Below are 57,671 nucleotides of genomic sequence, written 5' to 3'. Positions count from 1 at the left end.
CCGATCGCGCTGAAAATAGGAAGCAGAATAAACAGCAATCTCTTAAACATCGTAATGCCTCTTTTCTAATTGTCCCGGTTGGCTGCCGAGACACAGTCTCAACATATATTTCAAACCTTATCATCCTCGCCCATATAGAGCGCTCCTGCAAAGCAAAGCTTCACGCAGAGCGAGCAGCCCACGCATTTGTCTTTGTCGATGACGGGGTTTTTCTCCTCATCAAGCGTGATTGCCAGATAGGGGCAGCGGGTGCAATTTCCGCAATGCACGCAAAGTTCGCGATAGAGCGTCGAACTCTTGCTTTTTGGCGGAAGATCCATAAAATCTGTGACCGGACGCGGCTGCGCGATGCCGATCAGCTCTGATACCGAGCCAAGTCCTTTTGCCTCAAGCAAATGGCTCAAGCCAAGTTTGAGCTCGTCGATGATTCCATAGCCATATTTCTCGGCGATGGTGCAAAACTGCACGTTGGCGGCTCCGAGGGCAAGAAAGTGCGTGGCATCGAGATAGCTCATCGCGCCTCCGTTTCCGGAGACCGTGACCCCCATGCTGCATGCCCTTGCCAAGCTCAGATAGCTGATCGGAAGGACGCCTTCGCCGCTCATGCCAACGATGATTCCTTCGTCCCAAGCACCCTCTCTTTCACGAAAACCGAGGGTGGGAAAGGTGTTTGCCAGAGTGATTCCGGCTTTCTTGTCCGGATATGTGGCAAGCACGTTGCGCACGGCGTTCACGATGGGATAAATCGCTGTCACGGCGCCGGTTAGTTTGAAGAGCTTGGGGATCTTTCCATCCGAAGTCTGCATCACCCAATCGATGATTTTCGACGTTAGCGCCGCATCCTGGGCAACGATATCTCCATGCGTGCCGTCTCCGCCTTGCGGACAGGACAGGCTGTATTCGATGCCCATCGCTCCCGCGGCTTCCAATTTGCGCGTATTTGATTGCCAGACAAGCATATCGGAGGCATCATCGCCGGAAACGGGTCCTCCAGTGGAAGCCATCGTCAGTTTATCCGGATATTCTTTCACCAGGCGCGTAATCTCTTCGCAGACGCGATCCAACGGATGATCCGAGACGTTGTCGCAATTGGCGAAAGTGGTACCGTTCCAAACGAACATATATTCGCCGGGGATGTGGATTTCGAGGTTGTCAAAGGCGGTTTTCATGATCCCGCCAGCCCAGCCGGCTTCATAGGCGAGCTTCATCTGTTCATAGCCATCGGTGGGCGGCGCAGCGGAAAGCAGAAAAGGGGAATCGATCCGGCGTCCGAAGAAATCCGCGTCCAGAGGCACGGGATATTTTTTCCATCCAAGCACGGGCACGCAGCTCTTGGTTTCGATGTCGATTTGCGGTTTTTGCGCGTTTCGGATATCCGCGTCGATCTTCAGGGCGGTGTTTTTGCCCGCAGCGACCGCTTCCACGACGGTTGTGGGACCATTTGCCTGGTCTCCACAGTGATAGATAGATGCGCCTTCCTCTTTGAAATTGGGTTTGTTGCCTACCGCGATCACGACGAGGTCAAAGGGACGGTAGAGTTCCGTGCTGCCGGCTTCATCCTGAATCTTGGAGGGATGGAAGTTTTCGCCTTTGGGCAGGAAAACCGGCTTGATCTTGATCCCCACGGTTATTCCGGCTACATTTACGATTTCGCTGATGCGCGTGCGGTGCGTAAAATCCACTCCCGCACCGGTCAAACCCAGTTTTTCGTCCTTGGTTAAAGGCATTTCATCCCAGGATTCGAGCGTAAACATCTCCACATGCGCGGCGCCTCTTTTAGCAGCGATCAAAGCCTGGTCGGCAGCAATCGCGCCACCCACAAGGGCGATGCGTTTGCCTTCGAAAAGGTAGCAGCCGGGATTTTTCAATATATCAAAGCCATAGATGGCGCTTTCGTCCCCGGGAATGTTCAGCCGGATCGGCTGATTCAATCCTCCGGCGAGGACGACTGCCTCGTAGCCATCTGTCAAAAGCTCCTTTGCAGATTTCACTGCGCGGCGGATGTGATTGATTTTGAAGGTTTCAGTCAAAAAGAGCAGATCGCTGATCAACACTCCGCGGTCAAGCCTGGCATCAGGGATCAGATTCACTTGTCCGCCAAGGATATCAGGATCATAGATGTCCACCTCATAGCCAAGCTGGATCAATGAAACCGCAGCTCCCACTCCTGCCGGTCCCCCACCCGCGATTGCAATCCTTTTTCCGTTTTGGGCAGGCGAAACAAAATCCGGTATCTGTCCCAGTTCGCGCGCTTTTTGCACGATCGTGGATTGCACGGCAGGGATATTTATCGGGTGATCAAAGGTCTCCCGACAGCAGGCTTCCACGCAGTGATGATCAGGACATACGTCTCCGCAAATCCCTCCCAATGGATTGCTGGACAAGATGATGCCCGCGGCACGCTTGAAATCCGAGGGCCTGCCTTTGGCGGCAGCCATGATGAAATCCGCCGGAGAACAATCACAAGGGCAGGCGGTTTTACAGGGCTTTTCGGCGCAAAACTCGCAACGCCGGATTTCCGAGAACAATTGAGCGTCGGTCAAAAACATATCTATCTCCTTGCCTGGACGGCAATTTTCGTATCCAATCACTCTCTGCGCGGTTCGCCTTTTTCGTCAATGAGAAAATCGAAAGAGAGGGGTTGGTGGATCGGGATCAAGCAAATCCGCACTTGAGTGGCTCTGTTTTCCGAGCGTCTGCCATTCTTTGATGTATTATAGCCCTGCAAAGCTGCAAGCCGTCTCAAATCTCAATTCTCAAGAGGTAGATACTTTATGGATATGAAAGTTATTGACGAGAATTTCGATTTTACTTCAACCATAATAACCTCACTTATAATCACGACAGATAATAAAGAGCATACAATTGGATCAATGTATTTCTGTCAATGATTAATCAATAAGGCTTTCTCCCATTTGTAATACCAGCCTTATTTTCAGTCACATGATGGTCACAGGGTGACACGCCAGGTCACAGGAATTAAGGCAATTTTTCTTGGATTTCCGATTCCACTATGCTGCGCTACATCCACAGTGTTAATCAAGCGTTAATCAAGCGTTAATCAAGCGTTAGTTTTATTACGCTTGATTAACGCTTGATTAAGGCTTGATTAAGGCCTTGGAAAGAGGAAGGAATGGCAATAGATTGAAAATAAAGCAAGTTGGAGCAGTTGGAGCAGTTTCTCTTACCTTCCCAAGTGCTCTTGTTTGTCGGCTCTTGGGCGATAGCGTAGTTTTTTTCTTTCCAATTTTCTACTCAATGGCTACCGGTATTGCTGTTTTTCCATAAATATCAGAAGAATAGCGAGGGGTGTAAAGTCCCTCGCTAAGATATGACGCCCCTACGGGGCTTATCTTTTGTGCTGCCCTGTTTCAAAAAGATCATCTCCATTGTGGAATGCCCTTTCTCTTTTGTGCTACCGGCATCTTTCACAAAACGGATCAAACTGAAACGGGGAAACAATTTTGTGACTTGGTTAGACAGTATGCTCGAAGGGAGTTCATGCAAGTAGGAAAGCTCAGATTGAAGATTGTGAGGAGGGATTATTGCGCCCGGAAATCCCCTGCATGTAAAACGGGGGGATGTGAGAAAAACCTGATTGCACTTGACAGGATTGCCATGTTTTTTCTTTGGGAGAAAGGTCATTGGAATGGATTGTGAAGCCACTTGCTCGCGGTAAAAAAGTGTTTACTGAGTAGGATCGGCATCCTGCTCCACATCAAAGCGATGACACAATAGAGCACGATTACACGGTTAACAAAAACTAGATTAATGGTGATAAAGAAATGAAAATACTGGATTTTATCGAGCAAATCCCGGTTGTTATTCTGGACAGAGCCAAAGATTACATAGTATCCGGTTTGACCCAAAAGCTCTCCGAAGCCGCTCCCGGTGAGTGGGTTGCCTTTGTAAGGGGAACTGATAAATACAAGGTTCAAATCTGGCTTAAGGATGAAGATATCATCAGGTGGCATTGCTCTTGTCCCTTTGATATGGGAGATGTTTGCAAGCATACCGCGGCTGTGGCAATCATGCTGAAAGATATCCTTGTCAAAGCCCCAGTAATTAGCTCGAATTGCGATAGCGCAATCGATGCCAGCCAAAAAAGTCAGCCGGCAAAAGAACTAATGGTAAAGCTTAGTGTCGCGGAATGGCAAAGCTTTGCCCAGTATCTCTTTGCCCATGATGATGGAGCTTAAAAAATTGTTTAACAAGCACTTTGCCGAGAGGAACATGGATAACAAGGACGATTACTATCTATTCGTCACCGATGCCTTGGATTCTGCCAGGGATTATGACAATGGAGACTATTATCACGACCCGGATGATGTATATTTGGAGCTTCATGACCTGTTGGATCAGGCAAGAAAGTTTGTCCGGGACGATAATCACCAGGAGGCATGGGATATTTGTAGTGTTATGCTGCGCGAAGTCCTTGTTTCCATCCATGATCTTCCTGATTATCAAGGGGAAACTACCCATCTCACCGAACAAATCACCGATTCGATCGGTGACATTTGGGAATCCTGCAAGCCGCAGATCAAAAGCGATATATTTGAATTTCTCTACGACATCAGCACGCAACCTGGTTTTCTGGGCAGCGATGTACACAATAGCATCTTGTGTCTGATGGCTTACGCGGTTACAAATATCAATCAGGAAGAATCATTTCTAACAATACTGGATAAGTGTATCGATCATCATGATGCACACACTGAGCGGGAATGGATGGTTGCACGGCTTATCGGATGCAAGATCAATATGTATAAGCAACTCGGGCGCCCCGAAGTCGCTATGCAAGTAATGAAGGAAAACCTACAATATCACAATATCAGAGAAAAACTGATTTCCACCCTGATCGAGGGAAAGAACTATGCTGAAGCTAATGAGCTCTGCTTGCAGGGCATTCAAAATGCAATATCCGAGAAAAGAGCACGCTACATAAATTCATATCATGCCTTGTTGCTGAAAATAGCCGAGCAGACGGAAAACATACCCGAGCAAAGAAAATGGTTGGAAGAGATATTTTGGACCGAATACTTCAGTCTGGATAGATACATCAAGCTCGAATCACTGTATCCGGAAGAGCATAGAGCCAAATTCCGGGATCGAACCATCGCCCGCATCCAATCAGTAAAAAGCTCTTCGCAAGTTGAAAAATTAGCCATGATTTACAAACACGATAACATGAACCAAGCCCTGCTGGAATTGATTCAAGAAATGCAGATCGGAGGAGATCTTCTGGAAAAATATGCTGCCCATCTTGCAGGTGATTTTCCATGCGAGATTTTACAACTCTTTGAAGCGCTTCTGCAAAAAATATCCCAAGTGGCTGATACCAATGCATATCCAAGGATCACCCGCTGCATGAAACAAATGCTGGAAATCGAAGGCGGAAAACCGAAAGTAATCGCTATTCGCGATTTCTACAAGCTACAATACAAAAACCGCAAAGCAATGATGAGAGAGCTAAACGACAATTTCTCTGCGATATAGCCGATTATCCGTGGGTTAGAAAGGCTCTTGCCGATCGGCGCGTTTATTCCTAAACGGTTGGGGCTTTAGCATTCTGTCTGAAAAGATGAGTGATCAGTGAATGATCCCAGACTGTAATTAGCCTTTTCTCTTGACCGGTACCCAGATTTCCAGGACGGATTTGTCGTTTCCGTGTTTAAAGCGCTCGCCATAGCGTTCGAAAACTTCCTGCATAAGGGGTTGATATTTGCTATCCATGAAATACATCGAGAATATGTAATCATAGCTTTTGCCGATGCTTGCGACCGAGCCAAGGTGTTCAAAAACGAGGTATAATCCACCGGGGACGGTGTGTCCGACGAGGGGTTCGGGGATCTTTTCGAGGGATTTGACCTGCGAGCCGACGAGGTAGTAGAAACCTTTCCAGGTCTGGGGATCAAAGTCCTCGGTGAAATAGGTGACGCCATAATCAGCCTCCGGATAGCGATCCGGGATCAGATCACGAACCTCGAAATAATCCATCCAAAGCTTCATCATTTCCTCTGATTCCATGGAATCCTTGATTTGCAGACCGATCACATGAAAGGCTTCCAGTTTCTCTTCGCGGGGATCGTCAAGCTTGATCTCTTCGGTGGCTTCGGCATAAAGCGCCGCGCCGAAGATCATGAGTAAAAGGCTCAGCAGTATCATTGTCTTCATCTTGTCTCCTTAGGAAAATCTTTGCTGAGACAATCCTATCCGCGAGGGGAATATTGTCAAGCCGGGATTCATGTGAAAACTGATCAAAACATCCACACCCCTTACCGTATCAGGAAAATATTACACAAATAACTTGACCGATTTGCAGGGCGGTTTTGAGATGCAAAACAGCACATAAAGGAAAGCTGGCAGAGCTGCAATGCCATCTTCCCCACCCAGAAGTCAGTGCAGCAAATACAAAATACCCCGATAGGATGTATCATGGCGGTAACGCACCTCAAGAAGTTTTTTCTGCGCAGACCATCGATGTTTTTCTGCTCGATCCGGATATGTTCGCTTTGCTCCCAAAACTGTCTGCAATGCAGCATTCCCAGCCAATCCGACGGCTCTTTCATGGATCCCGAAACCTTTGGCGTGATCACTGCCCGGCTCCGCAAATATGGCACGAGGGTTCTTTCCCTCACCGGTGGCGAGCCTGCTCTGCATCCTCAGCTCGAACGGATCTTTCAGATCGCGGAAGCGGCGAACTTCAGATCGGTGAACCTGCTGACCAACCTCTATTATTCCGACGCCTTGCAGGACAAGGTGATCGGTTTGGCGATCAAATATCACGTGGGCATCCACACTTCCTATGATGGCTTCGCAGAGGTCGCGGACAAGCTTCGTGGCGCTTCCAAAGTGCAGCGAACCGTCGAACGCGCCATGCTGATGATCAATGAACTGCGCAAAAGCGGAGCCTATCAAAAGAAACCCACCGCCACCGTCGTGGTCAGCGCTTTGAACATCGATCAATTGCCTCGCATCATAGCGCGATTGGAAGAGCTGGATTGGAACATAAACATCGATCTCTACCGTTGGGGCTCGGCAAATCACCGTGAGGAAGACATCCTGAAGATCAAGGACAAGGACCAAATCCTGAACGCGATCGCCTTGATCCGCAAAGCGAAAAACCTCAAGACTCCGCTCTGGTATTTTGACGGCCTGGAAAAGCTGCAGCACGGAGCGATGAACAAGCAATGCCCCTATCTGATCTCACCCACCTTTGGCAGCAAGTTTTTCATCCACGAAAAAGGTGACATCCACACCTGCATGCCCAATGCCATCGGAAACCTGATCACAAGCGACATCGAGGACATCTTTCGGGCCGGAGACTGGAAAGCGCAACAAGAGGACTTTCAGAGCTGTCAGGGCTGTTGGAACACCTGCTACACCGTCAGCTCCAGAGCTCTCTCCTACTTGCATCTGGGCACCATCAGACAGTATCTGGGCAAAGGATAGACAGCTTCTTTTCCGTGTATTCTAACGCATTCAATACCTTGACCAAAAAACCGCATCTTTCCCAATAGCCTCATGCATACTTCCTGTCATCCACCTGTCATCCTCTTGTCATAAAGACAGGAGGATGACAGGTGGATGACAGGAGGATATCGATCAAGGATCGTGGAAAAAAGAGAAATGGACTCATACAAATAGTGCATGTGGAGATCTGATAATGGTGCCCAAACCCAATGCCGGCAAGCTCTGTGCCTTTCTGTTTTGCAAAAATACCCTTTGATTTTCCGCTCAAAAAAAAACTGGTCGGGATGACAGGATTTGAACCTGCGACCACTTGAACCCCATTCAAGTACGCTAGCCGGACTGCGCTACATCCCGAGCCGGTAGAGTTCACGGAAATTGGAGGGCGCTATTTTGACAAGGAAAATTTGTATTTGACATTAGAGGGCTTGGAATAAAATGACTTCCAGATTCAAAATAGAGGACTGGTTTTGCCTGCCGGCGCGGTTTCAAATCCGTATCCATCAGGCGAATGAAGAAAAAAAATATGAGCTTGATACAGGTCATCGATCTTTCTCTGGAATTTGGGGGGAACTACATTTTGCGGAACATTTCCTGCACCGTGGAACGCAACAGTCGCATTGGACTGATCGGCGCCAACGGAAGCGGGAAAAGCACTCTGATCCGCCTGATGCTTGGCTTGCTTCAACCCACTGAAGGAAAGGTGCTGCGTGCCAAAACTTGCCGGGTTGCCTATCTGCCCCAGAATATGCAACTGGAGGGGGAGCTGCGCCTGGTGGACTATATCAAAACCAGCCGCCCGGAGATCGGTAATCTGGAAAAGCAGATCACCACGCTGTCCAACCGGCTCAATCTTGATCTTTCCACCGAACAAAAACTGGCGGAGGCGGTGGAACGTTTCACCGCTCTGGGCGGTTTCGAATGGGACAACGAGATCAAGTATGTGCTTGAGTCCCTTGGTATCGGCATCGGAAACCTTGAAAAGCCTTTGGGCTTGTTTAGCGGCGGAGAGCAAACCAGGATCTGCCTCGCCTCCATGCTTTTGATGCCGCACGACGTATTGATCCTGGATGAGCCCACCAATCATCTGGATATCGCGATGATCACCTGGCTGGAAAACTATCTGCTCAAACAGGACAAACCCTATCTGATCGTCTCTCACGACCGGCGTTTTCTGGATAATACCGTCAGCTCCATCTATCTCCTTCGCGATGCCGGACTTGCCATCACCAAGGGAAACTACAGCTCGTTCAAAGCCGCTGACGAGATTGCCAGGATGAGCATGGAACGTCAATATGAACGCCAGCAGAAGTTTCTGGAAGAGACCCGCGCCTTCATCCAAAAAAACATCGCCGGGCAGAAGACCAATCAGGCAAAATCCAGGCTCAAGATGCTGCAGCGCATCGAGATCGTGCAAAAACCTGGTAGCGAAAAGCGTTTGCGCCTGCCATTGAACAGTTCTTCCCGTAGCGGAAACGACGTTTATACATTGCAGGATGTCTCATTTGGTATTCCGGGCGGGATCGAACTCGCCCGGGAAGTCAATATCCGCGCCCACTTTCAGGACAGGATTTGCATCCTCGGTCCCAATGGCTGCGGCAAAACCACGCTTTTGAAGATTCTATTGGGCGAACACGATATCTCAAAAGGTCTGTTCAAAACCGGAGCCAGCCTGTCGATCGGCTATTTTGACCAACATCAGGTCTCCCTTGAGGAGAGCCTGACGGTGATGGAAACGCTCTGGCAGATCGTTCCGGACGCCACGCGCGGCTATGTGCTATCATGGTTGGCGCGGTTTGGATTCACCGGAGACGACGTGGAAAAAAGAGTAGCTGTTCTCAGCGGCGGCGAAAAATCCCGTCTATATCTTTGCGTGCTGATCCACCAAAATCCCAATCTTTTGATCATGGACGAGCCCACCAATCATCTGGATATCGGTATGGCGGATTCCCTATTAGACGCGCTCAAGGCATATCGGGGCACGATCATCTTCGTCTCTCACGATCGCTATTTCCTCTGTGAACTTGCCGATAAGTTTTGGGTCTTCTGCAAAAAAGCCAACGGCAGAAACATCTATACAAGCGTCGAACAACCTGACACGGACGCGCAAGCCGCCATCGGACTTGCCTTTGCCGCTGCGGAGGTCATAAAAAAATCCCCAACCCCGCGGGAGAAAAAACGCAAGATCAACCCCTGGCATTTGGAACAAATCCACAAAAACATCGAAGCGCAAAGCAGCCTGCTCGAAGGGCTTAATCTGGATCTGAACCGAATCCACGAAAGGCTTTCCTCGCCCCAGACCTATGCGGACGAAAGCAGCCTGCCTTCTCTGCGTGAAGCGATGCAGCGTCTGGAGGAGGAAATCCGTGAAGCGCGAAGCCATATACTTGATCTGGAAGACCAATATTTGAGTATGAGTTATGAAGACTAAACGCCGCGTCGGATTCACCACCTCATTTCCCGTGGAAGTGGTCTTTGCCGCGGGGCACATTCCCATCGATCTAAACAACATCTTTCTCACAGGTGATTCGGCGAAGCACATCCATCATGCCGAACTGAAAGGATTTCCACGCACGATTTGCTCATGGATCAAGGGAAATTATGCCGCCGCGCTTGCCGCCAATCTCGATGAAGTGATCGGGATCGTGCAAGGGGATTGTTCAAACGGGCAGTCTCTGGTTGAAATGCTTGGCGAGGAAGGTATGCCGATCCGGCATTTCTCCTTTCCTCCGGAGCGCTCGCAAGAACAGATGAATGCCGAAATCGCGCGTCTGGAACGGCATTTTGGGGTGAGCCGTGAAGAAACATTAAAGCAAAAACGCCGCCTTGATGAAATCCGCGCCAAGCTCGTATGCCTTGATGAATGGACCTGGAGAGAGGGAATCGTCAGCGGAAAGGAAAACCACTTTTGGTTGGTGAATTCCTCCGATTTCAACGGCGATCCAGACCGCTTTGAGGAAGAGCTGGATGCTTTTATGCGCGAAGCCGCCTTGCGTGATCCCCTCAAGCTCAAGCTGCGGGTTGCCTATCTCGGGGTGCCGCCGATCTACCAAAATCTCTATGACACCATCTCCGATCTGGGCTCCGGCGTCGTCTTCAACGAAGTGCAGCGCCAGTTTTCCATGCCGCATCTCTTGCCGGACATCGTAGACCAATACATCGCATATACATATTCCTACAGCGTATTCGCGCGGCTGAAAGACATCATACCCGAGCTAAAAAAAAGGAAGATCGACGTCGTGATCAGCTACACGCAGTCCTTTTGCCACCTACAGATTGATAACATCCTGCTCAAGAAATACATAGACCTTCCTTTTCTAACCTTGGAAGGCGATCAACCCGAGGAAATCGACAACCGCACATTACTGCGGCTGGAAAGCTTTTTTGAGGTGCACGGATGAAAAAAGTGGCGCTTGGCATGAGCGGCGGGATCGATTCCACCATGAGCGCTCTGCTGCTTCTGGAACAAGGATATGAGGTGATCGGTATCACTATGGCGATCTGGGACGACAGCATCGACATCAAGGAATCGATCAAGAGCGGGTGCTATGGACCGGGGGAAATCCATGATCTTGAGGCGGCAAAAAAAGCCTGCGCGGAATTGGGTATCGAGCACTATATCATCGAGCTCAAAGAGGAATTCTCCCAAAACGTGCTCTCCTATTTCTGCGATACCTACTTGGATGGTAAAACCCCCAACCCCTGTGTGATGTGCAACCAACGCATGAAATTTGGCTTCCTGCCGGAAAGGGCAAAAGCGATGGGGCTGGATTTCGACTATTTCGCCACCGGGCACTATGTGCGGAAGAGCTATGACAAGGCATTGCAGCGTTGGCAGTTGCATCGCGCAGCGGATAGCGGCAAGGATCAATCCTATTTCCTTTGTTTCCTGTCTCAAAAGCAGCTTTCGCACGTGATCTTTCCCTTGGGAGAGCTCACCAAGGCGGAGATTCGCGAGCTCGCAAAGCGAAAGGGTTTTACCTATCTGACCGAGAAAAAAGAAAGCCAGGACTTTCTCGAAACGGATGATTATAGTGTGCTATTTGAGCAAAACGCCTTTTCCGAAGGCGATATCGTGGATCTTCAGAACAATGTGATCGGAACGCACAAGGGCTTGATCCACTATACTATCGGACAAAGACGCAACCTTGGAATCAGCGGGCGGAGCGAACCCTGGTATGTGCTTTCCATCGACGCGCAAGCCAACCGCGTCGTCATGGGTCCAAAGCAATACCTTTACCGGAAAGAACTGAGCGCAAGCAACGTGAACTGGCTTTCTATTGCGCCACCGGAAACAGAAATCAAAGCCTCTGCCAAGATACGTTTGCAACACGATCCCGCGCCATGCACGGTCATCCCTTTGGGAAAGAACAAAGTGCGCGTGATCTTCAACCTTGAGCAGCTTTCCATCACTCCCGGTCAGGTTGTGGCAATCTATCATGAAAACACCCTCCTCGGCGGAGGCATCATTGATTGAGAAGTGCTTTTTGGATAAAATCTTGAGCGCTGTTCAGTCCGGCAAAGGCAATCTTTCATTGACACAAAGCACAGCGCGAAAACTGTGGCTTGCATGAAAAGCATAAAACTGGATAAAAGCATAAACGACATCATCGCGGAAATCCCTTCCGGCTGGTGTTTCTTTACCCTCAAAAAGGGCAAGGAACATCTCTATTGCGGCTATTCCGGAAACCTCCCGCATCGCCTGAAAATGATCTGGGAAAAAGCCGATGAGGACAAGCTCTATGCGGAGCTGAGATCAGAAGCGAGCACACTGCACTTTATGGATCACGAAACCGCGATTTCCGCTCTCATCCAATATAAGATAGCACTCCAGAAAACCCATCCAGCTTTTCAGCAACGCATCCACACTTGGGGCAGCTATGTCTATTTGGGCATCGACGCCCTGCGCTTTCCTTTCGTTACTATCGAATCCCATACCAACGACGATTGGTTCTATCTTGGTCCTTTTCGCAGCCGCTTTTTCCTCGCGGACGTGATGGAAAGCATCTCCCGCATCCTGAAGATACCTTATTGCGAGACCGACACTTATCCCTGCGACAAGCTCGATAAAGATATCTGCAGAGGCTATTGTCTCAGCCTCGATAGCGAACAATCCGGCATACCGCAAGCGAGCTTGGAAAAGCTTGTCCCACTGCTCAAAGAAGCTTACGTCCATCCCCAAAATGCTATCATCGACATGATCCAAAAACACCGGGATGCCTATTTTGACAATCTGGAATTTGAAAAAGCGGATCTGCTTGACGACGAACTCGACCTGCTAAAACGCTATCGGGACTGGCTGAACTTCCTCTACATTGGAAAAGAGCTTGCTTTCGATGAGCCTGATTTGAAGGTGGTAAACGGACAAATCATCTGGTGCTGCATTGAAGATTGTGAGTATCACTTTCCCCAAAGCATCACTCTGTATCGCCCCAACGAAGCCCTGGCGCTCAATCTCGATCTCGTGGACGAAGCCCGCATCATCTACGAATACTACACAAAGCATAAAGAGGTGAACTAATGCATGATCATATCAGTAAACTGGACATCGTGAGAGACAACCGGCAAGGCAAAGTGCGCGATATTTATGATCTCGGCGAGACCATGCTGATCGTCACTTCAGACCGCATCTCCGCTTTCGATGTCGTCTTCCCTGATCCGGTTCCGGACAAGGGAAAGATGCTGAACAAGATCGCCGCGCATTTCTTCAAGACTACCGCGCATATCGTCAAAAATCACTTTCTCAGCGACCAAGTTGCGGATTACCCGGTCGATTTTTTACCGTTCTGGGATTATCTGGAAGGACGCAGCATGCTGGTCAAAAAGACCCGCGTGATACCCTTTGAGTGCATCGTGCGCGGATATATCAGCGGCAGTGCCTGGTCGGAATACAAAAATACAAATACGGTAGGCGGCATGCTCCTCCCCGATCAGATGCAGGAAAGCCAGAAGTTTATCCAGCCGCTGTTCACGCCTTCCACCAAAGCGTTCGGGGGGCACGATGAAAACATCAGCTATCGCGAGATGCTGAGCCGCCTGGACGAAAAGCTCGCCCTCTTTCTCAAGGACAGCTCGCTGGCGCTCTATAGCTATGCCCATGAACTAATGATGCATCAAAACATCGTGGTCGCGGACACCAAATTTGAATTTGGCACTATTGGCGGCGAAGTGTATCTCATCGACGAAGCTCTCACCCCGGATTCCTCAAGATTCTGGGCGCTGGTGGATTATGAGATCGGCAAAAGCCCCAAGAGTTATGACAAGCAGTTTGTCCGCGATTATCTGAATCAGACCGGCTGGGACAAACAACCCCCGGCTCCTCATCTACCGGAGGATATCATTACCAAAACCCGAGAAAAATATGCCCAAATCTATAAAATCATCACTGGAGAAACAATCTGAGATGCCCAAGTTGATTTGCATCGTAGATGACGAAGACGAACTGACCCAGAACCTCAGAATCGAGCTCACGTCCATGCGCCCGGACTGGTCTATCCTCACGTATTCCAATGGGATGCAGGCGCTCAAGGAGATCCTCAAGGGCGAGATCGACCTCGTCGTGACGGATATCGCCATGCCGGATATGGATGGTTATGAGCTCTACTGGCGCGTGAAGGATTATTGCTCCGCCATCCCCGTGATCATGATGACCGGCTTTGGCTATGATCCCAATCACGTGTTGGTGCGTGCCAAAACCAACGGACTCAAAGACGTCCTCTATAAACCCTTCGACGTGGAAGTACTCGCCGAACTCATCAACCGGAGATTGGCGGAAAGTCCGAAACCGTGATCTCTCACCGTTTCATCAACAGACACCTTTTGAAACGCTCAGGACTTAGCTATCTGCTAAGTCCTTTATCATTTTTAAACGCTTTCATGCAAACCTGGCGCCGCAAGCTGATACGCATCGGAGCTTTTCAAGCGCCCTGCTTTGTTATCAGCATTGGCAATATTACCAGCGGCGGCAGCGGCAAGACTCCTCTGACCATCCATCTGGCAAAAGCGCTGACCGGAAAAGGATTCAAGGTCGCTGTCTCGCATCGCGGATACAAAGGTGGTTTTGAGCATTCACCACATCTGATCTCGGACGAGGATTCGCTGCTCTACCCCGCAAGTCTCTGTGGGGATGAGGCATATCTCATAGCCAGCCGCTTGAAGGGAATTCCCGTAGCCGTCGGTCGAGACCGCAAAGCGGCGATTAGTCTCATCCTCGGTAGCCATCCCGATACCCAGATCGTCATCATGGACGATGGGTTTCAACATCTCAAGGTGCGGCGGAACATCGACATCGCTTGTTTTGATGCGGACACAGGCATCGGCAACGGTTTGCTCATACCTGCCGGTTATCTGCGCGAACCGCTTTCCGCTTTGAGAGACGCCCAGATCATCGTCATTAACCGCAAACACCCCGATGCGGACATCTCCGCGCTGAACAGCCATTTAAGGCTTTTGGGCGGGGATATCTATACCTGTGACTATCGGATCACGATGGGCAGGGATTTTGAAGGCAATCCGATCCCGTTGGAATTGATTAAGAACAAGCGCTGCATCCTCGTTTCCGGCATCGCCAATCCTGATTCACTCACCAAAAGCGTTCACTCACTCGGTATCGATATCCGGGAGCATTTCGCCTTCCCTGATCACTATTCCTACAGTGGTCAGTCATCCGTTTCGGACATCATAACTTATTGTAAAGATAACAGTATAGAGCGCATAGTCTGCACCGAGAAGGATATCATGAAACTGAGCCGACACCAAGACATCCAAGCCCTGCTTACGGCGTTGGTGCTTGATCTGGCTTGCGATGATGACGCTGCGCTAATGGAAGATATCATGAAGAGGATCGAGAATGTACGAGTATCTTGACAAGATCCAGCTCATCCACTTTTTCCTGATCTCATATCTGATCTCGCGGGTTTTTGTGCGTTTCATGCTGCCGCAACGCATTGTCTATTGGCTATTTGAGGAAAAGCACGTTTCCATCTCCAGGCTCACCTGGCTGTTGATTTCCGGCACGGCGCTGCTCTCCATCGTGATCGCCAACGTGATCACGCTGATGGCACTGGTGCCGGTATTGATCATGATTCAGGCGGAATATGACGGCAAGCCATCGGAAAAGAGGAAATTCAACACTCTGGTGATGTTAGCTGCCATCTGGGGCGCCAATATCGGAGGCATGGGAATGCTGACTGGAACGACGACCAACGGCATCCTCGTGGGGATGTTTGAAGCCTACAAGTTTCCCATCAGTCACAGCTTCACCTTCCTATCCTGGATGGCTTGGGCGCTTCCGCTGGCATTCATTCTCTGCGTGGTGGGTTGGCTGATCCTGATGCTGGTTTTCCGTCCCAATCACAAACTTTCGGGTTTGAATATCCGCCAACATCTCAGCACCCTTGAGTTCCCGCTGAGTGCGCAAAAACTATGCATTCTTCTGGCAATCGCATTCATGGTCAGCTCCGCGTTGCTGTCTTTTTCCATGACCTTCTTCAGAACCCATCGTCCCGAGATCTATATCATCAATTCGATCTGGACTTTGCTTTTCCTCTATATCTTCTTCCTGCATAAGTTTAGGATATTCAAAGATCGCGAGAAGATCGTGCTGTTGACCGCCAAAGACATCCTGCACGACGTGCCGAAAAAGGGATTGCTTTGGATATTGGGAGGGATATTGCTCACCCTGGTGTTGGTCTTGTTGAAGTTTCCGGAAAGCGTTGCCGGATACGCGGTCACCTGGATCAAAGCGGATTATTCGCTGCTCTTGCTGCTACTGATAATCGCACTGATCACGACCTTCGCGACGGAACTGGTGAGCAATTCCGTGATCCAGATCAGCATGTTCATGACCCTCTTTCCGCTCACGAAGGTCTTTCCCGAAATATCTTGGGAGATGATGTTGGTCATCTCACTCTGCTCGACCTGCGCATTCATGTCTCCGATCGCGACCCCATCCAACGGCTTGGGCTATGGATCTTCCTCGAAGGTATCGCTGTTCTATATGATGGGTGCGGGTTTGCTGATGAATCTAAGTAGCGCGGGGATCATCACGCTGTGGGTGTATTATGTGGTGCCGATTGTCTTGCCTTGGTTTGCGTAGGCATTGAACTGCGCGGCGATGGCGATGGCGGCTGTCTCCGCTCTTGTGATCAGGTGCCCCAAAGATATTTCCTGATAGGCGGAACCAGAAAACATCCGATATTCCTCAATTGAAAAACCGCCCTCGGGACCGATTACGAAACAGGGACGCCCGATTTCTTCGAAAGACAAATGATGCAGCCAAACCTGCGGACGCAGTTCAGAACAGATAATAGGTTGAAAACCTTCTGCGATCGCTTTTTCAAGCGCCTTTTTCAGTGGTAATGCCTGAGAGACCTTTGGCAGCCAGGGATTGTCGCATTGCTTGATCGCTGCCAGGGCGATCTTTTCAAAGCGGTCAATGGCGTTCTCCGATCCCTTGCGCACTGAATTTACGCCGGTAAAGGGAAAGAACGCGCTTGCACCCAGCTCGGTGCACTTTTCGAGAAGCAATTCGTCGTGTTTGTTCTTGAGCAGCGAAAAAGCAATGGCATATTCCGGTAAGGAGCGTTTGACGCTTTCAAAAGACGTCAACTCCGCTTCCACAATGTGTTTGTCCAAAGTGGTGATCACCGCTGCCGCAAAGATGCCGCTTCCGGAATTTAACTTGATATAGTCCCCCGCTCTGGCATGCAAGACCTTGATCAGATGATGCGCTTCGCTACCTGCGAGACTGATCCGCGTGCCCATTATGGGTTTGGACTGATTCAGTTCGGGGCAGTAATATGATGGCATAATGTCACTTAGGTGAAGAAATCGCGCAGCTTGTTGATGAACCCCTTGCCGGGTTTGAGTACGCGCTTGCTGTCAAACTCGCGGATCTTGTGATAAAGCTCGGTTTCTTCCTTGGAGATTTTGGTGGGTGTGACCAGAATGACGCGCACGATCTGATCCGCGCGCGAATATGTATTCAAACCCTGGATGCCTTGTCCCTTGAGGCGAAAGAGCCTGCCGCTCTGAGTTCCCGCGGGGATTTTCATCTTCACGGTGGAAGTGAGAGTGGGAACGATTATTTCATCTCCCAGCACGGCTTGGGAAAGCGAGATGGGATATTCGAGGAGGATGTCGTTGCCATGACGTTCAAAGGTATCGTCCTGTTTCTCATGAATGAGCACGAGGATGTCTCCTCTGACGCCTCCGCGAGCACCGACATTACCCTGTCCGCGCAGACGGATATATTGGTTTTCCTCCACTCCGGCGGGGATTTTGACGTTGATCTCGCTGACCTTGCCCATGCGTCCTTCGCCATAGCATTTGGCACATTTGTTTTTGATGATCTTGCCTTCGCCGCGGCAGGAAGGGCATTCCGCGATGGTTTGCATCTGTCCGAAAAGGGATTGGCGCACGGTTCGCACCTGTCCGGTACCGCGGCATTGGGTGCAGCTTTCGGAATTTCCATCCGCGCTGCCGCTGCCTCCACATTTGTCGCAGGAATCCTTGACCCCGATCTTGATCGTTTTTTCAGTTCCGAGCGCGATCTCTTTCAAGGTGATGGAAAGCTCGATCTGCAGGTCTTCGCCGCGGTTTGAGGAACGTTGGGATCTGCCTCCGCTGCCGAATCCGCCACCAAAGAGAGTCTCAAAAATGCTGCTGAATCCGTCGCCAAAGATGTCGTTCAGATCGCCGCGATGGGTGAAATTGTCCCAATTGAATCCGCCGCCGCCAAACTGGCTTTCCAATCCGGCATGGCCATATTGATCGTAAATCTGCCGTTTGTCCTTGTCCGAAAGGACTTCATAGGCTTCCGAGGCTTCCTTGAATTTCTCTTCCGCTGCTTTATTATCAGGGTTTTTATCCGGATGAAATTGCATCGCCAGCTTGCGGTAAGCCTTCTTGATTTCCGCTTCATCAGAGCTCTTGTTCACACCGAGAATTTCATAGTAATCCCGTTTCGCCATTTATTTTATCTCCTTGCCGGATATTATCTTATGAACGCGAAGAGCGCAATACATACGCCCTTCGCACTCTTGTTTTTAAGGTTATTTATCGTCAACCACTTCAAAGTCCGCATCGATGGGCCCCTGTTCTTGCTGTGGTTCGCTCTGTCCGCCTTGAGCAAAATCCTCAGGATTGAAGCCCGCGGCGTTGGGATCGCCCCCCGCTCCGCCTTGCTGCTGCATGTTGGCATAGATGATCTCACCGAGGCGTTGGGCTTTTTTCCCCAGGCTTTCCTTGATGTTTTCCAGCTCAGAGGTCTCGGTGGCGCTTTCCAGCTTTTCCTTGGCGCTTTTGATTTCCGCCTCCAGCTCGTTTTTTTCGCTCTCGGATAGCTTGTCGCCATATTCCTTGAAACTCTTTTCGGTGCTGAAGACCAGGGCGTCCAGTTCATTCTTGGCAGTGATGAATTCCTGGCGTATTTTGTCTTCCTCGGCGTGCAGTTCCGCGTCCTTGATCATGCGTTCGATGTCTTCCTTGCTGATGTTTCCGGCACGGTCGATCTTGATGGATTGTTCCTTGCCGGTGCCTTTGTCCTTTGCAGAAACATGCAGGATGCCATTGATGTCGATATCGAATGTGACTTCGATTTGCGGCATGCCGCGAGGCGCGGAAGGGATGCCAACGAGATCGAATCTACCCAGGGATTTGTTGTCCTGAGCCATGGGGCGTTCGCCTTGCAAAACTTGGATGTTCACGGCAGTTTGATTGTCCGCGGCGGTGGAAAAGACCTGACTCTTTTTGGTTGGAACAGTGGTATTGCGGGAGATCAGGGTTGTCATCACCGAGCCGAGGGTTTCAATGCCCAGGGAGAGAGGCGTGACGTCCAAAAGCAGCACTTCGCTCACGTGGTCGTCTCCGGAAAGGATGGCGCCCTGGATCGATGCTCCGATGGCGACCACTTCATCTGGGTTCAAGCTGCGGTTCGGCTTTTTGCCAAAAAACTTCTCGACGGCGTCCTGAACCGCGGGGATGCGTGTGCTTCCACCCACCAGTAGGAGTTCCCGGATGTCGGATGTGCCGAGCTTGGCGTCTTCAAGCGCTTTACGGCAGGGTCCAAGAGTTCTTTGCACAAGATCTTCGGTGAGACGATTAAATTCCGCCAAAGACAGGTCCAGGCTCAGATGCTTGGGTCCGGTGGCGTCCGCGGTGATGAAAGGCAGGTTGATGTTGCTGATTTGCGTGCCGGAAAGCTCGATCTTGGCTTTTTCGGCGGCTTCGCGCAAACGCTGCATCGCCATCGGGTCTTTGGAGAGATCAATCCCTTCCTGTTTCTTGAATTGCTCGAGAATCCAGTCGATCACGCGTTTGTCAAAATCATCTCCGCCAAGGTGCGTATCTCCGTTTGTGGAAAGCACTTCGACCACGCCTTGGGAGATATCCAAAATCGAGATATCGAAGGTGCCGCCGCCCAGATCATAGACCGCGACCTTTTGTTCTTTCTTGTTTTCCATGCCATAAGCCAAAGCCGCGGCGGTGGGTTCGTTGATGATGCGTTTCACGTCCAAACCGGCGATCTTTCCGGCATCCTTGGTCGCCTGACGCTGGTCATCGTTAAAATATGCCGGCACGGTGATCACAGCTTCGGTAACGGCTTGTCCCAGATAGGCTTCTGCCGTTTCCTTCATCTTCGTGAGCACCATTGCGGAAATCTCCTGCGGCGTGTAGTTTCTATTATCCGTATCGATATGCACCGCCGCCTGTCCCTTCAAGCCGGAGATCACTTTGAAGGGGACTTGTTTCATTTCTTCGCTCACTTCGTTGTAAGCGCGTCCCATGAACCGTTTGATCGAAAAAACCGTGTTTACGGGATTCGTGACCGCTTGTCTTTTTGCCAGTTGACCAACCAAACGCTGACCGTCTTTGGCGAATCCCACCACGGACGGGGTCGTTCTGGTTCCTTCCGCGTTTGTGATGACGACGGGCTTTCCGCCTTCTAACACTGCCACGCATGAGTTAGTTGTTCCGAGATCAATTCCAATTATCTTTCCCATTTTTTACCTCCAGGGATTTTTTTAATTTTTATCTTCGTCGTGTTTTGAGGATGAGACCGCCACACTTGCGGGACGGATCACCTTGTCGTGCATGGTATAGCCGTTTTTGATCACGGCGGCAACCACGTTTTCTTCATATTCGCTGGGGATATGCGCAATGGCGTCATGGCGGGCGGGGTCAAATTCCCTGCCCAAAGCGTCGATGCGTTTGACTCCCTCTTTTTCCAATGCGCCACGAAGCTGCTGTTCGATCATCAGGATGCCTTTAACGAAGGTGTCTTCCATCTGATCTTCTTTTAGCTGCAGCAGTGCGCGTTCAAAATTATCTAACACCTCGCAGATTTCAAGGGCAAAAATCTGGGTGGCGAGTCTGATCCATTCCACTCTTTCCAGATTGCTGCGCCTGCGGTAGTTGTCAAATTCCGCCATATTCCGCAGATATTTATCCTTCCATTCGGAGCATTGTTTATCCAATTCCACAAGCTGGTCCGTGCTTTCCAGCTCAGCCTTGACGGTGGCGATTTCTTCTTCAAAAGCCATCTTTTCCAATTCCTCTTTGTGTTTTTGCTCGTCGTAATGTTTCTTTTTAGACATGTTCTATTGTCTCCTATTTCGGGACCATCATGCCCCGGCGCGTCGTCTGGGTGATGGTTTGAGTGATATCCCGCACCAGTGGAATGAGTTTGCGATAGTCGGTTCGAACCGGTGCGATCACGCCAAGGTAGCCAGGTATGCCAAAAACCTCGTATTTGCCGTAAATTAGGCAAAAACTCGTCCAGGCGCCTTCGTTGAAATCCTCACCCATCAGCACGTTGACAGGCTTTGTTCCTTCTTTGAGACGCATCAGATTGAGCAGATAATCCTGCCTCTGGATCAGGTTCATAAAGCTGAGGATGTTTTCCTTGGAATCAAATTCCGGCTGTTCCAAAAACCTGATGCTGCCATCAAAGTGGATAAAGAAATCCGAAATCTCGATGAACGCTTTGTGCAATTCCCGCAAGAACATGCTCACCAGGTTGTTGTCCTCGTGCAGGTTTTCACGCATCTCGACCAAAACCTTATTGGCGATGTCATAGACGCGCAATCCCGCTAATTCGTCATTGAGATAGCGCACCAGCTTGCGCAATTGCGTATCCGAGATTTCATAATCACATTTCATCATTACGGTTTTGTCCAGCCCGGAATCCAAGCTCACCACAAAGAGATACTTGTGCCCGCCAATGGAAAATACCTCCAGCTTGGCAAGATATCCGTTGGAAACTTCCGGCTCCGCCACAAAGCTGAGCTGATCGGTTTCCTTTGCCAGCATCTGCATGATGTAATGCAGCGCCCGCGGAGTGTCCTTGTAATTGTGGATTATAAGCTCGCGCAACACTTCCATCCGCTCATAGCGGACATTTTCATGATCCGGTTCGATCAGAGCCATGTAAGCGCGATAGCCTCCAAGGGTTGGCATCCTGCCCGCAGATGTATGCGGTTGAAAGATCAGATTGAGCTGTTCCAGCTTCATCAAATCCAGACGTAAAGTGGCGGAACTCACATCCCGGAGATACTTTTCGTTCAGGATTCGCGACGAAACCGGCTCCACACTGCTGATATATTCGTCAACCAGCGCAGCCAGAGTCTCATTCAATCTGAGCTGATTCTTCTTCATGATATTTACCTCTCATAATCTTAGCGCTCGCAACGGCGAACTGCTAATTTCAGAGACATACTAATCAACTTAAGAAAATTGTCAATCTAAATGTGAGAGTGCTTAAAAAAAAAGAGGGAGATATGTAAGATGAGAGGTGATTGTCGCCGACTGGGACGTCGGCGTATGGAATTACCGACGTCCCCGTCGGTTCATGTCCGCAGGATCGGCTGCAGATTTGTGGGTTGACTACAGATTTGTGGGTTGACTACAGATTTGTAGATGATTTACGAAATTGGTGGACATGTCAGGTTTATCGCTATTTTCGCATAGGGATAGAGCTTCGTGTCGCCGACGGGGACGTCGGCGTTCCATGAGCAAATCCTATTTGCTTTTCAGCACTTTTTGGATCGCTTGATGATCTCCCTGAATGGCGCGGATCAGATAAATTCCGCTGGGGACGCTATCGCCGCGTTCATTTTTACCATCCCAGGAGATGCTATCCCCATCGGAAAGATCAAATATATCCAGCTTGCGGATTCTTTCTCCGCGCAGGTTATAGACCGCGAGTTCGATGGCGGCTTTGCTTTGTGAGTCCAAAACGATGGAAAGCTTGTCCGAAAAAGGATTGGGATAGACTAAGCGGAAGACGATTGGCGAGGGATTGGGGATAGTGATATCCTCGTTTGAGGAGCCGCCCCAGATCCTTCCGACAAATTCCGGATGATCAATGAAGGGGTTTCGGTTGCTTTGAAACGTGAAAATTGCTTGATTGCGGGCAATTTCCGCTGCATCCGGCAAATCCTGATAATGCCAGGCAACCAGGTCTGGAATCATATTCACGTTTTGCTGGGTGAGGGGATCGTTGTAGCGGGTATTGAAATACAATAGGACGCGCGCGATATTGCCTTTGCTCTGGTTTGCGGGTTCAAAAACGGTATAGCCGGAGTTGCTGTTTCCGCGAAAGCTCTGCCAGGGCGTGTCGTTATAATAAACATTTGCAGACGCGTGATTTGCGACCGTGAAGAGGGGATAGTTTCCGCGAGAGCTGTTCACGACGGAATTGCTGGGAAAAAGGTGATGCAGATCCGCCTTTTTGATGCTGGTCTGTGGCAGTGAAAACCAGCTTTGGGCATAGGTGTGTTCCGTGTTTGGATTGGTGGAGCCGGTGTAAGAATAGCCGACGTTGTAGTTATATCCCGTATAAATGCATTTCACATAGCCGTTTACGTTGTCCAAAGTCTGAAACAGAAACACTTTGGCGCCATCGTAGTTGCTATAGGTATTTGTGGAAATGAGGGTGCGGAGTCCGAGATAGAGGTTTTGACCGGTGAGGTTGATTACGGAATCATAATATCCGGCGTGCGCGAACGCAAACGCGAGGATAAGTGCAAGGAGTATTAATGTCTTAGGTGCTTTCATTGGTTATCTCCGTAGGGTGGGTTGGGGTCAGTGGTTGTTTGCGAAGCGGAATCTTCGGCAAAGAACAATTGCGCTTCGATGCATTGGATGAGGATGTGCAGGATGGCGGTATGGACTTCCTGGATGCGGTCGGTGGTCTGGGCAGCAACGATCAACTGATAATCGCAGGTGCCGTTGAGCAAGCCGCCGCTATTGCCCAAAAGCGCGATGGTGAAGCATTTGAGCTCCTGCGCTTTGGCAAGGGCTTTGATCACGTTTTGAGAGTTTCCGCTGGTGGAAATGCCGATCACGACGTCGCCGGGCTTGGCATAAGCTTCCACACCGCGGGAAAATACCTGGTCAAATCCATAGTCGTTTGCCACGCAAGTGAGATGCGCCGGATCGGAAATGGCGATGGCAGGCAAAGCGGGACGATCAAGATGAAACCTGCCGGTGAGTTCTTCGGCAAAGTGCATGGCATCGCACATGGAGCCGCCGTTGCCAAAGATGATCACCTTTGCCCCGCGCTGATATGCATTGGCGATAAGCTTTGCCATCTCCTCCATTTGCAGGATGTTATCGCTATTTGAAAGAAAGCGTTCGAGCGTCTGTTTCGAGAGAGCTAACGCTGCCGTGATCATGTCCTTCAGCGGCTTCATATCAGAGACTTTCCTTCACTTTCACCTTGGTTTTGAGCTCGCTTTCTTCGATTTCCTCAAACTCTCTCAGGGTTTCGTTGATCAGGCGGACGCGTTCTTTATAGGGCAGAAAAGCGCTTTTAAAGCCGTTGAGGATCACGTATTTGATCGTGGTATAATCCAGCTTGAGTTCTTGGATGGCGAGCATATATTCGTCCGTGACGGTGGTGTCCGAGATCACGCGGTTGTCCGTATTGATCGTGACGCGTAAGCCATAATCGATATAGAAATCAATCGGGTGGGAGCGGATATCCGGCACCGCTTTGGTGTGGAAATTGCTCTTGATGCAGATCTCCAGAGGGATGCGATGGTCGTTTACATAATTCAGCAGATCACCGTCTTCGACCAGGCGGGTTCCGTGACCGATCCGGTGGGTTCCGCAATAGTGAAGGGCTTGGTGGATGCTTTCCGGTCCGTAGGCTTCTCCGGCATGGATCGTGATATTTAGGTTGTTTTTCAGCGCCAGGTCAAAGGCTTCCTTGTGATGCTTGGCAGGGTGGTTATATTCTCCGCCGGCGAGGTCAAATCCGATCACGCCTTTGTTTTTGAAGGCAATGGCGAGCTCCGCCAGCTTCAATGACGTAGTGGGGTCCATATTACGGATGCCGCAGATGATGACCCCGGTCTTGATCGGAAAATCCTTCTCCGCGTGTTTCAGTCCATCCAACACCGCCTGGGATATCTCGGTGAGTTTCAAGCCGTTCAGCGTGTGCAGGATGGGGGAATAGCGCACTTCCATGTAGCGCACGTTTTCTTTGGCTGCGTCTTCGGCAAGCTCATAAGCGGCGCGTTTCAAGCCTTCCTTGTTTTGCAGCACCAGATTCACAATGTGAAAGCCGCGCAGATAGTCTTCCAAGCTCACGGTGTGTTCGCCGCAGACGATCAGTTTGCGCAATTCCTCCGCATCCATGGTTGGCAGCTTGATGCCGTGCGTCTTTGCCAGATCGATGATCGTTGCGATGCGCACACTGCCGTCCAGATGCACGTGCAGATCGGTCTTCGGCAGCTTTTCGATGAATTCTCTTGTCATCTTGATTTTCATAATGTATAAACCTCTTTATAGACGATACAAGCTAATTGAAAGCGTTTGCATGTCAAGCACAATCGTATGGCGGCGATCTCGTATAAGATGAAACTGTGCAGCGATTACTTCAATAAACCCAATTAGTTAGCCGTCTATTGATCCGAAAACCGGAGTGAATTTTCGGTATTCACAAAAAAAACACTTGACATAATTATAGGGTGCATAGTATATGGTCATCAGCTTGAGTTGTCTGCTGTCATACCTGCTATGAAATGCGTTATCCAGTGGCACTCAGGATGCGAACCTGCACAGGGTTCGCAAGTTGCATGACTAACAAGAAAGTTCCGCAAAGCGGGGTAAGGAGTATTGATTGATGCAGAACTCTTCGGATTTCGGTCAGTATCTTGCAGTCGGTGCCAAAAGCGCCGAAGGATGCAAGCGCCCATCTTTGCGTTCATCTCCAGCCTATTCAAACCTCATTTGTATTTCATCTCGGATTCAACACACTCTCCCCGGCACTATGTCTGCCAAAGATTCATCGCACATGAACACGTCTGATGCGTGTCCGGCGAAGCTGTGTCCGTCCGTACCTGGCTCCAAAACTAAAAAATCAAACCGGGAGTCACATCCGGGTCAATCACAAACATTCCTGGTGACCTAAGGACTCCTATTCGATTCTTCACTCAAAACAAACTCAATACTCTTTGAGGAGATTAAGATTATGAAGAAACCATTAATCATAGTTATAGCGGTGCTGTGCTTGGGGCTGTTTACCAGCGCTTGGGCGCTTGCGGTTGATTATACCTTCGCTCCCACAGCGGGTCCCTATAATGCGCTGACCACCGAAGGTATCGTGGCAGCTACCGGCACGTGGGACGACACTGTTGTCGTTCTCCCTGTCGAAACTATCCCCTTTACCTTTACCTTCAATGAAACAGCCTATACTGGCTTGACAATCAATCCCAACGGATATCTAATCCTTGGTGGGACCGTTTCTCTCGGCTATACGCCGATCAGCTCAACAACAACCGGCCCCAATGTTGTTTCCGCCTTTACGCGTGACCTGCAAGGAATTGACGCCACAAGCGAAATCCGTTATCACACTGTAGGCACCACACCTAACCGCGAATTTGTCGTCCAATGGAAAAATGCCAGGAAATATAATGTTACCGGCGATAACTTCAATTTCCAGATTCGTCTGCAGGAAACTACAAACAAAGCGATCGCAGTATTTGGATCAATGACCAATAACGCCACCGCCACTGTTGTACAAGTAGGTCTGCGTGGCATAAACAACACCGATTTCAAGAATCTCACGTCCACCACGTCTTGGTCAGCTCCTGCAAACGGTGCCGCAAATAGCGCCACCATGACCTGCACGGCTACTGTATTTCCTGTTAGCGGGCAGACCTATACGTGGACTCCGCCGGTTGCCGGAACACCTCCGAACCCGGCTAACCTGGTGTTTCCAACCCCATCAGGTGTTATAAACATCAGCCTCACTCCCACTCTTTCCTGGGCGTCCGGCGGCGGAATGCCCACCTCCTATGACGTATATTGGAATGGAGCGGTAACCCCGATAAACCAAACAGCTACAACCTATGCTCCGGGAACATTGGCATACTCAACGACTTATATCTGGCAGATAGTCCCCCGGAATGAATTTGGGCCTGCTGTGGGTTGCCCGGTCTGGAGCTTCACCACCATACCGGATCCCTTGGTTTCCAGCTTCCCATGGTCGGTTGATTTCGGAACGCTTGCCGCGCATTGGCTACCAATAAACTGGAACAAATACAGCGGCGTGCTGGCTGATCCCACCGTTCTTGGCGCTGCCGGAACCGGATCCTGGTTGCAGGACGACTGGTGCAATGTAGTAAGCCCCCTAAACAAAGCAGCCAAGATCAATATCTATAGTACAATCAACGGCTGGCTGATCACTCCGCCCATCCAAATGCCCGGTGCCGGTTATCAGCTTGAATTTGACGTCGCCTACATGGCCTGGAACGGGATAAGCACTCCTCCCCAGATGGCTGGCGCCGATGACAAATTCATCGTTTTGATCGGCGACGGCACATCCTGGACGCCTGCCAATGTGGTGCGTCTGTGGGATAATGCCGGATCCCCCTTTGTGCTGAACAACATCAATCCCGCCGGCGAACACATCACCATCGATCTAAGCGACTATACCGGCATCAGGTATATTGCCTTTTATGGAGATGCCGGTCCTGTCGGTCAAGACGCGGATAACGACCTGATGGTCGATAACGTCCTGATCCGTGCCACCCCCGTCGGTCCTCCAAATCCAGTAACCCTCAATACCCCTGCCGACGCTGCCACAGGATTGCCCAGAGCCGGGTTTAACCTAACCTGGTCACCCGCTCTCACAGGTGGAGCACCGGATTGGTATGCCGTGTATATGTCCATGGACGAAGGCACGATCTATGGTGACGTGTATTTCGAAACCACAGCTACCTTCCTCAATCCCACTACCTATGCCGGTGGCCCCGGCGCACCCATAACCTTCAACTACAGCGAACGCTGGTATTGGACGGTCGAAGCCGTCAACACTGCCGGTTCGGCAGTTGTTGAGCCTCCGCGCTGGTTCCGGATCGAAGCCGATCCTTCGATCACCATTCCGCATACCCAGGCTTTTGCCGCGGCAACGTTCCCCTCAGGCTGGACTCAGACCTTCTCCGGCGGCGTGACATCAAACCGCTGGACTGTGGCTACCACTGCAAATGCCGGAGGAACTGCCAATGAAATGCAGAACTCCTGGACCTCGGGAATCGGTATCAGCCGTCTGATCTCTCCTCCGATCAATACCAACGGTATCGGCTCATTCATAACCGAATTCAAGCATTTCTTTGATGACTGGGGAGCAGGCGTGACAGCCAGACTGCAGTATAGCCATAACCTTACCGAATGGTTCAACACACCCTGGTCTTATGCCAGCGGCGCCGGTAATCATCTCGGAACGATAACGGCTCAGGTCGGCGGACTCACCCAACCGGTGACATACCTTGGCTGGACTATGGACGGCGATCACTACCAGTATGACTATTGGTATGTGGATGATGTCCGGTTGTTTATCCCCTTGAACTGGGATGTAGCCCCCACAGCCATTAATATGCCTCAAGTTGTCCATGTTGAAGCTCGAATCCCCCAAGCCACGGTGATCAACAACGGTGTGAACGCAGCCAGTTTCAACGTCCGTATGCAGATCGGCACATATTCCGAGTTGTTTTATGTCAACGCTCTCGGCGCCGGTCTCAGCCAGTTGGTATCGTTCCCGTCCTTCCTTCCCATAGTAAATACAGCCTACAACGTCACCGTCACCACTCTGCTGGGAACGGATCAAAACATTGCCAACGACGTGCTCAACGGCGTATTGATCTGCCTGCCTCTGGATGTGCCGGCTTATGCCGATGCCGCTTACGATCCGGCAGCAGTTCTCGATGGACCCTCATCCTTTAATCTGAGGACACCGGGAACCATCACCGACCTGAATCCAACCAATCCCTTCGGAACAAACTTCATGCCCGGAGCGGACTGGATGGGCGTTAACATTTGGAAAGGCGCGGATTATAGCACTACTTCAAGTGCCTGGTGGCAGATCGCCCTTGACGGATCCGGGACAAACCTCGGACTAACGGGTGCCTCACTCACCGGCGTAGCCTATGATCAAGTCAATAACGTCACTTATGCCAGCTCACCAAGCGATCTCTATACCATCAGTCCCGCCGGCGTAGCCACTCTAATTGGCCCCCTCGGCACGATCGGCGCAAGCACGATGATCGGTATTGCCTATGGTAATGGCGTCCTCTATGGCGTGACCCTTGGCTCGCCCGGTTATCTGTACACGATCAACACCACCACCGGTGCTGCCACGATGGTTGGCTCGCTTGGCATTAACCTGAACTATGCTCAGGATATTGCCTTTGACCGTAACAACGGACACTTGTATCTTGCAGGATACACCACCATTGGCTCGCTCTATTGGATTTACCCCGTCAATGGTTCTGCCTGGAAGATCGGTGATTTCCAAAGCGGTTCAGAACTGACCGGATTTGCCATTCCCTGGGGCGCAGTCCTACCCTTAGACCCGCCTGTCGTAACAATTACAACTGGTGGATTAAGCTGGAATGCGATCACTGGCGCGACCGGCTATCATGTCCACTATGCGTTCGATCCCTATGGTCCTTATACCTATCTGGGGAGCACCCCACAGCTTTCCTGGCTGGATCCCACCTTCCCCGAAGCCAAGAAGTTCTATAAAGTGATAGCCTATAACACCCGGGCTAGAACCGCTCCCGTTATGAATGGTGTCGAAAACCTTAACCTTAGAGCCAATCCCCGCAGGGATACTGCACCTGTTGAAGCTGGTGTCTTTACTCCGCGGACCAAATAAACCAAATAACCTGATCCACTAAAAATGGCAGCCCCCTCGATTTGGGGGCTGTTTTTTTGTGCCTTTTCCAACTCATGGAACGCCACCCCATGGAACGCCGACGTCCCCGTCGGCAACAGTAGCGATGAACATCACACATCTACCAATTTCGTAATACCATCCTGTGGACATGAACCGATCCTGCGGAAATGAACCGATCCTGCGTACATGAACCGACGAGGACGTCGGTAATTCCATGATCATGGAACGCCGACGTCCCCGTCGGCAACAGTAGCGATGAACATCACACATCTACCAATTTCGTAATACCATCCTGTGGACATGAACCGATCCTGCGGAAATGAACCGACGAGGACGTCGGTAATTCCATGATCATGGAACGCCGACGTCCCCGTCGGCGACACGAACGGGCTTCTAACCCGAGATCGAATAACCAGAACCATGTTATTATCTTGAGGACTGATCAAAATATATCTTTACAAATATACCCGACGGCCAGATGCTGCCCCCTACTAACACTTCTGAGAGGTCTCAATGTCGAATATAATTGAAAATCACAAAGGCAGACTGCCTCATTTTCTAAAGCAAGGTCAGATCATTTCACTAACGTGGCGCTTAGCGTTCACACTACCAAAGCCGCTGCTTTTTCACTATCAAGATCTACGAGAAATGATGAAATCATGGGGAAATGACCTTGATTCTGCTCAATACGATTCTGATCAATTCATCCGAATCGGTGACAAATTGCAGGAGATCGATCTTTACCTTGGAAAGTGCTCACTAAAGGGGATATCTTTGACTGAAACGTCCACCGCACTGATTTTGACAACTGCGTTTCATTATTATAATGACCGGTTATATGAGTTGCACGCATATTGCGTGATGTCAAACCATGTCCATCTCATGATCAAGCCCCTCAAAGAAAATTCTGGAATGTGGCACAAAACCAGCGAGATAGTGAAAAAGATCAAGACTTATTCTGCTAAAGAGATAAATAAAGTGATGAATCATTCAGGAACGCTATGGGCACATGAATATTTTGACCGGTTTATCCGTAGTCCAAAACACTATTACCATGAAGTAGAGTATATTCTGGACAATCCGGTCAAAGCAGGTTTGGTCAAAGATAGGTCTGAGTGGAGGAATAGTTATTATCATCCTGGGTTGATTGAATAATGACTGAAAGTGCAGAGGTGAGTGTGCGGACAAGAACCGATCCTGCGGACATGAACCATCCTGCGGACATGAACCGACGGGGACGTCGGTAATTCCATGACCATGGAACGCCGACGTCCCCGTCGGCGACACGAACGGGCTCCTATCCCGTCGGCAACAGTAGCGATGAACATCGCACAGCCACCAATTTCGTAAAACCATCCTGCGTAAATGAACCGATCCTGCGGACAAGAACCGACGGGGACGTCGGTAATTCCATGACCATGGAACGCCGACGTCCCCGTCGGCGACACGAACGGGCTCCTATCCCGTCGGCGACAGTAGCGATGAACATCGCACAGCCACCAATTTCGTAAAACCATCCTGCGTAAATAAACCGATCCTGTGGACATGAACCGATCCTGCGGACATGAACCGACGGGGACGTCGGTAATTCCATGACCATGGAACGCCGACGTCCCCGTCGGCGACACGAACGGGCTCCTATCCCGTCGGCGACACGAAGACGCGAATAATCCATGCTTTCCCAATCTCGTAAATGGCTGTTATTTGTGCAATTCCACAACTAAGTAAAAAATAAATGCAAAAAAACGCATTTCTTTCTTGACAAGATTACGGCTGTAATCATATTGGTAGCAGAAGCAAAGTAGCTTAATATATATAGAGTGTAATGTGCGATGAAATACTAAACCACACTTTCGAGATCAAACCCGGTGAAGCCCGTTGGGCGCTAACCGATATTGTATTCCACGTCGTTTGTGAGCCTGCCTTGCGGCGGTTTGCAAGCAAAACCATTTTAAAAGATTAAATGATTATCATTCTCATGGAGGAATGTTATGAAAAAATTATTATTGCCGCTGTTGCTCCTGGTTGCCTTTGGCATGTTGGCAGCGGTCGAATCTGCTCCGTCCGAAGTCGTCGGATATGTAAAGTATGAGATTGCATCTGGTAACTCGATGCTTGCTCTACCAATGACCATGAGTCTGTCTCTTGCTGGTGAAGTAGGAGATTTGGTCGGCGCTACGACAGTAAGTTATTGGGACAATGCCGAACAAGCTTTTGTTGCTGCCGAATATATCGACTGGATGGGAGAATGGGACAACAATTTCCCTGTTCAGAACGGCTCAGTATTAATGGTTAATTGTGGTGCATCAACAACGTTTTATAGCATTGGCGGACTCCCTGCAACTCACCCTGTATATCAAATAGTCTCTGGTAACAGCATGTTAATGATTCCTTTGAATCGCAGCGATCTTAACCTTGCTGGTTTAGTCGGCGATTTGGCAAGCGCAACGACAGTAAGTTACTGGAGCAACACTGAACAAGCGTTTGTTGCTGCCGAATACATCGATTGGATGGGAGAATGGGACAACAACTTCTCAACTTCAATCGGCGACCCGCTCATGGTGAACTCAGATCAGACCGGTGTTTTCCCTGGGACTAGAAACCGCGTTGTTCGAAGCAATCAAAAATAAAGGAGTCTTGTAATGAAGAAGATATTGTTTATCACTGTATTAGCCCTAATATTTACTGTTTGGGCTTATGCTCAAGCACCATCGAGGACATTGACGCAAGAGATAAGGTTGGACCCAACCCATACGGGAGCAATTTATGATTATGTGACCGCGGATTCTCCGAACCATACAACTGATTATTTCTACAGCGTCCACAATGTAACACAGAACGAGACACGCTCTAATGCGACTCATGGAGCTTCTCTTATTAGAGTATGTCGTTTAGGGGGTAGAGCGGTTGCATCCGTTAACCAATCTATTTTCCCTGCAGCGTGGCCAATTGGATCAACTCTGATCCTTAGCCTAACCTATATCCCAACTGGAGAAACTGCAACGTATGATGTTATAGTTCCCACCGGTACGGCTAGCTGGAGCCGTATAGACGCGAATGCATGGGTTGGAGTCCCTCCCTTTCCAGTGATCCCAACTGACTACACCGTCACGGTCACATCCGCTCCTGCCGGTGTGCCGATCCATATTAATGGTATCCCTACCGAAAATTCCACTCCCTGGGTATTTACCCTCCCTGCAGGTTTCACCGGATCATTCTCGGTCGTTTGGCCTGGTTACACATGGAATCCTGCGACTTTCCCGATCAACAACCTGCAAGCGAATGCGAATGTTCATTTCGTGGGAACACCCACCATCGTCAATCCCCCGCCTGCCATTCCCACGTATCCGCTCCCCGGAGCAGTGATCAACTGGGCATGGAATGCTCCGGACGGCCCAATCATGCTTGCCTGGATGCCCGACGCGGGACCCACACCTGAAGGATACAAACTGTGGTGGAACGACGCCGCAGTGCCGATCAATCTTCCCGCAGGCACCTTGAGCTGGATGACCCCCGTCCTTGGCGTTGGCACCTACGTTTGGAAAATAGTTCCTTACATCACCGATCCTGTCGCCCCCGGCGGAAAGCGCATTCTCGCTCCGGTCGCTGCCAGAATCGCTCCCAATACACGTAGTGCCCAAGCCAGCCCCAAAGGCGATGCCCAAGGCTGTGTCTATTGGGCTTTCGAAATCAACCGCGATGCGCCACCGCCCATTTATTGGAATGTGCCTGTCACCTCCAATCCCGTTGGTGCCATGATTCATGTCAATGGTATTCCCACGGAGCACTTCACCCCGCACACCTTCTCAATGCTGCAAGGCACCAGTGCCACTTATAGCGTGATGATGGTTGACTACACTTGGTTACCCCTGGAATATGTTGTGACCAATATCATGGAAAATCATACGGCACATTTCGTCGGAACACCTGATGTTCCACCAGGGGATTATGACTTTGAAGAAGGCGTCCCGACTCCTTTCTTAACAGTCACTATCACTCTTACCGGCGGACCTGCCGACAACGTTCCCGGTGGTATCATTCCCGGATTCCCCAATCCCGGATTTGTCGCGGATGAAGAATTTGTTCTTCATCTGTATGGTGCCGGTCCCTGGGTCATCACCATCGCCACCGCCTCACCCTGGGGCGCCTACTACCAGAGCGGCTCATGGCATGCCGTGGCCAACATCGATGGATTGATCACCTTCGAGATTACTGCGGCTAAGGACATTCCCTTATTGCCGTTCATCCTTGGTCCTGTGGATCCCACCCTCCCTGTCGAGCTGAGCGGTTTCTATGCCTCTCTCACTGCTCAATACTTCGTGAAACTCACCTGGATCAGCCATTCCGAAACCGGACTGCTGGGCTACAGAGTCTATCGCAGCGAGAGCAGCAACCAAGCCGGCGCGCTGATGATCACTCCCGTGATGGTGCCCGCCACCAACACCAGCACCACCCAAACCTATAGCATCACCGATAGCGAAGTATCTATCGGCAGCACCTACTGGTATTGGCTGGAAAGCGTTGACTATAACTCCAGCAACTTCCATGGCCCCGTGAGCGTCACCGTCGAAGGTAGCGTTCCGCCCGTGCTTCCCGAAGCCACCACACTGCGCAATGCCTATCCCAACCCCTTCAAATCAAACAGCAATGTGAATATCGGCGTCGAGATCAAAGCCGGCGAAAACGGAACCATCACCATCTATAACATCCTTGGCCAAGCCGTGAAGACCTTCAGCGTCAACGAAGGTGTCCACAACATCAACTGGAATGGTAAGGACAGCAAGGGCAATGCCTGCGGTAGCGGTATCTACTTCTACAAGCTGAGCACCCCGTCCATGAACCAGACCAAGAAAATGGTCATTGTAAAATAACTTAAGCTCATCGTAGCTAACGTGAACGCCCCGGATCTTCCGGGGCGTTTGCTGTTTACATGATCCGTGCTTGACAATTTGGCGCTGAAATATAACCTGGGCAAAATCAATTCAAGGAGATCAATATGCTAAGAGTCAACGAATATTTCGAAGGGAAGGTCAAATCCATCGCGCTGGAAAACATTTCCGGCAAGTCCACCGTGGGGGTCATGGAGATCGGGGATTATGAATTCGGCACATCAACCGTGGAATACATGAGCGTCGTATCCGGTGCACTCACCGTTTTGCTGCCCGGCGAAACCGAGTGGAAAACATTTAGTAAAGGCGAGACTTTTATGGTTCCCGCCAATGCCAAGTTCAAGCTAAAAGTGGCTGAACAAACCGCTTATTATTGTTTGTACGTATAGAATATAGTGGAAATGTGGAAAGATTATGGAACGCCGACGTCCCCGTCGGCAACAGTAGCGATCAACATGACGCATCTGCCAATACGTAAACCATGCACAAATCTGTGACCCATGCACAAATCTGTGACCGATCCTGCGGACAGGAACCATCCTGCGGAAAAGAACCGACGGGGACGTCGGTAATTCCATAATCATGGAACGCCGCCTCATGGAACGCCACCTCATGGAACGCCACCTCATGGAACGCCGACGTCCCCGTCGGCAACAGTAGCGATAAACATCACACATCTACCAATTTCGTAACCATGCACAAATCTGTAAACCATGCACAAATCTGTAACCGATCCTGCGGACAGGAACCGACGGGGACGTCGGTAATTCCATATACCGTCAATCAGATACGCAAATCGGCAAGGGGGATCGCCCATTTGTCGTTATCGTGGTCGAGCAGGAGAAATCCTTGTTTTTCCTTTAGTTTGGCATAGATGTATTGTTTTGCTTTGAAGGTGTCCTTGCGGCAGACGTCATAGGCGGAAGTGATCGCCGGGAGTGCGTGAAACATCGTGGGGATGATGTCTCCGGCATAGATATAGAATCCATCGTGGCTATCGATTTCGATGATTTGATGGCCGACGCTGTGTCCTTTGGAAAGGGTGAGACGAACGCCGGGGTAGATTTCGCTGTCGCCTTCGATCAGATTGATCTTTCCGTCTGATTCAAGTAGCGAGAGTTGGTGTTCAAAGGCATAGGCAGCGCGGTTCAATCCGTCAGGATTTTTGGCGACTTCCCATTCGCTGCGTTGAATCCAATATTCCGCATTGGGAAAGGTGAGCCGGTCGGTGTCCTGGAAGCCGGTGACGATTCCCCCCGCGTGGTCGAAATGCAGATGCGTCATGATCACGTCCGTGATATCGATATCCCGAATACCAAGCTCGCTCAGGGATTGCGGAAGCAGGAATTCGGAGGGTTTGAAGATGTCGATCTGTTTCTTGTTCAGACGGTTACCAAGACCGGTATCGACAAGGATGCATCTTTCAAGGGTGCGGATCAGGACAAGATTGAGGGAAAGGGATTTGCGGTGGCGTTCGTCGATCTGAGTGGTATTGCCCCAGATCGAATATGGCAGCACCCCCATGAAGGCACCGCCATCCGACCAATAGTCTCCGGCATAGATTTTGTCTATCCTAATGCTCATGGGCAGGTTTATCCTTTGGGATCGTCATCCTTGCGGGGTGGGCGTTTGGGATGTTGCTCGCGGGCTTGGGAAAGCACTTCGCTCTCCTTATGTTTGGAGGAGAAGATGACGATGCGTTTCTTTTCGCCTTCGCCGATGGTGAGAGTGCGCAAGCCGCGATCGCGTTCCACGTGCCGATGAATGATGCGTCTTTCGCCGGCGCTCATCGGATCCAGCGTGAGAGGCTTTCCGTGCGCTTTGATCTTGGAGATCATAGGGATGAATGGACGCAGGAAGGATGATTCCCTGCGGGCGCGGTAACCTTCCGCATCGAGATAGATATTGTCCAGGCTGCGGTCGCTTTCAAAAGAGCGGTTGAGCAAAAATTGAATGGTCTCGAGCATGGTCCCGTTTTTGCCGATGAGAAAGCCGGGATCCTTGCAGCCGAAGATTTCCAGATAGATGATCTTTCCTTCACGCTTGGCGGTGACGCTGTCAAATCCGATGCCGATCTTTTCCATAAGTTTCTGCAAAAAGAGGCGGACTCGGTCTTCAAGGGCGGGAAGGTCGAAACGCACGACGGCGATCTTGTTTGAAAATAGTCCCAAGAAACCTGAGGAGGGTTTCTTCAAAATGTCATATCTCAGTTCCCAGTCCTTGAGGTTGTGTTCTTTGCGGAATTCGGCGATCAGTGTTTCGATGCTTTGTCCGGTCTTTTCGATAGTGGTCATTTGCTGTCCTTTTGTTTAAAATGTTTTTGTAAATAGTATTGCTGGATCACGGTGAGGATGTTGAAAACCGTCCAATAGAGCACCAGCCCTGCTGGCATGCCTTTGAAGATAAAGAACATCATGATCGGCATCAGCCAGGTCATCATTTTCTGGCTTTGTTGGGCGGCTTTTTGTTTGTCGTCCATCTGAGCAATGTTACCCGCGGGCGGTTTCATCATCAGGCTTTGGAGGATCATGAAGATACCCATGATGATGGGCAGCACCAGATAGGGATCCGGCTCTGAGAGATCTTTGAGCCACCCGACGAAATGGGCGTTGCGCATATCCAGAGTGTTGCGCAACACGCTATAAAGCGAGAAGAAAATCGGCATTTGCAAAAGCAGTGGAAGGCAGCCGGAGAAGGGGCTGGCGCCGGTTTCCTTGTAAAGCTTGGAAAGCTCCACCTGCATGACGCGCGGATCGCTTTTATACTGCGACTGGATTGCCTGCACCTGAGGTTGGATGTGCTGCATCTTGAGGTTGGCGTCCATGCTTTTGTGTGTGAGCGGATGCAGGACGATCTTGAGCACGATGGAGAAAATGACGATCACGATGCCATAGTTCGGGATGTAGCTATGCAGGAATTTGAGAAACCAGGCGATGATGCTGGAAAGCCAGCGCAGCCAGGATATCCCGCGCTCGGTGATGTCTTCCATCTGTTTGCCATAGCTTAAGAGTATCTCAAAATCGTTCGGTCCGGCATAGATGACAAAAGACTGTTCCCAGGTGTTGCTGGAATCCCTTTGACGGGAATCGAGACGCATGGCGGGATTGCCGGTTCTGGTATTCACAAACGCTTCATAGTTGCGGATGAGATTGCTATTGTCCAACACAGAGATGTTGAAATACTTGCTGCGCATGGCAGCCCAGGAGAAGGAGCTTACCGATTCACCGAGGGGTGCTTTTTTCAGCTTGGCGAGCGAGGTCTTCTTGATCTCGTTGTTGGCATTGAGGCAAAACTTATATTCCTGCGGCTTGGATTTGGTGTTCTTTTCGCTGTCCGCAATCCCGTCTGAAAAGTCCAAAGCGATGCCGCTGACCGGATCATGGCTCTGAACCAGGACATCCAGCAGGATGCCATATTTACCGTCAATCCGGTAGCGTTTGACGATCAGGGGGTTTGCCGCATCGCCGAGATAGAATTCGACCGCGTTTGAATCCGGCACTTCACGATAGAGGAAGGGAATCTTGCCCAGGTCTTTCTGCACGCCGGATTGGAAGATCTTTGTGCCGGCAAGCCTGCCGTTTTCCGGTATGAGATTGACTTCCTGAGAGTTCTGATAGAAAAACTTCTTCATGTGGACGGCGGTGACCGCTCCCCCAATATTGGAGAAACTGACCGTCATCAGATCGTTGGAGAGGGTGAGGGTTTTTTCTCCCGCACCAATGGCGAGCAGGCTGTCCAGCACCACGGGAACGGCGATTTCGAGGCTGTCGGCTTTTTGCGTAGCTGCAATTGTGTCTGCTAGTTGACTGCTTTGCGGAGCTGCCGCGGCAGGTGGTTTTTTCCAGATAAATTGCTGGAAGACGAGAAAGAGGATCAGCATTAACAATAATGCGGTCAAAGTTCTTTTATCCACGTTTCCTCCTTAGGGAAGTGGGTCGTAACCGCCCTTGCAAAAGGGGTTACAGCGAATGATGCGCCAAAGCGTCAAATAGAGCGCCTGGGGCAAAGGGTATTTCTGAAATGCCTGCCTGCCATAGTGACTGCAGCTTGGCTCAAAGCGGCAGGAGCGTGGCAGCACAGGTGAGAGAATCCTCTGATACAGCGTGATCAGCAGGATGAAAAGATAGTTTGGCAAGCGCAAAAGGATGGTGATCAGTCCGCCTGCACGCGCAGCTTGAGGGTCAGTTCTTCCAATTGCGCGCATAAATCTTGCCAGGAAAGGGCGCCCGCGCCTGGTTTCGCTACCAGGTTGAGCTTGAATCCGATGGGTAATTGATCCCCACGTGAGCGAATCCAGGATTTGATCCGCCGTTTGAGAAAGTTTCGCAGACATGCTTTGCCGACGCGTTTGCTGATGGTGATGCCCAGGGCAAATTCATTTTCCGAGGTCTGCACGGCTGCATAAAAGTGTGCCGTCCGGATATAGATCTGAGGTGAAGAAAAGCCTGTGTATTCCTTGTGCTGAGTGATCCAGCGCAACATCGCTCATACGCTGAGGGTTTTTCTTCCTTTAGCTCTGCGGCGTGCTAAAAGTTTTCTGCCATTCTTGGTAGCCATACGGCTTCTGAAACCATGTGTGTTCTTACGTGAACGGTTGGACGGTTGGTAGGTGCGTTTCATCTATCTAACTCCTTGATAATATGAGATATTTACTCTGAAACGCCAATGTTTTGGACAGCCCTGAAATGTCAAGGCAATTATTTATTGGTGGAAAGGTGGAAGGGGGGAAAGGTGGAGCGAACATGGAATTACCGACGTCCTCGTCGGTTACTACGCGGCAACCCCATAAATTTCACGTCTTTATTTTGCTGAGACTTCGCTTTAACCCAAAACTCCGCCGTTGACATCTAATAAAAACCATTAAATCATTTACAGGCAAAGTTTTAAGTCAAGGACTGGATTCCAGCCTTCGCTGGAATGACGGGTTCACCTGTTCACCCACTCACCTGTTCACCCGCTCATCTGTTCACCCGCAGGATCGGCATCCTGCGCTACATCTCCCCCTTAGCATTACGGAATCAATACGGACTCATTACGGACTAAGTCCGTATTGACTCCGTAATGCTAAGGAGAGACAAGCTTGCTATGAATATGTGTATAGTATTGATATGTTCTTGCATTACTGCGGACTATGATGACATAATGTCAAGCATGGGGAGGAGAGTTTTTTTTTACGACTTAGCCGAATCGGAGTTCGGCTTCCCAGTGGGGTGGGTAATTCCGATTCCCCACAGCGCCACCTCATGGAACGCCGACGTCCCCGTCGGCGACGGTGGCGCTGAGCTTGACACATTTGCACATATCGTAATCCATCCACAAATCTGTAACTGATCCTGCGGACATGAACCGACGGGGACGTCGGTAATTCCATAGCGTTCACCCAAAAAGAAAACCCTCCGTGTGGAGGGGTTTCTTTTGGGTCAGGTTCGCAGCTTGTTTTATTCGCCGTCGATATTGAGATCGATGTTTCCTTCGAGGGATTCGATCATAAATTGCGCGGATTCATGCAGATCACCTGTGGGGAAATCTTTCACGAAAGCCTTGAAGAGATCGAGAGCGAGATCGGTGTTCTTCATTTCTTCGGCGATGATGAAAGCTTTCATGAAAGAGGCTTTATAGTCATCGGTGTTGTTTTTATAGTTTTGGATGATCTGGTTGTAGAAGGTGATGGCGTCGTTGAAACTGCGGTTTCGGGCAGAATTGTCCGCGAGGTTAAAGAGTTCTTCGGCGCTGAGGAGCAGGCGGATGCGTTCCGGATATTTGCGCAGGTTGAATTCTTCAAACAGTTCTTGGGATACTTTTTGCTGTTGGCTGGTTTCTTTTTCCTTTTTGAGGATGCCAAAGATGCGGGGTTCCATCTCGGTGAAGGGTTTCACAATCTCGGGGTTTTCCTTGGTAGTGCGGAAGAATACGACTTCGCCTTTGGCGGTGGTAAAGACCGGGCTGAGATAGCCGACCGGGTTGTCCCAGATGCGTTTGGAAAAATCAGCGTCCTGCCCGATGCCGGTGATGACGCCGTTGTTATATTGATTGTCCAACAGGGCTTGCTCCGGACGGGTGGAATATTCCGCGATCAGGCTTTGCATGCGTTTTTCGTCATTGAGTTTGTGAGCGCGTTTAAAGTTCTTCCAGGCGCGGTTTGCGGTTTTTTCATTTTTAAACCAGAGAACCTGGATGGCGCGGGAGGCGGGTGAGGTGTATTCGCTGAGACGTGCATCATAGTATTTTCTGCTTTCTTCGGAGCTGACCTTGATGGCATCCAAAACCAGTCTGCGGAAAGCAACGTTCAGGATAAAATAGCGGCGCATCTGCTCATATTCTTCGTTGCCTTGAAAATACTGTTCGTAGTTCAGTGCTTTGGCTTCCACAAAAAGGAGGTTGCGGATCAGCTCCTGTTCGACTAATTGTGCCGCGCCGCCGCCTTTTGTATAAAAAAGCTGTTCCTGCTGGCTGAGGCGGTTGAAGCTGTCATAAGCCTGTTTGACGCTCATCGAGATCTCGGGATTGGAAGAAGTGACGACGAGGGCGGATTCGATCTCGGGTTTGGCTTTGAGGACTTTCAGGTCGATCTCTGCGAGCAAATCGTCTTTGATAACCACGTTATATTTTGCCTTGATGCGGTCGGTTAGTTCGTTGAGGATGCGTCTTTCGACGAGTGGACGGACGCGCTGATCGAGTTCCGGCTGCACTTCAGAGTAGTCCCGTTGGCTACCGGCAACGTGTTCTATCACCATGAAGACATGCCATCCGGTGGAGGTTTGCACGGGACCGACGATGGAGTTCAGCTTTTCGAGATTGGCGGCGATGAGGTTTTCGAGAGGGAGGTCGTTTCCGATGCCGGGGATGTTTCCATTGAGCCGGATGTTTTTGACCACGCCTTTGAGCCCCTTCACGTAGGTATTCATATTATACAGATCAGAAACGTTGGAAAAGGAATCACCTTTGTTTAGCATCTGGATCGCCAGCCGGGCTTGCTCTTCGTTCTCGGCTTGGAGGTAGTTTATGCTGATGTTTGGAAAGAGGTAGAAGGCGGCTTTGTTTTCCAGATAATATGTGCGTTTGTCATCTTCGGTGATTACGACCAAGTTGCCGACGTTGCGGGTATAGAATTCCTGGATATAGAATTGTCTCAATCCGGAGTTGATCTTTTCAGCCACTTCGGGTTCTTTGTCGATGCCCAATTGCAAAGCCTTTGCCATAAAGGCTTCCTCCACCGCCATGATATCCAGAACCTGTATCTGCCCTTCCACGGTGCGATATCTTCCCTGGGCGTTGGGCGGGATTTTGGAGATTTTTTTGTCGAGATCGCTACGCAGGATCGCGCCACCGTTATATTCGGCAAGGACGTCCGTGTCGTTCAGTCTATTTTGATTGGTCACTGCAGTGGGAACCAACACGATTTCGGCGACTAACATCGGCGCAGCTATGAGCGCGAGCGCCGTTATGAGTGCTCTGAATGAGGATGGATGCATTATGAAGCTCCTTTGATTTCAGATTAGTTTTCAATGGGTGCAAAAAATATGTGGACAAAGATACGTCAAGTCATTTTATTGAAACAGTGTGGAAATAGTATTTTTTTGCACTTTGGCACACAATGTGCTTAATACCAAGTTACAATAAAAATATTCCTTAGGAGGAAGACAAAATGCTCAGTAAACTGAAAAACCAAAAGGGCTTCACGCTTATCGAAATATTGGTGGTCGTGATCATCGTTGCCATCCTGGCAGCTTTGGCAGTTCCCCGCTATCTCAGATATGTGGAAAAATCCCGCTCAACCGAAGCGCAAACTGCGATCAGCACGATTCGCAAAACTTACGACGTCTATCTTCAAACCAATGGCAGCACCGATAACTTTTCCGTCGTGCTTGCCATGAAAGAAGCCCGCTTGGGCGAAGCCACAATCAAAAACTGGAAGTTTGACGTGACCGGCAATCCCCCCAACAAGATCATCGCAACTTCCACCCAGGATTTCGCCGGCGGCGAAGGCAAACAGGTATGGTATGAAGTGAAAGAGGCAAAGTTCCATGGCTATGGTGTCGATACCTGGACAAACCCTGAATCCGGAGGAACGGAAACGGACTAATCGGGAGGACGATAAGTTGACTATCCACGAACTGCTACGTTTCACTGCCGAAGCCGGTGCATCGGATTTGCACGTCGCAGCGGGCTCGCATCCCATGGTGCGCGTCAACGGCAGAATGAAACGCCTGAACCTACCCATTCTTTCCGTGGAGGAAGTGGAGAACCTGGTCTTCGGCGTCATGAACGAATCCCAGCAGGAGCTCTTTAAAAGAAACCTGGAAATCGACTTTTCCACCAAGCTAAGTAACGATGTGCGCTTTCGTGTGAACGCGTTTCATCAGATCAACGGCATTTCCGCCGCTTTCCGCGTGATTCCAAATGAAATCAAGAGCTATGATGAATTGCATCTGCCGGAAATTCTGAAGCGGTTGACCACCAAGGAAAAGGGACTGATCCTCGTGACCGGACCCACCGGAAGCGGAAAATCCACAACTCTGGCGACAATGATCGATTCCGTCAACGAAAAGCGAAATTGTCACATCATCACCGTGGAAGACCCCATCGAGTTTGTTCACAGGAGTAAAAACAGCCTGATCAACCAACGCGAGCTGGGGCACGATACCTGGAGTTTCACTGCTGCCCTGCGCAGCGCCCTGCGTGAAGATCCGGACGTCATCTTAGTAGGTGAAATGCGGGATTTGGAGACCGTGTCGCTGGCGTTGACAGCAGCGGAAACGGGACATCTCGTTTTTGCCACTCTGCACACCGGAAGCTGCACCAAATCCATTGACCGGATCATCGACATGTTCCCCAAGGAACAGCAGCAACAGGTTCGTTCCATGCTTTCCGAATCCCTGGAAGCGGTGATCTCGCAGATCCTTCTGCCCACCAAAGACGGCAAGGGACGCGTTCCGGCAGTGGAAATCATGGTAGCAAACGCCGCGGTGAGAAACCTCATTCGCGAAGAAAAGACCTATCAGCTCCCTTCCATCATCCAAGCGAGCACCAAAGAAGGCATGCAAACCCGCGATCAATCACTGTATAACCTCGTGATGAACAATCTGATCGAGCGCACCATCGCGGAAGAATTTGCCGAAAATGCGAAACAATTTGCCACTGGTGCAGGATTCTGATAATGAGGATTACTAAGATGACATCTCAGGCAACCGATTTGACCTTTAGGGCGGATAAACCCTTTGAGTTCATCCGCCGACAAAGCGGCATGACCCTGATCGAAGCACTGGTTTTGGTGCTGGTGATTGTCATACTGGTAATCAGCATCTATATCGGAGTAGTTTTTGCGGAGAAGCAGCTGGTCACGAATTATCGTGACCGGGTTGCTACTCTGCTCGTCACCGGAGAATTGGAGATGGAGTATTACCGTCATTCCCGCAGCCAGCCTTTCCTTCTCCAGACCGGCGTTGAGTATGTGATCGATGAGCTCACCAAAGGCAAGGTGCTCACCGGCAGGATGACGATCGAGCTTAGGCGTGGTCAGGAATCCTCAAACGAGCAATTGCTGGATTTTGTTTACCTGGTGGCGACCCTCACCTGGCGTGATCCATTCACCAAGGAACCACGCTATATCCGCATGCGCGAAGACTATTTTATGTAAGTGGAAAACCCGATGAAGTTGAATCTGAAACACCCCTTGTCAAACCAGCGCGGCGTCAGCCTGATCGAAGTGATCGTGGTCATGGTGATCGTGGTGATCCTGATCATGATCTCCGCAGTGGGGATCAGCTTGTTTTTCCGTAAATACCAGGAGCTAAATGCCTGGGCGGATTTGCAAAAAGACGGTCTTGAATGCCTGAATACGATCAAAAACGGCATCGCTGCCGGCACCGGAAACAACGTTGAATTTCTCGGTGTGAACAATGCCATATATATGAGATTGCTCGGAGCACCCTTTGGTGCTACAACCGGCAATGCAATCAAAGTGACTCCCCCCACCAAGGACGGTCTGGAAACCACGGACTATGCACAGTTCTTTCTCTATGACAACGCGGTTCGCGCCACTTATGTGCATCGCGGCATCCAGATCTCCTCACCTGTTTATCTATTTCCCAAAAGAGACAAGCTGGACACGATGACCCTGGAAAAGTTCCAGATCAAAAAGGTCAACCAAGGTCCGGAATTAATCGCTATCGAAGTGACCTTGCACGGAAAGGTCAAGACCGGCAAGGACGCATTCCGTTATATCAAATACAAGACCAAGATGGTGAAAAAATGACAATATCTTTTTTACTGCCTAAGGAGGTCTTATGCTGCAATACATAAGAAAACCCAGTGGGAACATCACCGTAGCCATGCTTTTGATGGTGATCGCGATGATGTCCGGTTTCACCCTGTCCAGCCTGGCGATGCGAGACGTGATGGCGTTTCAGTATGACTTTGAGAATCTTCAGACGATGCTGTTTCTGCGTTCGGAAGCCTACCGCGGGCAAAAGATCGCCCAAAAGATGGGCTCAGTTATTATTCCGGTCAGAACCACCGAAAGAGCGGTGGAGATCGTCAATTCAGCCATGAAAAAGACGTTTAAAATGCAATCCGTGCTTCAGAAGGGAACCACATTGGATACCCTGGAAGATATCGTGGTGGGCGATCAAAAACAAATGACCGAAGTGCGCTCCTTAGTTAGATCCAAAACCGGGATCGGTCAGGTGGCGTTTGCCAATCCCAAGCACTCCATCATCCGTAAATATGGAGTTTTGACCCTGGAAAGCGAAACCTTCGCCAAGTTTATGTATTTTAGCGATACCGATGCTTCGATGCATGGCAACCCCGTGTATTTCTGGGGACCAGACATGTTGTATGGCAGAGTGCATAGCAACACCGATATCCGGATCAAACAAGGCGGCGGCGGAGACAACAACGGATGGCCGATCTTTCATGGGTGGGTAACCACCAACGGCGTAGTGCTTTCTAATCCAGCGGGCTACAACGTGAACGAAGTATTCCCCGGAGGCTTGACCGAGAATTACGGTCACGTGGTATTCCCCGATCAGGCAAACCGCATTCGCAATACAGGAAACTATGTGGGTCCCTCCGATCTCGATCGTGAACGCATAATGTTAGTTGAAGTCAATGGATCAAGCTATACTGCACAAATGGGGGATCCAACTGACTGGGTGCGAAGTTTTTCCGATGTCTATATTCCCTACCCGCCGCCTAATCCGGCAAACCTACAATATCGCAACAGTTATATGATCCGTGATACCGTGTGGACGATGGCAGGCAACGGTAATTCAGGGAACCGGTCTCAATTTGTCAACAGCAAGCTGTGGCTGAAAGGCACCTTCGGGTCATATCAAACCTGGGGTTGCGCGGACACTCTTTTCCTGATCGGAGACATTTTGCTCTCCGGAACAAGCAGGGGAACCAATCCGGCGGGCAATAGCAGCGATGTCGTCGGGCTTGTATCCGAGAAATCCATCGTGGTGAAATATGCCTATCGCAGTCCTGTGGACTCACTGCGCATTCACACCAATATGGGACCGGACACCGGCTTTGGTGGAATCTGGATCTATGCCGCAATGGCAGCCTTGGGGGACGGTAGAGGCGTAAACTGGAAGGATGGCGTCTTCACTTTTGAATATCAACACCCGCATCCATCGGTGCCAAACTTTAGAATTGGAAACACGGTATATAAATGGATCGACCTACATCGCAGGAGATTTCCGCAATCTGTGCCATGGCCTCCGCTGATTGATTTTCCCTGGTATAATCCGATCTGGCCCGAGCGGGTTCCCTATCTGGAACGCGGATACATCAGCATCTATGGCTCGGTGTCGCAACGCCGCAGGGGATTTGTCCACCGCAGCTATTTGGACGCGGAATGGCCATCAGGCGGTCTCTGGAATCAACCGAACGACTTTTGCGGCGGCTCAAGCGCGCCCGGATTGGTCGCCCATACCGATCCCGTGCTGGGAATTCCGCTCACGAATGTGAACTATCCCGGAGCCAGCGGCAACGGAACCGGGTATAAGAAAAATTATTTCTACGACAGTAGATTTTACAAGACATCACCCATAGATTTTCCTGAAGTCACCCGCAAGGACGAAACTCCCTTTGCGGCACTCAACTGGGTTATCAAACGTCCACCCGAAAGCTTATAAATATAGTCATAGATAAGAGGAACTATGAAGAAAACAAAAACGCTTAAGTTCAAGGAATCAGTGGGAATCGACATCGGTTCGCACAGCGTAAAGGTCGTCCATCTGAAGAGATTGCACGACGGATTCAAGCTGTTGAACTATGAGGTTCGCCCCACTGTTCCCCACGGAATTGAGTATCTCCCCAGCGATCTACGGCATGAGCGTTTCGCTCCGGTGATCGTGGAGATCCTAAAAACCCTGCGGATCAACCCCAAAAAAATCCAACATCTGGTTACTTCCATTGGCGGAGACAACACCAGCATCAAGCAGATCAAGACTATCTTTCTGCCGGATGATGAGCTGGAATCAGCATTGTTTTTCGAAGCCAAAAAGCACATCCCTATCAGCGGAACGGACATGGTGCTGGATTATCAGGTATTGAGCGTCGAAGAAAAGACGAATAACATGAACATCCTGCTTGCCGCCACTTCCAAAGAACTGCTCAACGAGCACACCAACACGTTGGCGACCGCGGGGCTGAGTCCCAATATCGTCGATATCGATTCTCTTGCCATCGCCAATAGTTTTGCGCTCAATGCGTTTGCAGAGGATGGAGTATTTGTGCTTCTCAATCTGGGCGCCCACCGCACCAACATGGTGATCTGGGGTCCGCAATCCAAGTTCTTTGCCCGTGATATTCCTTATGGCGGATACCATTTTACCCGCGATATCATGCGCAGACGTCAGCTTGATTGGGAGGCAGCCGATGCTCACAAACTCGAATGGGGCTTGTTGGACGATCCCAGTATCGGAGAAAGTAAGACGATCAGCATGCTGGATATATCTGAAAAGTCCACCGAAGATGCCATCGTCGAAGAAATCCGCCGGTCGCTACGTTTCTACGTCAAAGAAGCCGGAAACAGCGATTTCAGAAAGCTCTATCTGATGGGCGGCACTGCAAAGCTGCGCGGTTTCCTGGAGTATATTCAGGATAAAGTGAGCATTCCCACCGAGTTATTTATGCCGTTTATCAATGTGGAAATGCCCGAGAAATTCCAGGACAAAAAAGATCCCCAATTGGCTTTGGCAATTGGTTTGGCAATGCGGGCTGAATAGGGAGTGATGATGACAAACGCGTTTTACTTCAAAATCAACATGAACAAGTTTGGCGAGATGAAGCTCTTGGGCGAACGGGAAAGAAAAACTTTCCAAAAGTCCATCATCGCGTTCGTGGTCGGAATGATCATCGTGATGTCTGCTTACATCTATCTAAACATGAGTTTCAAGGAAAAAGTGCAAAGCCGCAAACAGTTTCTGGCTGATACAGAACGCCAATTGCAGAGCTATCAGACCAGCGGCGATTACCTTTCCAGCGCCGACCTCGACAAGCTGGAGAGAACCTTTAACAACCGTATCTTCTGGGCGAACAAGATGGTGGCTTTGAGCCGCGAGATCGATCAGAAACTCGCGGTGCGCAAGTTCTCTTATGCCAATGGTGTGCTGACCCTCAACGGCATCACTCCGGTGGATATCAACGTGCGTGAGCTTGATTTGATCAACGAGTTTATCCTCAGGCTCAAATCAAACCCCGAGATCAGCAACGACTTCCCGCAGATCAAATCCGGCCTGATCACCAAGCAGATCGTCAAAGATACGGCAATCATGGAATTTGTGATTGAATGCTATAGCATGGATTCCCAGCAAGCAGCAAAAGGATTTCAACCATGAGAGAGAAATACATCGTATTAATCCTGATAATCTTGCTGGTCGCGGTTGGATTCTTTATGCTGACTGCCAGCATGATCAGCAAAAATACCAGCAATATCGGGCAATTGGATAACAAGATCAAAGTATCGCAGGAAAAGCTGAACAGCGCCCGCATCATGGATGAACAGCTCAGTCAGTTTGCCTTGATCATCGACAACAGCCTCACGCGCAAGCCGAGTTTCAGCTTTGACGAGGTTAATCAGTTCAAGACCAGCATCGGCGAATTGGCTCATCATCGCAGGATCACGATCAACAAGCTTTCGGACGCAAACAAGTTCTCGCTACCCGGCTTGATCGAAACCACCTATAACATGGAGCTTGAAGCCACGTTCGTCCAGATGGGTCAGTTTGTTTCCGATCTGGAAGCCTTGGATCATATCATCAAGATTCATGCCTTGGATATTACACCTGCTCAGATCAGCGACAAGGACAAATCCAAGCTGGCGAACACCGAATCCCGCTACCGGGTCACCATCGAGCTATCCATATTTAAAGTGAAGAAGGAGGCATAGATGCAACTGAGATATGTGAAAGACTTTGCCATCGCGCTCATCGTGATCATGCTTCTGGCTTTTGGAATCAGACTTTACACAGTCTATTTTCAGGTAACCGCCATTCCCGATAAATCCATCCACTCCAAGGAATCCGTTTCCGACACTCTGTTGAACAAGATCAAGGGAATCGAAACTTCTATCCAGGAACGCAAGAACTTTGTGTTTTCAAACACCCGCGATCCCCTGCGTCAGGGAAACATCATCAAAGATAAGATGGATCTGGAAAAAGAGTTTGAGGATATGATCCGAAACACGTTCCGCCTCTCCACCACCGCCATCGATGAAAACGGCAATAAGATCGCTTACATCGAGTATCAGGGTGCCATTCATGCCGCCAGGATCGGTGAGACCATTCAGGGCAGAAGGATCGTGGATATCGGTGAAAAAACCATCCGTTATTTCTATGCGGGCAATACCTACTCTACAGAATTGGCGTCCCGCCCCCCCATGCCCGACTTCAACAAACCGGGCGAAGCAAATACATCCGGTAATTGGTAATGAAAAAAAAATATAGTATAGTGGGAGTAAATATGAAACATGAGCTAAACTCAAAACGTTTCCTGTGTAGCATCCTGGTCTTGGCCTTCATTCTGATGGTCACGACTGCGATGGCACAGACGAGCACATTAAATACCAAGGTCACCTTCAATGCTGATGATGCCACCCTGTCTTCGGTTTTGAACGCTCTGGCAAGATTGAGCGGAACCAACATCGTTCTGGCGATCGATCAATCCGGAGACAAGGATAAACGCGACGAAAAACGTGTAACCATCAACGTAAAAGATGTTCCGATCGAGACCGCGGTCTCTTTGGTTTCCCGCTCCAGCGGTCTGTCATACCGTGTCGTGGGAGCTAACACTTTCCTCGTGGGCACCAAGCAGAACATCATGGAAGAATCCGGCGAACGTAGCAAGATCATCTATCTGAACAATCTGAACGCAGTCAAGGTGAGCAAATCTCTGGAAAACACCACCGGAGTGATTGTTCCCCTGGAAGGTCAGAACGCCCTGATGATCTATGCCAATCCGGAAACATTCACAAACATCGAAAAGCTGATCAAAGAGATTGATGTCGAACAACAGCAGATCGAAATCCGTGTCCGGCTGATCGAAATCCACCTTTCCAATGCCAAGAAATTTGGCATCGATTGGAGCCGTCTGAATCACCTCTCAACCATCTTGGCAGAAGACCCCGTCAACCAGCATGGAGCCGGCTTGCCCTATAACTACAACGATGTCACCGGCTACTTGCCTCACGGCGATCCCACCGATTTTGGAGCACTGCCCAATCAGCAGTATTTCCAAAGGCTGGACGGCTTCAATGATATCGGTCATTTCAGCCGTCAGCTCACAGCGTTTGACATCACAATCGACTGGCTATTGGAAAACAATGCCGCCAAGCTGCTCACCGATACCCGCGTGACGGCTCTGAACGGTGTCGAAGCCACTATCCACATCGGTGAGGTCGTCCCCTTCGTCGTATCCGACAACGACAAGCAGATCCAGGTGGAACGCGAAGAAGTTGGCATCATGCTACGCGTGACCCCAACCGTCAATTCCAGCGGTATGATCACCGCTCACATCGCTCCCGAAGTTAGCTCCGTCACCGACCTCGTCGGCGGGTATGTCCCTCGCACCAAAGTGCGCCGCATATCCACCACCGTCACGGTTCCAAACGAAAAGAAGATCATCGTGGGCGGATTGCTCAATTCTTCGATCACTCAAAAAACCACCAAACTTCCATTCTTGGGCGACCTGCCCTATATTGGCAAGCTGTTCCAGCATCGCTATGAAGTAGTCGAAAATACTGATCTGATCATAGAGATCACGCCTCGCCTGGTTTCCGTGAATCAAAAGAGTCCAGTACCCAAAATTGACGAACGCCTCACGCGTACGTTGATCGAATATGAAGAAGAATAAAGGGGAACACATGAAAAGATTTAACCGCATTATCCCCATCATCACCATTCTGGCGCTGCTGCTGGTATCGCTTGCCACTTCTTGCGACAGGCGCAACCCGCCGCCAATTCTTCCGGCGATCCCCGCTCCGCCTCCTGCATCCCAACTCAGGATCATCACCAAGATCGTGGCTGCTCCGGATACCATCTATGCCGATAACAACATCACCTATTCCGAAATTGCCGTAACGGTCAAGAACGGAGAGGGTTTTGGCGTTCCCAGCCAGATAGTAAGCTTCAAAACCAATCTGGGCAGAATCCTGACCAATGTTCCAACCGACAGCACCGGCGTGGCGAAATCCACTTTCTGGGATGATGGAGACATCGGAGTCGCCTTGATCACGGCAGTTGTACGTAATTATTCAACCGCCAATCCAGATTCCGTCGTTTCTGCGGACACGACGCACATCAATGTGACCATCATCAGCGTGCCGCCCATCCAAAGCGTCACCCTAAACTTCCTTTCCAATGCAAACCCCTATCCCATGACGGTGATGCAGACCACGGAGCTCAACGCCCATGCCACCAACATCTTGGGCAACCCCGTGCCAAACAACACATTGATCACCTTCTTCTGCACCAAGGGAAGATTTGTAGATGATGCCGGAAACATCCTGGGGCTTGCCGTAGTGACGAGAACGATCAACGGACGAGCGTATGTGAAATACAATGCCGGGGTAGTCGCAACGACGACACCCGGAGTCGAAAACGCATTCGTGTCGGCAGGAATCGGCACAGTCATGAGCACCAGGGAAGTAGTGATCAGATCAGGAGCTCCCGCAGCGATTGGCTTACAGTCCTTTGTCCAGGTGGGCAATGTGATGGTTCCGGCGGATACAAGCTTTGTCTCCAGCCCCAATCACATTTTCATGCGCGCCACACTCAATGACAGTCATGGCAATCCCTGCCAGACCAAACCGGTGCGTTTTGAGACCAATCTGGGCACCTTTCTAAACACTACTCAGACCGTCACGATCAACACCCAGGCAAATGGCGAAGCTCAGGTTCGCTTCACCCCCGGTCTTTCCGCCGGTGCAGCCACGATCAAAGCTTTTGCCAATGGGGATACTCTGCTGACTCAACTGATCTTCAACGTCACCTCGGACGACATCCATTCGATCAGCTTCACCCAGATTGGGCAGATCGACCTGAACGTCGCCAACACCGGAGGCACCGAATCCGCCATCCTGAGAGTAAAACTGAAGGATATCAACGGCAACCTGATCGACAGCCCGCAAAACGTCTATTTCAGAATAGTCAACACCATTCCGCCTGCCGGGGCAAACCTGAATAACCAGCCGGTCGCGGACTCGGTATTGGTCGTTTCATCAGGAGGTGAGGCTCAAATCTCAGTGAATAGCGGCACCGAATCCGGCATCCTCGTGATTCGTGCATCGGTGGTCAAAAACAACCGCTGGATACGTGCCACCAAGGCAAACATCGTCATTCATGCCGGTCCGCCCGCTGAAGTGCGGCCCTTTATCGGTGGATTCAACACCGGTCAAAACATGGGCGGCGGTCTCTGGCGCGTGGTCGGTGGAGCCGTGGTGAAAGACACCTATGGCAACCCGGTTGACCGGGGAACCTCGGTGTTCTTTGAACTGATCGATAATGTCTCCAATTGCCAGATCGGCGCTAATGCCTATGTGGGCAACGTGAGCGTCGAGGATGATTCTTTGAACGGTGTAGCCTATACCACATTATCCTATTCTGGTATCTACACCAACGATTGGATCACTGTCCGGGCTAGCACCGGCACCGGCACCGGCGCGCAAGTGGATGGCTATGCAACTTTGCAGCTACCGCTCAACGATCCGCGTCTCGAAGCTCAGGCAAACCCCGCACACTTGAACTTTGGAGCCACTTCCCCCGATACTAAATCCACCGAGATTTATTGCGTGCTCACCGATGGACAGGGTCTGGGAATAGGAAACTCCGACATCATGCTGCTCTCGACAAAGGGTCAGTTTGTGGCAATCCCGGGATTTAACAATCAAACGGGAGCACCTGCCTGGAAGATACGGACGGACAACGGCAGCTACGGCACCGGGGAATTCCGGGGCTGGGCTTGGGGTCAGATACGTTTCTTCCGCGTAGAAGTCCCAGCGGGTCAAGGACCACCCGTGGAGGTTCCGGGACAGACCAGCGCCACTGTTATCGCAAGACTGCTTGGCACAAATATCACTGCCGAGACCAGCGTGATACTCTATCGCTATTGGACTGGCGCTACTCCGCCACCCTAAACAATAATTACGAAGTTTGGTTGAGGGGATGGTTTCCCGCCGTCCCCTCTCCAAAAACAGGGAGAAAGATCGAATCGAAGACTGCCGTGTAAATATAGATTTATATAAGTAAATAATACAAGAGGATAGTTGTAATGAGTTACAATCCACAGTTTGCCCGTCTTGGCGAGGTGCTTGTTCACGAGGGCTACGTCAACGAAGATCAGGTCAAGGAAGCCCTGATCAAACAAACCAACTTTGGTCTCAAAATAGGGGATACACTGTTGAAGCTCGGTTATCTCACCGAAAAAGAACTTTTAAACGCCCTACATCTCCAATTGGGATATAACATCGTCAAAGACAAGGAATTGATGGATCTCGATATCGATATCGTCGCCTTGATTCCGGAGCCCTATGCCACAGAAAACAGAGTCATCGCTCTGCGCGAAGAAGGAGACGGCATCGTCGTCGCTCTCTCTGATCCGGAAAATCTAACCGTTTTGGACAGCCTGAAAAAACTCCTGGGCAAAAACATCAAACCGGAACTCATCGGAGATTCCGTCCTGCACGACACAATCGAAAAATACTATAAAAGCATTCGCACCACCTCTCAGGTGGAAGACGCCGTCGGCGGATTCGATTTCGTCGCCATGGACGAGGATGAAAATGAGATCACCATATCCTCCGCCTCCTCCAATGCCGATGCTCCGATCGTCAAATTGATCAACCTGATCATCAACGAAGCCATCAAAGCAGGCGCCACGGACATCCACATCGAACCCCTCACCAAGACCACCCGCATCCGTTTCCGGGTGGATGGATCCCTCCGCGAAGTGATGACTCCACCCATCGGCATGCACCCCGGCGTGATCTCTATCGTCAAAGTCATGTCCAAACTCAATATCGCGGAACGCCGCCTTCCCCAGGATGGTCACATCTCACTGAAAACCTCCATGAAAAGCGTGGACGTGCGTGTGTCCATCACTCCCACCGTGCTTGGCGAAAAGGTCGTGATGCGTCTTTTGGACAAAGGCGAATTTGGCTTCAAGCTCACTACGCTCGGCTTTGAACAAGAGGATATGGACATCTTCAGCAAGATCATCCGTCGTCCCTATGGCATCATTATCGTTTCAGGACCCACCGGAAGCGGTAAATCCACCTCTTTGCATGCTGCCTTGAAAGAAATCGAGGATATCGAAACCAATATCATCACCGTGGAAGACCCGGTCGAATATCGTCTCGAAGGCATCACTCAGATCGAGACCAAGGAACAGATCGGTCTCACCTTCGGTTCCGCCCTGCGCAGCGTTTTGCGTCAGGACCCGGACATCGTGCTCATCGGTGAAATCCGCGACGAAGAAACCGCGGATATCGCCATCAAGTTTTCACTAACCGGGCATCTTGTGTTTTCCACTTTGCATGCAAACGACGCCCCAGCCACCATCACCCGTCTCATCGATATCGGCATCAAGCCCTATCTCGTGGGATCCTCACTTTCCTTGGTGATGGCACAGCGCCTGGTTCGCAAGATTTGCTCCTTTTGCGTGACAGATTATGTCCCCACAGAGCTGGAACTCACTGATAGCGGGCTTTCCGCAGAAGATATCGCCACCGCAAAGTTCAAGATGGGCAGAGGCTGCGTCCATTGCGATAACACAGGATTTTCCGGCAGAACCGGTATCTTTGAATTGCTCACCGTCGATGCCGATATCCGCCGCTTGATCTACGAAGGCGGAAACCAGGATTTGATTCGTGCTTCCGCGCTCAAATCCGGAATGCGCACTTTGCATGATGCCGCAATCGCAAAGATGAAACGCGGCATCACCACCATCCGCGAAGTCATCAAGATGACTGTTGTCGAATAATAATAAGTAAAATAGAAGGTATCCACTATGCCAAATTTTTCCTACATCGTAAAGGACGCCAAGGGAGCCAGAATTGAGGGGATCATCAAAGGTGACACCCTCGACATGGCAGTCGAAAAGCTGGCTAAGGAGGGAAATACCATTATCTCCGTGAAAGCCGCTTCCGAAGGCGCTTTCAAGGGTAAGCTCTCCCTCTTTGACAAGCTTATGCTCACGATCTACAAAATCCGCACCGGCGTGTCCCTGCGGGTTTTGGTGTTTTTCACCCGGCAGCTCTCCACCATGTTTTCCGCCGGTCTCACCATCGAAAAAGCGATCACCGACCTCGAGAAAGAAGAGAAACACAAAAAGTTTGCCAGAGTTCTGCGCAAGCTTGGCGATGACATCCGCAAGGGATTTTCCCTCTCCGAGGCGATGGAACAGCACCCCGGCGTGTTCAATCCGCTCTATGTGGCGTTGGTCAAAGCCGGTGAAGTTTCCGGTACTCTGCACACCGTGTTGGACGAGCTTTCGGACTATCTGGAAAAGATCGAGGACACCCGCCGCAAAGTGGCTTCCGCCATGGCTTATCCCATGTTTATCATGGTCTTTTTGATGGGCGTGATCTGGATTATGTTCTACTATATCATTCCGCTTTTTGCCGGCGTGTATGCGGATTTTGACGCCGAACTTCCCGCTCCCACCGTCCTTGCCATCAATATCAGCAACTTCGTGACCGATAACGTCTTTGCCACGTTTTTGCTGTTGATTGCTTCTTTCGTCGGGTTGTTCCTCATCTATCTCACCGATCGAGGACGCTATTTCATCGATGCTTTCAAACTGAGAATCCCCGTAGTCGGCTCCGTGATCAAAAACTCCATCATGAGCAAGTTTTCCCGCACTTTCTCCATCCTCATGGCTGCCGGCGTGCCCATCATGGATACTATGGAACTCACCGAAAACGTTGTGCAAAATGCCGTTGTCGAAGGCGGTGTGCGGCGTGCCCGAGTGATGGTCAAAGAAGGCTATGGCGTGGCAAATTCCTTCCGTAGAACCGGGCTCTTTCCCCCCACCTTGCTGCAAATGATCTCCACCGGCGAAGAAACCGGAGACATGGATAAACTGCTCGGCAAAGCCGCTCAGTTCTATGAAAAATTGGTGGATTCCGTGATTGACCGCCTCACTTCATTGATCGAACCGCTATTGATCGTGATCATGGCTACCGTCGTTGGCAGCATCATCGTCGTGATCTACCTGCCGATCTTTGATCTCGGTGAAGCTATCAGTCAGGGATACAAATAATTACTCCTTAACCGGGGGAGGGGATATTTTCCCTCTGACCTGTATTTCAAACCGGCAGCAGTGTGACCCATTGCTGCCGGTTCTTTTTTTAGCTTGGTGAGAGGAACGCCAGACGTCCCAGCCTGTCTCAATCGCCTTCTTTTCAAGCCTTGTGAGAACTAAATAGATGTAGGAAAAGGAATTGGATTTGGAAAGAGTTTCCGAAGGGGCGGCGCCGATACTGATGAATTCAAAATATGTAGTGACAAAATAGATAGTCTATGCACATTGAACCGCAAGAAGATAAAGTGAGCGAAAAATATGAAAACATTTCATAAACTAATCATCGGTTATTGTGAGACAATGCCGGAAGTGAAGGACGAATCAATTCACTTGATTGTTACTTCGCCTCCATACTTCAATGCACCTTTTGATTATGAAGGTTTCTACAAGGACTATGAAAAGTACTTTGAAGTGATGTCCAATGTGGCAAAAGAGATGAATCGCGTTCTGGCGCAGGGCAGAATTTTAGTTTTAAACGTCGATGATATGCTGGTTGACGGCGTAAAATATCCGATCACTGCCAATATGAACCGACGGGGACGTCGAATCATGGAACGCCGACGTCCTCGTCGGCGACACGAAGGAGCTCTATCCCGTCGGCGAATGAATAACCGTGTAATGTCATGCCTCTCGGCAAAACAATCTATATCATTATCCCTCAACATATTGCGTGCTGCACGCCCATCTCTCTCCTGAGCATTACGGAGTCAATACGGACTTAGTCCGTAATGAGTCCGTATTGATTCCGTAATGCAAAGGGGGAAGATGTCCCGTCCTAAAAAAGTTGACACCAAATCAACTTCTAAGGAGAAGAGAAAATGAAAATCTTCCCGTCTATTTTTCAATTACTTAGGCACTACTTTGCGAAACTTGGGTTAAGCTATAATACAGGTTTTATATTGTAATGTCATAAATCAAGATAACTGCAATGGCACAATGATGAAACAGTCTCGTTAGTCAAATCTCCAAACACGTCTACCATGCATGCCATCATTTGCTTGAGTGAATCGAAGACACGATTATGAATAAAGTTTGTTTTCATGTACTTCCACAATCGTTCAATCGGATTTAGCTCAGGTGAGTATGGAGGCAGGTAGATGATTTCGATATTGCCAGGCACAACTAGATCTTTTGATTTATGCCATCCTGCTTGGTCCATGATAATGACGATCTCTTCGTCTGTAAACGCATGACTCATTTGTTCCAGATACAGAGTCATCATTTCAGTGTTGACCCAGGGCAGAAAGAGTGAGAAATTCTCACCGGTCTTTGGTTCTACAGCGCCATAAATGTAGAAATTCTGGTAGGCTTGCTTG

General features: G+C 50.1%; 49 protein-coding genes and 1 tRNA gene (1 of these 50 running past the window's edge). 30 read left to right on the top strand and 20 right to left on the bottom strand.

From position 1 onward, the window contains the following. On the bottom strand, nt 1-50 hold the start of the coding sequence (locus tag Q8M98_02195; GenBank protein ID MDP3113565.1) for a hypothetical protein. Its footprint begins 799 nt before the window's first position; the window shows 50 of its 849 coding nt (coding positions 1-50); it begins with the start codon at nt 48-50; its stop codon lies off the left edge, out of view. Between the two features lie 60 nt (nt 51-110). Further along, a complete protein-coding gene (locus Q8M98_02190; protein MDP3113564.1) occupies nt 111-2,549 on the bottom strand; it encodes an FAD-dependent oxidoreductase in 2,439 nt (812 codons plus the stop codon). 1,236 nt (nt 2,550-3,785) lie between these two features. Here Q8M98_02190 and Q8M98_02185 point away from each other — a divergent pair. Then, entirely contained in the window at nt 3,786-4,199 is a 414-nt protein-coding gene (locus tag Q8M98_02185; GenBank protein ID MDP3113563.1) for an SWIM zinc finger family protein, read from the top strand. A gap of 4 nt (nt 4,200-4,203) precedes the next feature. Beyond that, a complete protein-coding gene (locus tag Q8M98_02180) occupies nt 4,204-5,496 on the top strand; it encodes a hypothetical protein (protein MDP3113562.1) in 1,293 nt (430 codons plus the stop codon). Between the two features lie 117 nt (nt 5,497-5,613). Here Q8M98_02180 and Q8M98_02175 read toward each other — a convergent pair whose 3' ends face one another. Then, entirely contained in the window at nt 5,614-6,174 is a 561-nt protein-coding gene (locus Q8M98_02175) for a GyrI-like domain-containing protein (protein ID MDP3113561.1), read from the bottom strand. Between the two features lie 261 nt (nt 6,175-6,435). Here Q8M98_02175 and Q8M98_02170 point away from each other — a divergent pair, with 261 nt between their 5' ends. After that, nucleotides 6,436-7,452: a radical SAM protein gene (locus Q8M98_02170; GenBank protein ID MDP3113560.1), complete on the top strand. Its 1,017-nt coding sequence runs from the start codon at nt 6,436-6,438 to the stop codon at nt 7,450-7,452. A gap of 297 nt (nt 7,453-7,749) precedes the next feature. Here the strand turns inward: Q8M98_02170 and Q8M98_02165 are convergent. Further along, a tRNA-Pro gene (locus tag Q8M98_02165) sits at nt 7,750-7,827 on the bottom strand. Nucleotides 7,828-7,981: 154 nt separating this feature from the next. On the opposite strand from Q8M98_02165, the gene Q8M98_02160 reads away from it, so the two are divergent. The 8 genes from Q8M98_02160 to Q8M98_02125 all read left to right on the top strand — a co-directional run bounded on the left by Q8M98_02160 (nt 7,982) and on the right by Q8M98_02125 (nt 16,567). Continuing rightward, nucleotides 7,982-9,901 carry an ABC-F family ATP-binding cassette domain-containing protein gene (locus Q8M98_02160; GenBank protein MDP3113559.1) on the top strand — a complete coding sequence of 640 codons (1,920 nt, stop codon included), beginning with the start codon at nt 7,982-7,984 and terminating at the stop codon, nt 9,899-9,901. Beyond that, nucleotides 9,891-10,871 carry a 2-hydroxyacyl-CoA dehydratase family protein gene (locus Q8M98_02155; GenBank protein ID MDP3113558.1) on the top strand — a complete coding sequence of 327 codons (981 nt, stop codon included), beginning with the start codon at nt 9,891-9,893 and terminating at the stop codon, nt 10,869-10,871. Before Q8M98_02160 ends, Q8M98_02155 begins: the two co-directional genes overlap by 11 nt. Then, nucleotides 10,868-11,947: a tRNA 2-thiouridine(34) synthase MnmA gene (gene mnmA / locus Q8M98_02150; protein ID MDP3113557.1), complete on the top strand. Its 1,080-nt coding sequence runs from the start codon at nt 10,868-10,870 to the stop codon at nt 11,945-11,947. Before Q8M98_02155 ends, mnmA begins: the two co-directional genes overlap by 4 nt. 93 nt (nt 11,948-12,040) lie before the next feature. Beyond that, nucleotides 12,041-12,991, top strand: coding sequence for a hypothetical protein (locus tag Q8M98_02145; GenBank protein ID MDP3113556.1), 951 nt, complete (start codon nt 12,041-12,043; stop codon nt 12,989-12,991). Then, nucleotides 12,991-13,872: a phosphoribosylaminoimidazolesuccinocarboxamide synthase gene (locus Q8M98_02140; protein ID MDP3113555.1), complete on the top strand. Its 882-nt coding sequence runs from the start codon at nt 12,991-12,993 to the stop codon at nt 13,870-13,872. Before Q8M98_02145 ends, Q8M98_02140 begins: the two co-directional genes overlap by 1 nt. Before the next feature lies 1 nt (nt 13,873). Beyond that, the gene (locus Q8M98_02135; GenBank protein MDP3113554.1) at nt 13,874-14,260 is read left to right on the top strand and encodes a response regulator; all 387 of its coding nucleotides are present in this window, start codon (nt 13,874-13,876) and stop codon (nt 14,258-14,260) included. Beyond that, entirely contained in the window at nt 14,257-15,336 is a 1,080-nt protein-coding gene (lpxK, locus tag Q8M98_02130; protein ID MDP3113553.1) for a tetraacyldisaccharide 4'-kinase, read from the top strand. The genes Q8M98_02135 and lpxK overlap by 4 nt, the downstream gene beginning before the upstream one ends. Beyond that, the gene (locus Q8M98_02125; protein MDP3113552.1) at nt 15,320-16,567 is read left to right on the top strand and encodes a hypothetical protein; all 1,248 of its coding nucleotides are present in this window, start codon (nt 15,320-15,322) and stop codon (nt 16,565-16,567) included. Before lpxK ends, Q8M98_02125 begins: the two co-directional genes overlap by 17 nt. Here the strand turns inward: Q8M98_02125 and Q8M98_02120 are convergent. The 8 genes from Q8M98_02120 to add form a co-directional block, all read right to left on the bottom strand. Continuing rightward, complete coding sequence (locus tag Q8M98_02120; GenBank protein ID MDP3113551.1) at nt 16,531-17,280, bottom strand: RsmE family RNA methyltransferase; 750 nt, start codon at nt 17,278-17,280, stop codon at nt 16,531-16,533. The two genes, Q8M98_02125 and Q8M98_02120, sit on opposite strands and share 37 nt — an antisense overlap. An 8-nt stretch (nt 17,281-17,288) precedes the next feature. Further along, nucleotides 17,289-18,443, bottom strand: coding sequence for a molecular chaperone DnaJ (gene dnaJ / locus Q8M98_02115; protein ID MDP3113550.1), 1,155 nt, complete (start codon nt 18,441-18,443; stop codon nt 17,289-17,291). Between the two features lie 81 nt (nt 18,444-18,524). After that, nucleotides 18,525-20,474 carry a molecular chaperone DnaK gene (dnaK, locus tag Q8M98_02110; GenBank protein ID MDP3113549.1) on the bottom strand — a complete coding sequence of 650 codons (1,950 nt, stop codon included), beginning with the start codon at nt 20,472-20,474 and terminating at the stop codon, nt 18,525-18,527. Nucleotides 20,475-20,495: 21 nt separating this feature from the next. Then, nucleotides 20,496-21,068: a nucleotide exchange factor GrpE gene (locus Q8M98_02105; GenBank protein ID MDP3113548.1), complete on the bottom strand. Its 573-nt coding sequence runs from the start codon at nt 21,066-21,068 to the stop codon at nt 20,496-20,498. Between the two features lie 13 nt (nt 21,069-21,081). Then, the gene (hrcA, locus tag Q8M98_02100) at nt 21,082-22,128 is read right to left on the bottom strand and encodes a heat-inducible transcriptional repressor HrcA (GenBank protein ID MDP3113547.1); all 1,047 of its coding nucleotides are present in this window, start codon (nt 22,126-22,128) and stop codon (nt 21,082-21,084) included. A gap of 363 nt (nt 22,129-22,491) precedes the next feature. After that, nucleotides 22,492-23,529, bottom strand: coding sequence for an endonuclease (locus tag Q8M98_02095; protein ID MDP3113546.1), 1,038 nt, complete (start codon nt 23,527-23,529; stop codon nt 22,492-22,494). Continuing rightward, nucleotides 23,526-24,167: a D-sedoheptulose 7-phosphate isomerase gene (gene gmhA, locus Q8M98_02090; protein MDP3113545.1), complete on the bottom strand. Its 642-nt coding sequence runs from the start codon at nt 24,165-24,167 to the stop codon at nt 23,526-23,528. Before gmhA ends, Q8M98_02095 begins: the two co-directional genes overlap by 4 nt. Nucleotide 24,168: 1 nt before the next feature. After that, the gene (gene add, locus Q8M98_02085; GenBank protein ID MDP3113544.1) at nt 24,169-25,248 is read right to left on the bottom strand and encodes an adenosine deaminase; all 1,080 of its coding nucleotides are present in this window, start codon (nt 25,246-25,248) and stop codon (nt 24,169-24,171) included. A gap of 703 nt (nt 25,249-25,951) precedes the next feature. On the opposite strand from add, the gene Q8M98_02080 reads away from it, so the two are divergent. The 5 genes from Q8M98_02080 to Q8M98_02060 all read left to right on the top strand — a co-directional run bounded on the left by Q8M98_02080 (nt 25,952) and on the right by Q8M98_02060 (nt 34,937). Further along, entirely contained in the window at nt 25,952-29,638 is a 3,687-nt protein-coding gene (locus Q8M98_02080) for a hypothetical protein (GenBank protein MDP3113543.1), read from the top strand. Between the two features lie 534 nt (nt 29,639-30,172). Further along, the gene (locus tag Q8M98_02075) at nt 30,173-30,814 is read left to right on the top strand and encodes a transposase (protein ID MDP3113542.1); all 642 of its coding nucleotides are present in this window, start codon (nt 30,173-30,175) and stop codon (nt 30,812-30,814) included. Nucleotides 30,815-31,650: 836 nt separating this feature from the next. Beyond that, nucleotides 31,651-32,289 (top strand): hypothetical protein, encoded by a 639-nt coding sequence (locus tag Q8M98_02070; GenBank protein ID MDP3113541.1) that lies wholly within the window; start codon nt 31,651-31,653, stop codon nt 32,287-32,289. A gap of 456 nt (nt 32,290-32,745) precedes the next feature. Beyond that, entirely contained in the window at nt 32,746-34,530 is a 1,785-nt protein-coding gene (locus tag Q8M98_02065) for a T9SS type A sorting domain-containing protein (protein ID MDP3113540.1), read from the top strand. A 125-nt stretch (nt 34,531-34,655) separates the two neighbouring features. Beyond that, the gene (locus Q8M98_02060) at nt 34,656-34,937 is read left to right on the top strand and encodes a pyrimidine/purine nucleoside phosphorylase (GenBank protein MDP3113539.1); all 282 of its coding nucleotides are present in this window, start codon (nt 34,656-34,658) and stop codon (nt 34,935-34,937) included. Nucleotides 34,938-35,331: 394 nt separating this feature from the next. Here the strand turns inward: Q8M98_02060 and Q8M98_02055 are convergent, their stop codons facing one another. From Q8M98_02055 to Q8M98_02025, 7 genes are all read right to left on the bottom strand, one after another. Next, entirely contained in the window at nt 35,332-36,132 is an 801-nt protein-coding gene (locus tag Q8M98_02055; GenBank protein MDP3113538.1) for an MBL fold metallo-hydrolase, read from the bottom strand. A gap of 8 nt (nt 36,133-36,140) precedes the next feature. Continuing rightward, the gene (locus tag Q8M98_02050) at nt 36,141-36,842 is read right to left on the bottom strand and encodes a R3H domain-containing nucleic acid-binding protein (protein ID MDP3113537.1); all 702 of its coding nucleotides are present in this window, start codon (nt 36,840-36,842) and stop codon (nt 36,141-36,143) included. Continuing rightward, a complete protein-coding gene (yidC, locus tag Q8M98_02045) occupies nt 36,839-38,461 on the bottom strand; it encodes a membrane protein insertase YidC (protein ID MDP3113536.1) in 1,623 nt (540 codons plus the stop codon). Before yidC ends, Q8M98_02050 begins: the two co-directional genes overlap by 4 nt. 9 nt (nt 38,462-38,470) lie before the next feature. Further along, entirely contained in the window at nt 38,471-38,683 is a 213-nt protein-coding gene (gene yidD / locus Q8M98_02040) for a membrane protein insertion efficiency factor YidD (GenBank protein MDP3113535.1), read from the bottom strand. Nucleotides 38,684-38,700: 17 nt separating this feature from the next. Continuing rightward, complete coding sequence (gene rnpA, locus Q8M98_02035) at nt 38,701-39,030, bottom strand: ribonuclease P protein component (GenBank protein MDP3113534.1); 330 nt, start codon at nt 39,028-39,030, stop codon at nt 38,701-38,703. Between the two features lie 3 nt (nt 39,031-39,033). After that, the gene (gene rpmH / locus Q8M98_02030; protein MDP3113533.1) at nt 39,034-39,168 is read right to left on the bottom strand and encodes a 50S ribosomal protein L34; all 135 of its coding nucleotides are present in this window, start codon (nt 39,166-39,168) and stop codon (nt 39,034-39,036) included. An 818-nt stretch (nt 39,169-39,986) separates the two neighbouring features. Further along, on the bottom strand, nt 39,987-42,020 hold the full coding sequence (locus Q8M98_02025; protein MDP3113532.1) for a peptidyl-prolyl cis-trans isomerase: 2,034 nt from the start codon (nt 42,018-42,020) through the stop codon (nt 39,987-39,989). A gap of 173 nt (nt 42,021-42,193) precedes the next feature. Here Q8M98_02025 and Q8M98_02020 point away from each other — a divergent pair, with 173 nt between their 5' ends. The 14 genes from Q8M98_02020 to Q8M98_01955 all read left to right on the top strand — a co-directional run bounded on the left by Q8M98_02020 (nt 42,194) and on the right by Q8M98_01955 (nt 57,051). Continuing rightward, complete coding sequence (locus Q8M98_02020; protein MDP3113531.1) at nt 42,194-42,631, top strand: prepilin-type N-terminal cleavage/methylation domain-containing protein; 438 nt, start codon at nt 42,194-42,196, stop codon at nt 42,629-42,631. A gap of 16 nt (nt 42,632-42,647) precedes the next feature. Continuing rightward, complete coding sequence (locus Q8M98_02015; GenBank protein ID MDP3113530.1) at nt 42,648-43,703, top strand: type IV pilus twitching motility protein PilT; 1,056 nt, start codon at nt 42,648-42,650, stop codon at nt 43,701-43,703. Between the two features lie 2 nt (nt 43,704-43,705). Then, nucleotides 43,706-44,185: a hypothetical protein gene (locus Q8M98_02010; protein ID MDP3113529.1), complete on the top strand. Its 480-nt coding sequence runs from the start codon at nt 43,706-43,708 to the stop codon at nt 44,183-44,185. A 12-nt stretch (nt 44,186-44,197) separates the two neighbouring features. Further along, nucleotides 44,198-44,803 (top strand): prepilin-type N-terminal cleavage/methylation domain-containing protein, encoded by a 606-nt coding sequence (locus Q8M98_02005; GenBank protein MDP3113528.1) that lies wholly within the window; start codon nt 44,198-44,200, stop codon nt 44,801-44,803. Between the two features lie 31 nt (nt 44,804-44,834). After that, nucleotides 44,835-46,688 (top strand): hypothetical protein, encoded by a 1,854-nt coding sequence (locus tag Q8M98_02000; GenBank protein ID MDP3113527.1) that lies wholly within the window; start codon nt 44,835-44,837, stop codon nt 46,686-46,688. 24 nt (nt 46,689-46,712) lie between these two features. Beyond that, a complete protein-coding gene (pilM, locus tag Q8M98_01995) occupies nt 46,713-47,783 on the top strand; it encodes a type IV pilus assembly protein PilM (GenBank protein MDP3113526.1) in 1,071 nt (356 codons plus the stop codon). Nucleotides 47,784-47,792: 9 nt separating this feature from the next. Continuing rightward, entirely contained in the window at nt 47,793-48,395 is a 603-nt protein-coding gene (locus Q8M98_01990; GenBank protein MDP3113525.1) for a hypothetical protein, read from the top strand. Further along, nucleotides 48,392-48,946 carry a type 4a pilus biogenesis protein PilO gene (pilO, locus tag Q8M98_01985; protein MDP3113524.1) on the top strand — a complete coding sequence of 185 codons (555 nt, stop codon included), beginning with the start codon at nt 48,392-48,394 and terminating at the stop codon, nt 48,944-48,946. Before Q8M98_01990 ends, pilO begins: the two co-directional genes overlap by 4 nt. Beyond that, nucleotides 48,947-49,486, top strand: a complete 540-nt coding sequence (locus tag Q8M98_01980) for a hypothetical protein (protein MDP3113523.1) — start codon at nt 48,947-48,949, stop codon at nt 49,484-49,486. 32 nt (nt 49,487-49,518) lie between these two features. Continuing rightward, a complete protein-coding gene (locus Q8M98_01975; protein MDP3113522.1) occupies nt 49,519-50,907 on the top strand; it encodes a secretin N-terminal domain-containing protein in 1,389 nt (462 codons plus the stop codon). A 10-nt stretch (nt 50,908-50,917) separates the two neighbouring features. Next, complete coding sequence (locus tag Q8M98_01970) at nt 50,918-53,188, top strand: hypothetical protein (protein ID MDP3113521.1); 2,271 nt, start codon at nt 50,918-50,920, stop codon at nt 53,186-53,188. A 134-nt stretch (nt 53,189-53,322) separates the two neighbouring features. Then, a complete protein-coding gene (locus Q8M98_01965; protein ID MDP3113520.1) occupies nt 53,323-55,032 on the top strand; it encodes an ATPase, T2SS/T4P/T4SS family in 1,710 nt (569 codons plus the stop codon). 27 nt (nt 55,033-55,059) lie between these two features. Next, nucleotides 55,060-56,313 (top strand): type II secretion system F family protein, encoded by a 1,254-nt coding sequence (locus Q8M98_01960; GenBank protein ID MDP3113519.1) that lies wholly within the window; start codon nt 55,060-55,062, stop codon nt 56,311-56,313. Between the two features lie 300 nt (nt 56,314-56,613). Continuing rightward, entirely contained in the window at nt 56,614-57,051 is a 438-nt protein-coding gene (locus Q8M98_01955) for a DNA methyltransferase (GenBank protein ID MDP3113518.1), read from the top strand. A gap of 211 nt (nt 57,052-57,262) precedes the next feature. Here Q8M98_01955 and Q8M98_01950 read toward each other — a convergent pair. Next, nucleotides 57,263-57,671, bottom strand: a 409-nt coding sequence (locus Q8M98_01950; protein MDP3113517.1) for an IS630 family transposase, incomplete at its 5' end; no start/stop codon positions are given.

Source organism: Candidatus Cloacimonadaceae bacterium (genome assembly GCA_030693415.1).
Lineage (GTDB): Bacteria > Cloacimonadota > Cloacimonadia > Cloacimonadales > Cloacimonadaceae > JAUYAR01.
This window is presented reverse-complemented; position numbering and strand designations above follow the sequence as displayed.

Bases quoted from the DNA above. Each gene is read 5' to 3' on its own strand.
- Q8M98_02120 (MDP3113551.1), bottom strand. From the start codon at position 17,280: ATGCCATCATATTACTGCCCCGAACTGAATCAGTCCAAACCCATAATG.
- Q8M98_01960 (MDP3113519.1), top strand. From the start codon at position 55,060: ATGCCAAATTTTTCCTACATCGTAAAGGACGCCAAGGGAGCCAGAATT.
- Q8M98_02010 (MDP3113529.1), top strand. From the start codon at position 43,706: ATGAGGATTACTAAGATGACATCTCAGGCAACCGATTTGACCTTTAGG.
- Q8M98_02095 (MDP3113546.1), bottom strand. From the start codon at position 23,529: ATGAAAGCACCTAAGACATTAATACTCCTTGCACTTATCCTCGCGTTT.
- Q8M98_01955 (MDP3113518.1), top strand. From the start codon at position 56,614: ATGAAAACATTTCATAAACTAATCATCGGTTATTGTGAGACAATGCCG.
- Q8M98_02000 (MDP3113527.1), top strand. From the start codon at position 44,835: ATGCTGCAATACATAAGAAAACCCAGTGGGAACATCACCGTAGCCATG.
- Q8M98_02025 (MDP3113532.1), bottom strand. From the start codon at position 42,020: ATGCATCCATCCTCATTCAGAGCACTCATAACGGCGCTCGCGCTCATA.
- Q8M98_02145 (MDP3113556.1), top strand. From the start codon at position 12,041: ATGAAAAGCATAAAACTGGATAAAAGCATAAACGACATCATCGCGGAA.
- Q8M98_02075 (MDP3113542.1), top strand. From the start codon at position 30,173: ATGTCGAATATAATTGAAAATCACAAAGGCAGACTGCCTCATTTTCTA.
- hrcA (MDP3113547.1), bottom strand. From the start codon at position 22,128: ATGAAGAAGAATCAGCTCAGATTGAATGAGACTCTGGCTGCGCTGGTT.
- pilM (MDP3113526.1), top strand. From the start codon at position 46,713: ATGAAGAAAACAAAAACGCTTAAGTTCAAGGAATCAGTGGGAATCGAC.
- Q8M98_02020 (MDP3113531.1), top strand. From the start codon at position 42,194: ATGCTCAGTAAACTGAAAAACCAAAAGGGCTTCACGCTTATCGAAATA.
- Q8M98_02125 (MDP3113552.1), top strand. From the start codon at position 15,320: ATGTACGAGTATCTTGACAAGATCCAGCTCATCCACTTTTTCCTGATC.
- Q8M98_02055 (MDP3113538.1), bottom strand. From the start codon at position 36,132: ATGAGCATTAGGATAGACAAAATCTATGCCGGAGACTATTGGTCGGAT.
- dnaK (MDP3113549.1), bottom strand. From the start codon at position 20,474: ATGGGAAAGATAATTGGAATTGATCTCGGAACAACTAACTCATGCGTG.
- Q8M98_02050 (MDP3113537.1), bottom strand. From the start codon at position 36,842: ATGACCACTATCGAAAAGACCGGACAAAGCATCGAAACACTGATCGCC.
- Q8M98_02135 (MDP3113554.1), top strand. From the start codon at position 13,874: ATGCCCAAGTTGATTTGCATCGTAGATGACGAAGACGAACTGACCCAG.
- Q8M98_02160 (MDP3113559.1), top strand. From the start codon at position 7,982: ATGAAGAAAAAAAATATGAGCTTGATACAGGTCATCGATCTTTCTCTG.
- Q8M98_01970 (MDP3113521.1), top strand. From the start codon at position 50,918: ATGAAAAGATTTAACCGCATTATCCCCATCATCACCATTCTGGCGCTG.
- Q8M98_02170 (MDP3113560.1), top strand. From the start codon at position 6,436: ATGGCGGTAACGCACCTCAAGAAGTTTTTTCTGCGCAGACCATCGATG.
- mnmA (MDP3113557.1), top strand. From the start codon at position 10,868: ATGAAAAAAGTGGCGCTTGGCATGAGCGGCGGGATCGATTCCACCATG.
- rnpA (MDP3113534.1), bottom strand. From the start codon at position 39,030: ATGTTGCGCTGGATCACTCAGCACAAGGAATACACAGGCTTTTCTTCA.
- Q8M98_02155 (MDP3113558.1), top strand. From the start codon at position 9,891: ATGAAGACTAAACGCCGCGTCGGATTCACCACCTCATTTCCCGTGGAA.
- add (MDP3113544.1), bottom strand. From the start codon at position 25,248: ATGAAAATCAAGATGACAAGAGAATTCATCGAAAAGCTGCCGAAGACC.
- Q8M98_02185 (MDP3113563.1), top strand. From the start codon at position 3,786: ATGAAAATACTGGATTTTATCGAGCAAATCCCGGTTGTTATTCTGGAC.
- Q8M98_02190 (MDP3113564.1), bottom strand. From the start codon at position 2,549: ATGTTTTTGACCGACGCTCAATTGTTCTCGGAAATCCGGCGTTGCGAG.
- Q8M98_02005 (MDP3113528.1), top strand. From the start codon at position 44,198: ATGAAGTTGAATCTGAAACACCCCTTGTCAAACCAGCGCGGCGTCAGC.
- Q8M98_02060 (MDP3113539.1), top strand. From the start codon at position 34,656: ATGCTAAGAGTCAACGAATATTTCGAAGGGAAGGTCAAATCCATCGCG.
- Q8M98_01975 (MDP3113522.1), top strand. From the start codon at position 49,519: ATGAAACATGAGCTAAACTCAAAACGTTTCCTGTGTAGCATCCTGGTC.
- pilO (MDP3113524.1), top strand. From the start codon at position 48,392: ATGAGAGAGAAATACATCGTATTAATCCTGATAATCTTGCTGGTCGCG.
- gmhA (MDP3113545.1), bottom strand. From the start codon at position 24,167: ATGAAGCCGCTGAAGGACATGATCACGGCAGCGTTAGCTCTCTCGAAA.
- Q8M98_01965 (MDP3113520.1), top strand. From the start codon at position 53,323: ATGAGTTACAATCCACAGTTTGCCCGTCTTGGCGAGGTGCTTGTTCAC.
- Q8M98_02070 (MDP3113541.1), top strand. From the start codon at position 31,651: ATGAAAAAATTATTATTGCCGCTGTTGCTCCTGGTTGCCTTTGGCATG.
- Q8M98_01980 (MDP3113523.1), top strand. From the start codon at position 48,947: ATGCAACTGAGATATGTGAAAGACTTTGCCATCGCGCTCATCGTGATC.
- dnaJ (MDP3113550.1), bottom strand. From the start codon at position 18,443: ATGGCGAAACGGGATTACTATGAAATTCTCGGTGTGAACAAGAGCTCT.
- rpmH (MDP3113533.1), bottom strand. From the start codon at position 39,168: ATGAAACGCACCTACCAACCGTCCAACCGTTCACGTAAGAACACACAT.
- Q8M98_02080 (MDP3113543.1), top strand. From the start codon at position 25,952: ATGAAGAAACCATTAATCATAGTTATAGCGGTGCTGTGCTTGGGGCTG.
- Q8M98_02140 (MDP3113555.1), top strand. From the start codon at position 12,991: ATGCATGATCATATCAGTAAACTGGACATCGTGAGAGACAACCGGCAA.
- Q8M98_02105 (MDP3113548.1), bottom strand. From the start codon at position 21,068: ATGTCTAAAAAGAAACATTACGACGAGCAAAAACACAAAGAGGAATTG.
- Q8M98_01990 (MDP3113525.1), top strand. From the start codon at position 47,793: ATGACAAACGCGTTTTACTTCAAAATCAACATGAACAAGTTTGGCGAG.
- Q8M98_02175 (MDP3113561.1), bottom strand. From the start codon at position 6,174: ATGAAGACAATGATACTGCTGAGCCTTTTACTCATGATCTTCGGCGCG.